A 55,464-nucleotide genomic window follows, 5' to 3' on the forward strand; every position below is an offset into this window, starting at 1 on the left:
GCCAGGAACTCCACGAACCGTTGCGCCGTGTCTCGTCCCGTCGTCGCCCCGGCCGGGGCAAGCAGTGCGTGATACACGTTGACCAACACCGGGTCGCCCTGAAACAGTAACCCCAGGTTGGACAGGCTTGCCGCTTCCATCAGCCAGGTGCTCGAGTCGCACAGGAAATAGGCGCCGATATCGTTTGCCAGTCTCAGGCTGGCCGCCATGAAGTCGCCGCTTTCGACGTACCAAGGCCCGGTCGGCGCGATGCCGAGGCGGCGCCAAAGCTGAAGTTCCTTCCGGTGCGTCCCCGACTGGTCGGCCCGCGATACGAACGGACGCGCGTCGGCATGGATGCGCCGAAAGGCCTCGGCGGCACTGTGTGCCTCGGAGACCCGGGCCGGATCGGCCACCGGGCCCACGACGTAAAACGCGTTCGAGCCGATCAAGGTCTTCCCGACCGCCCAGCCTTCGGACATCGCGGTGTCGACCTCCTCCGGCGCATGCACCAGGACCATATCGACCGCTCTCTCGCGCAGCAGTCGTAGCGATAGCCCCGTGCCGGCCTTGATCCAGTTCATCGTGGCATCCTCATGCCGGCAAAATGGCAAGGCCAGCTGTTCGAGCAGACCGAGCTCGCCGGGGCTACCCGCCGCGACCGCAAAGGCACGCGCACCCGTGCCGTAGGAAATCGGGACGGGGCCGGTCACTTGCACGTCCCCCGCCATGGCCAGGCACGAACCCGTGCCGGGGCATGCGCGATCAGGGCCGACATGGCGACGACGAGGAAGAACAGTTCCGCGCGCCAGGCGACAAGCACGAAACTGGCCGCAAGCACGAGCAACTTCAACAGAATCCCCCATCCTTTCAACTGCAGGAGCCATACCCCGGACGAGGCGATGTACAGAAGCGAAAGGGCAAGGCCGGAAAACACGGCAAGTAGCCAGTACGGCCGCCAGACGGCAAGATCGGCTGCATATAGAAATCCGGCCGAACACCCGGCGACAGCCATCAGATGGACGGATCTCAGCCCGATGTTCAGCCAGCGTTCGTATGGAATCCGCCGCGGCTCCGTGGGAAACGCGACGGCGCGCCAGGATGCCAGCAAGGTAACGACCAATGGGGACCGCTTCACGGCCTTCCCCATGTCGCTTGCCGACACGGCGGCCGGCCGCCGGTAGCCGAACTCCGTCGGTGTCCCACCTGCGCATCAATGGGCATGCTGGAAGGTCTTGACCGCCGAGATCAGCAGGATCGCGCCGAGCAAGCCCAGCAACAGCCGGGTCGGTACCAGGCCGAGCATCAGCCCGCCGACGGCCGCGCCGAGGATCGAACCCACCGCCATCGACACGCCCAGCGGCCGTTCGTGCTTGAGTACGGCGAAGGCGTTGGCGCGGCTGTAGCGGACGAAGCCGACGATCATGGTGGGCAAGCTCACCATGAGCGACAGGCTGCCCGCGAGCTTGATGTCCAGACCGTAGAGCAACACGATGGTCGGAATCAGCAGTTCGCCGCCGGCAACGCCGAGCAGTGCGGCCACCATGCCGATGCCAAAGCCGGCGATCAGGCCCGCCACGATCCGTGCCGGTCCGGCCTCGAACAACGGGGCGCTGCCTTCGTGCAAGCCGGCCCAGGCATCCCAGAGGATGAGCAGCGACAGCCCGACCAGGAGCGCCATGACGATGCGGTTGAGCCATTGCGGGGACAGCTTGATGGCATGTCCCGCCGCCCACCAGGCGCCGACCAGGCTCCCCGCGAGCAGGTTCAACACCACGTCGAGGTGATTGGCCAGGACATCGGGCGTGATGGTGGCGCCGCGGAACAGCAGCGCGGCGGCAACCACCACCAGACTCATGGCCTTGTTCAGGATGACGGCTTCGAGGGTACCGAGCCGGAATAGGCCGACCAGCACCGGCAGCCGGAATTCCGCCCCGCCGAGGCCGATCAGGCCGCCCAGGGTGCCGATCAGCGAACCGGCGACGAAACCCTGGCCATTTCGGGTATGCGCGGAGGTGGACATAGCACCCCCTACTGGCCGGCGTACGCGATCACCGCAGGCCCCGGCAGGGGAAGAAGCATGCGTCGCAACCCGTATCTCATCGATCGTTTCCTTTCTTACATGACGACGGCGCAGATTCCCTCACACCGGCCCACCCGCTGGATTCACCGCACCGTTAGGTTATAAATGACATAACGGTAGGCATTAAGCAACACCCATACCAGGCCTTGATCCGGATCAAGCGGGCCAGCCGGCCAAGGCGCTGAGCGCCGCCAACTCTTTGCCGGCGCTGGCATTTAGACTGACTTCCAGGGCGTCGTAGCACTCGATGAGCGTCTGGCCCAGCGCTGTCAGGGATGTGCCGCCGCCCCCTTTTCCCCCTGTCGCAGTCGCGACAACGGGACGGCCGAAACCTTGGTTGAGGGTGTCGATAAGCAGCCAGGCGCGCTTGTAGGGCATGCCCAGTGCACGCGCGGCCGCGGCGATGGACTGCGTTTCACCGATCCGGCGCAGCAAGTCGATCTTGCCGGGGCCGATCGATATGGCGTCGCCGATATAGATTCGGGGCCGAACCAGGACGACCGGCGATATGTCATTTGAAATTGCCATGAGCGGAGGCTATCGGAAAATTTTCGATGGCCCAAGCCCAGAAGCTTTCGGTGTGCGATTTGCGACTTCTACGGCACCCGCCGAGCCGGGACGACGTTTGCCGCCCGTCAACGGCGAACCGGAAGAATGGTCGGCCTTGGCCCGGAAGGCGGCGCGGTTTCGACGGCAGCGCGCAGCCCGACGGATATTCGGCAGTATCGGGTTGCAACACGGCTTAAGATTCTGAACGACCGTCCGGCTTCGTTTAGATCGTCTATCGTTCGCCCGACAAGATTGGATGCGGCGCATCCGAATCGCCCCATCTCCGGAGGAACCCGACTTTGACCAACCGCAAACCGAAATTCACTCTCTCCGTCGTCATTCGCATAGTCGTCTGGGTCCTCATGCTGGTGGGTGGGGCTGCCGCCGGCATCTGGCCGGACCTGGCATTCTTTCCGCACCTGTTCGCCAATCCGTGGTGGCACCTGGGCAGCCTGGTGTCCGGGGTGTTGCTGCTGCGTCTGGTCTTCCGCATGAGCCGCGTCACCGGGCGCACCCTGGCCCGCCATGGGCGGGAGGGGGACCTGCCGCGCATGGAGACGAATCGCCTGGTGACGAGCGGCCCCTACGGCTGCATGCGCCACCCCATGCACCTTGGGCTGCTGTTCTTTCCCTGGGCGGTGGCCCTGCTCGTCGGATCACCCAGCTTCGTGCTCTTTGTCGCCCCGCTGGAGATGGTCGTGATGGTGATCCTGGTGCTGACCCTGGAGGAGTGGGAGGTCGCGCGCAAATTCGGCGAGGATTACCAGACCTATCGCCGACGGGTACCGCCGTTCAACCTGCGTCCGGATTGCCTGCGCCGCCTGCTCGGCCTGGACGCCGCGGAAGGCCGCTGAACCCGGCACCCCATTGCCGGCGCGGCCGGCCGCCTGGCCTCACCCCTCCGCCCAGATCCTCGGCCAGTCGAGCTTGACCCCGGCCAGGGGCAGGCTCGTGTGTTCCCGGATGCCGCAGCCGAAGTGGCTGGTCTTGCGGGCGTGCGGCTGCTGCATCGGATGGCCGGACGGCCACATCAGGCTGACGACGTATTTGGGCGTCTCGGCCGACTTGAACCAGCGCGTGATGACCGCCGTCTCCCGGTTGGCCAGCTTGACCAGGGTTCCCGGCGGGTATTTGCCGAGCAGGCGGCGCAGGATGAGCATGACGGCGTCGTCCAGGTGGCCGCGTTCACGTTCGAATGCCACGCGTACCGCGTGGCCCGGGACATACGGTAGGCGGGTGGGCCGCTGGCTCAGCATGGCCGCGAAGACATCGACCGCCCTCAGGATGCGCGCTTCGAGCCCCAGCGCCTCGGCGCCGACCTGGTATGGGTAGCCACTCTGGTCGAGGTTCTCGTGGTGCTGAAGCACGGCCCGCAGCCAGTCGACGTCGGTCACCCCGGCCTTGGCCAGCAGTTCCGTCGCGCGCCGCGGGTGGTGCGCCAGGACGGTCTTCTCCGCGCCGGTCAGCGGCCGGGATACCTCAGCAAGGTTGTCCTGCAGGGAGAACGAGGCCACGTTCATGGTCAGCGCCGCCCGAATCAGCGTCCTCCTGGCCTGGCGGCCCACGCCCATCTGCTCGGCGACCCGGTAGCTCAGTGCCGCGACGAACAAGGCATGGCGCCTGGAGTAGGACCCGACGTCGAGATGCAGCAGCATGCCGGTACACATGTCCGGGTGCGCGGCCATGAGGTCAAGCAGTTCGTCCGAGATGGCGACGTACTCGCGGGGATTCAGCCGCTTGCCCGGCGCCGAGACGTGGACGAACCGCTTTGCCAGGTCGCCGAGCAGCAGGGAAGGTGGCCGCTCGCGTTCCTCGGGCCCGGCGTCGTAGCAGTAGAGCCGCATTTCCAGCAGTCTCGCCAGGCGCGTCTGGTCCGCCAGTCGGCCGCCCTGGGCGAGCACCAGCACGCCGCTCTCGTTGAATAGGTCGAACGGGAGCGCCATCTCGAAGTCGAGATATCTGCAGTCGACCGGGATCAGTTTTCTTGCCACGGGTGCACACCTGTCCGTTCACCGCATGCCGCGGGTCGACCCGCGGCACACCCCAAATCCGGAAAAATTGGCCGCCGAGGCTGGGGCGGACGGAAAATTTTTCCGTCCGCCCCAGCCAGGACACCGTTGCGAGCCGCACCGGCTCGTGGTTACAGCCTGTATGAGGCAATCGACATGCCAGATGGCCGCAGCCGCTACGAAGTGGCCTGACCGGCGTCACGGACAAGCCGTGGCGGCAAGTCAGCGGTCGTCTCCGCACGCCCCGCGCATGCACCGCCCGGTCGCCGGCAACATTCCGGGGGGTGGCCGACCACGTCACGCTACAATCGAACCGTTCAAGCCGCATGGCCAGCTTGGCCGCGAGAGGAAAATCCATGGTTACCGAAGACAAGGATCGACGGGCGCGGGAGCGGCTACTCAGCCTGCTCCTGTCGCGCGTGTTGAAGAGCGAACTGCCGCGCCCCGTCTATACCGCCATCGGCACCCTGAACAAGGGTTTCACCGCCCTGCGCGAGCGGCCGAACCGCAAGCGCCACGCCGAACTCGACGCCCTGATCGGCAGCCTTTCGCCGGACGCGCTGTCGAGCATCATCCGCGCCTACAACCTCTATTTCAGCCTGCTCAACATCGCCGAGGAGACCGCCCTGCTGCGCCGGCGCCGGCTGCTCGTGAAGCAGGAAGGCCACATGTGGAAGGGCTCGTTCCACGACACCCTGATCGAACTGAAGGAACAGGGCATCCGGGCCGACGAACTGCAGACCCTGCTCGGCCGCCTGTGCTATCTGCCCGTGCTCACCGCGCACCCGTCCGAGGCGCGCCGGCGTACCGTCAAGGGCGCCTTGCGCAATATCTTCCTGTCCATGGAGGCGATGGACGACCCGCGCACCCGCGGCATGTACCGGGACGAGGTGCAGGAGAAGCTCTCGCGCCAGATCCGCGCCCTGTGGAAGACCGACGAGGTACGCGCGTTCAAGCTCGACGTGCGCGACGAGATCGATTCCGGCTTGTCCTATTTCCCGCAGTCGCTGTTCCGGGCGGCCACCCTCGTCTACCGGAACTTCAGCAAATCGGTGCGCGACGTCTACGGCCCCGAGACGGCCGCCGTGCTGGCCGTGCCGGCCTTCCTGCGCTTCGGCTCCTGGATCGGCGGCGACCGCGACGGCCATCCGGGCGTCACCGCCGAGGTCACCGCCCTGGCCTGGCGCATGCAGGCCCTGGCCGCCTGCGAGGAGTACCTGCGCCGGCTGGACGTGCTGTTCGCCGAGCTGAGCCTGTCCGACCGCCTGTGCCAACCGTCGGCCGCCTTCCTGGCCGGCCTTGAGGAGGACGTGCAACTGGCCGACAGCCTGTTCGGCGGCCAGCCCAACCCGCACCCCCAGGAACCCTACCGGCGCAAGATCGAGATCATGCAGTACCGCATGCGGCGCAACCGGGAGCTGATCCGGCGCGCCATCGCCGGCAGCGTGAGCAGCCTGGACGAACCCGGCTACGCCACCGCCGACGCCTTCAAGCGCGACCTTTACGTGATCCGCGACTCGCTCGACAGCCATGGCGACGGCGCCCTGGCCCAGGGCGAGCTGCAGGACCTGATCATGCTGGTCGAGACCTTCGGCTTCCACCTCATGCAGCTGGACGTGCGCCAGGAGTCGACCCGGCACAGCGAGACGGTGGCCGAGATCCTCGGCCAGGCGCTCGGCACCGACTACGCGGCCCTGGACGAGGACGCCCGCATCGAGCTGCTGGCCGACGCCATCGCCAACCCGGCGGCACTGAATTACGACGCCGGCGCCCTGAGCGAAAGCGCGCAGGAAACGCTGCGGGTGTTCCGGCTCATCGCCCACATGCGCCAGGAGATCGGGCCCGAATGTTTCGGCCGCTACGTCATCTCGATGACACATACCGCGTCGCACGTCATGGAGGTGATGATGCTGGCGGCCCAGGCCGGCCTGGCCGGGCGCCTGGCCGGCGGCTGGTACTGCCACATCGGCATCTCGCCCCTGTTCGAGACCATCGACGACCTCAAGCACGCCGAGGCGGTGCTGGATCGGCTCTACAGCCAACCGACCTACCGCAGCCTGCTCCTGGCCTACGGCGAGGGCCAGGAGGTGATGCTCGGCTACTCCGACTCCTGCAAGGACGGCGGCATCCTGGCGTCGTCCTGGAACCTGTACGAGGCCCAGAAGCGCATCATGGCCCTGTCCGACCGGCACGGCGTGCCCTGCCGGCTGTTCCATGGCCGCGGCGGCACCCTGGGCCGGGGCGGCGGCCCCACCCACGAGGCCATCCTGGCCCAGCCGCCCGGCACCGTGCGCGGCGAGTTGAAGCTGACCGAGCAGGGCGAGGTGTTGTTCTACAAGTACAACAACATGGAGACGGCGGTATACGAGTTGACCCTGGGCATCACGGGCACGCTCAAGGCCAGTTGCAACCTGGTCCGGCCGGCCAGTGCCGAACGCAAGGACTACCTGGCCATCATGGACGACATGGCGGCCGAGGGCGAAGCCGTCTACCGGGACCTGACCTGCGCCACGCCCGGCTTCCTGGACTATTTCTACGAGGTCACGCCGATCCAGGAAATCGGCCTGCTCAACATCGGCTCACGGCCCTCGCACCGGAAGAAGGGCGATCGTTCGCTGGCGTCCGTGCGGGCGATCGGCTGGGTATTCGCCTGGGGCCAGTCGCGCCACGCCCTGCCGACCTGGTACGGCGTCGGCGGCGCCATCGAGCGCTGGCGCAAGAACGATCCCGCACGCCTGGCCAAGCTGCAGACCATGTATCGGGAATGGCCGTTCTTCCGCACCCTGCTCTCGAACGCCCAGATGGCCCTGTACAAGGCGGACATGGGGATCGCCCGGGAATATGCCGGGCTGTGCCTGGACAAGGCGGCCGGCGAGCGCATCTTCGACAAGATCCGGATGCGCCATGAACGGGCCGTGATGCAGATACTCAACGTCGCCGACATCCAGTCGCTGCTCGAAGAGAGCCCGGACCTGGCCGTCTCGCTGGCCCACCGCAACCCCTATCTCGACCCCCTGAACCACATCCAGGTGATCATGCTGCACAAGCTGCGCGAGCACGAGGGGCCCGACAACCCGTGGCTGGAGCCGCTGCTGCGCTCCATCAACGCCATCGCGGCCGGGATGCGGAATACCGGCTGACCGGCCAACACGGGAAAGGAAAAAGCCCCGTCTTGCCGGACGGGGCTTTTTCGCCATTTTCCATCACGCCGGGCTCGCCGCCCGGCTCCAGGCGCTGCGGCGCTATTGCACCGGCGTCAGGTTCAACGCCTTGTACAGGCCCGGGTCGCGCTCATACGCCAGCGGCGGCTGCACCTGGGTGGTCCACGGCAAGGCCGCGAAGTTGCGCCAGCCGTCCTTGTCCGGATTCGCGTCCTTGGTCTGGCTGTACACGTCGGCGGCGTCCGCGTTGAGCTGGCCGTCATTGTTCAGGTCGAGCCGGCAGCCGGTCGGGCAATCGGGGGCGAGTTCCAAGGCATCGGAGCCCGTCTTGAAGGCGTATTTCGGCTGTCCGACGAAACCTTCCCAGATGTTGCGGACATTGGTGAACGGTTGCAGGCCGCGGTCCTTGGTCGCCGGGTCGGACTCCGGGTTGGCCAGGATGTTGCCGGCCAGGACACTGCGGTGGCCGGTCCGGCACAAGGTCATGATGGGCGTGTCCATGCGGCCGCCGACGATGCGGTACACCTCCCAGTAAAGCTTCAGGGGATCCTGAGGTGCATCCCCGCCCATGCCGCTCACGGTCGGGAAGGGCACGTTGTACGCATCTTCGGGATGGCCGGAGGCATATTCGCGCAGGGAGCGGACATCGATCAGGACGGGCTTGGCTTCGCCGGGAGCATTGGTGAAATCCTTGCTGTGTTCCATCGCAAGGTAGGCACCCGAAACACTGATCTCCGCCTTGTAATAGCGCGGCAGGCTGTAGTAACGGTTGCCATCCGGCGGGCTGTCCGCCGCCGCCGTCGTCGTGAGTACGGTGGCAATAGCCGCCGCCAACAGCGTGATGCCGTTTCTTAGATACATTCCAAGTCTCCTCGAGCAATGGGAATTGGTGTCGATCACCAAGGATTTGCGCCGCCTGTTCGTTTCTTATGGATGCGGCTAAATGAAAATTACTCCTGAAACCCCAATTCATCAATATTTTTTATTAAGCATTTGTTTTTATTTATAAGCATATTCTGATGGGCTTGTTGTGGAAGTCTGCCGGCAGGTGCCGACACCGATGCCGGCGGCTGCCCGCTGGAACGGCCTCAGGAAAAAGAAACGGGGCCTTGCGGCCCCGTTCCGGTTCGGCGGTTTTCCCGAGCCTTACAGAACGATGCCCGGGTTGTTCTTCGGGATACCGACCACCTTGGGCTGGTTGAGCTTGAGGCCCTTGATGACCTTCTTGTCGCGCAGGTACTCGGCCACCACTTCCCAGACCGGCGCGCCCTGCGCGCCCTCGGCCACCGGTGCCCAGCCGGCTACCTTGTAGGTCTTGTCCGGATCGACCGGCTTGCCGTTCAGGGTCATGTCGCTGATGCGGTGGCCGATGGTCTTGGTCGGATCGACCGTATAGTGGATGCCGCCGACGCGCACCATGTCGCCGCCCTGCTGGTAATACGGATCCGGGTTGAACAGGTTGTCGCAGACGTCCTCCATGATGTTCTTGATCATGGTCCCCTTCATCGGGGTCAGGGTGGACTGCGGGTAGGTGATGGCGGTCTGGTCCATCAGCTTTTCCATGGTGATGGATTCGCCCGGCAGGATCGTGGTGCCCCAGCGGAAGCCCGGCGAGAAGCCGGCGTCGGCACCCTTGACCGCCATGATGGCATCCAGGATGAGTTGGTCCCAGGTACCGTTGAAGTTGCCGCGGCGATAGAGGAAATCGTCCGACACCGCGAGGACCTCGTTCAGCTTGCTCTCGTAGGGCGCGCGGATCTTCTGGATCAAGGCATCCATCTTGGCGTCGGCGGCCAGGAAGTTGGCGAACACGGGCAGCAGGCGATACTTCCAGCCCTTGACCTTGCCGTCCTTGACCTCGAAGTCCATGACGCCGAGGAACTTGCCGTTCGAGCCGGCGTTGGTGACCAGGCAGGTGCCGCCGTCGGGAGTCTTCACCGGGACCGGCTGGTAGACGCCGTCATGGGTGTGGCCGCCGAAGATGGCATCGACGCCGTTGACGCGGCTGGCCATCTTGAGGTCGACGTCCATGCCGTTGTGGGACAGGACGACGACCACCTTGGCACCCTTGGCGCGGGCCTCGTCGACCCACTTCTGCATGCTGTCGTCGCGGATGCCGTAGGACCAGTCCGGCACCATGTAGCGCGGGTTGGCCACCGGGGTGTAGGGGAAGGCCTGGCCGACCACGGCGACGGTGACGCCGTTGATCTCGCGCAGGGTGTAGGGCTTGAACACCTGGTCGCCGAAGTCGTTGGTGACGATGTTCTGGGCGACGAAGTCGAGGCCGGCCTTCTTGAAATCGTTGTTGACGATCTCCTGGACGCGGTCGGCACCGTAGGTGGCTTCCCAGTGCGGAGTCATCACGTCGACGCCGAGGGCGATGCAGGCGTCGACCATGTCCTGGGCGTTGGTCCACAGCGCGGTGGCGGAACCCTGCCAGGTGTCGCCGCCGTCGAGCAGCAGGCAGCCGGGGCGCGAGGCGCGCACCTGGTCGACCAGCGTCTTCAGGTGGGCGAAACCGCCGACCTTGCCGTAGGTCTTCGCGGCGGTCTGGAAGTCCAGGTAGGTGAAGGCATGGGCGTCGGCCGTGCCGGGCTTGAGGCCGTAGTGCTTGAGGAAGTGGGTCCCCACCAGGTGCGGCACCTTGCCGGCCATGGAGCCGACGCCGAGGTTGACGTTGGGCTCGCGGAACCAGATCGGCAGCAGCTGGGCATGGGTGTCGGTGATGTGCATGAACGACACGTTGCCGGCCGGCGGCGCATCGTAGTAGCCGGCCGGCAGGGTGCCGGCCAGCACGGCGCGGCTGTCCAGGACCAAACCGGAAGCCGCCGCGGCGGCCAGGACCTGCAGGAATTCACGACGACTCATGGACATGGGTAGCTTCCTCTCGATTGTCTCCGGCTGCAGGCATCCGGCAGCCGCTACGCTGGATCATCCCGGCTGCGCCGCATTCGGGTGCGATACGCGGACCGGGCCGGAGGCCCGGAGGTACCGACGCTGCGGTGCAACCGATCGATATTCTCAAAAGAACCGGGCCCGCAGGCCCGGCCTCACACGACCCCGCCGTCCATCCGGACGGACAGGGCCCAGGGGCATTACTTGCGGAACACCGAGGACTTCAGTTCCATGCCGTTGGACAGGTAGGAATGGAAGTACTCCAGGTTGTTGAAACGGGTGCTGCCTTCCTTGTCCGGCACCTGACGAACCTGCTTGAAGCAGCCCGAGTAGCGCTTTTGCAGGGTGGTCGGCACGTCGCCGCCGTCCTTGCCGCGGAACACCGGGAAGTGGGTCGCCTGGCCGAGCACCGGCGACAGGATTTCCGAACGCAGGTTGTTGCCGGCGGCGTCGATGTGGCAGGACGCGCAGGAGAAGTTGAGCTGGCCGGCGCGGGCGTAGTAGGTTTTCTTGCCGTCCTCGAAGGCCTTGAGCGCGGCCGGGCTGTCGACCTTGATGTTCATCTTCATGCCGTCGGACAGGGTGCGGGCATACGAGGTCAGCACGCCCATGGTCTTCATGTCGTCGTACTTGTACGGCTCTTCGCCGTTGGCGACGCGGCAATCGTTGATGGCATCCTCGAAGGTCACGACCTTGCCCTTGGCTTCGTCGAACATCGGGTAGTTGCCGGCGATCATCTTGCCGCCGTTGGGCAGGCAGTCGGCGTAGGTCTTGCCGCTCTTGAACGGCGTGTCCCACATCTTCTTGCCCTTGTCGAGCACCTCGACGAAGGGCGGGAATTCCATGATGCTGTCGTACTGGGACTTGGAGTCCGGACTGAACGCCAGGGCACCGTAGATGTAGTCATCAATCTTGATGTCCGAATACTTGTTCTTGAAGTAGTTGATCAGCTTGGTGCGGTCGTCCTCGGGACCCGCAACAGCCGACACCGAACCCAGGACGATGCCAGCCCCGGCCAAAATCATAATCAGTTTCTTCATGCCGTCCTCCAGATGGACGCGGCCGCCGGCTGGCGCCGGCCGGCCCGCGTCGATTTCCAATCAGCCGATGTCGGCTTCAGCGCTATCCTTCTCGCCCTTGTTGTCCAGGGTCTCGATCACGACCTTGTCGCCCGCCTTGGCACCCTTCACCTTGAACGCCAGGTACGGGTTCTTGGAAATGCCGCCGCCCCACTGCGCGTCCAGCACCACCTTGCCACCCACCGTCGCCGTCACGTTCGTGATGTGGTGCGCCGGCACGATCTCGCCCGTCTTCGCATCCTTGCGCAGACCCGTCTCCATCACGTGGTTCATCAGCGCCTTGATCTCAGCAACATCTCCGGCCATCGAGGCACGAATCTTCATCCCAGCCATCTTGTCTTCCTTTCTCTATCCGTTGCCGATCAGCCGCCGCAGCCACCAATGGTGACCTTGACTTCCTTCGCCGCCTTGTAAACCTTGCCGCCAGCCTTCACGACCGCAACAACGTTCGACGTCGCTCCCATCTTGATCCGCGTCGACACGTAGCCTTCCGCTCCGTTCTGCAGACCAAAATCGGCAATCAGCGGAAAACCGTTCTTCTCCGCCAGAATGATGATGTGTTCCGTGCCCGGAATCGCCGAAATCACTTCCACAGGCACCACCGCGCCGTTCTCGGCAATGTCCGGCGCCTTCACCGTGATCTGGCCGCTGTCCGCGCCGCCACTCGCTCCCTCGCTCGACAGCGCACCCGCCATATCCTTGGCCTCGAACGCCGCCTTGTTCCACCCGGCCGCCCATACCGTCCCCGGCTTCAGCAGCCCGGCCGCCGCCGCCACCGTCACCACACTGGCGGCACCCGCGCCCTTCAGGATACTTCTACGTTGTTCGTTCATCTCCACTCCTTCCACGCTTTTGGATGTCACAGGCCGTAGACGAAATCGACGACCTTGTCGATTTGCTCCTCGGTCAGCGCCTTGTGCTTGCCGAACGGGGGCATGATGGTATTGGGATTGGTCGCCGTGGCGTCCCAGATCTTGGCGCGCATCACCTTCTTGTCCGGGAAGCGAGCACTCATGGCGATCAGGGGCGGGCCGCTGTTGCCGGGCTGTTCGGCATCGGGCATCGTGGGCATCGCATGACAGGCCAGGCAGTTGCCCTTGCTGCTGTTGTAGGCGATTTCCTTACCGGTCTCTTCCTTGGCCGGGTCCGCAGCCAGGGCGACGTTGATACCCAGCGCGGCGAGCAAAGCCAAGCCGGTACCGACGGAAACAAGATTCCGCATGGTCTCTCCTTCCTCATCCAAAAGATTATTGATCCCGGGACACCCGGGTAAGCGATATTACTTAAGTTAAGTACAACGCATCTACAACTATATGTCAGACTAATTTACTCGGGCAAGCAGTACATTCATACGCACGCCGCGCGGCGGTCCCGGTCAGGGTTTGGCCTCGCGCTGCTGACGTTCGCGCAACTCGCGCAGGCGGGCGTCGACCATGGACATGGTGTAGAAGTCGCCGTCCCCCGCCTGACGGGCGAGCTGGAGTTGCTCCATCGCCTGCGCCGGCTGGTCGAGCCGGATGTGCGCCTCGGCCTGGGCCAGATGGCCCTCGGAACGCTTGCCCAAGGCATGATCGCTTTCCGCCAGCAGGCGGTAGAGGACGTCGTCGTCGTCCCAGGCGCGCAGCTTTTCCGCCACGTAGCTCTTCGTGTCCGCCGCGCGGCCGACCCGGAGCAAGGCCCGGGCATAGTCGTATACCAGCGGGCGGTAGTTCGGGTACTTGGCCAGGCCCGCCTTCAGGATGTCCACCGCCTTGGCCGGCTGGCCGGTTTCCTGACGCAGGCGCGCGGCCAGGGTGACCGCCATGGGCGAGGTCAGCTCCGGCTGGACCTGGTTGAAGGCCTTGACCGCGGTATCGCGCTCGCCGACCCGCAAGGCCGCCAGGACGAAGCCGTAACGGGTCGCGGCGTCGCTCTGCTTGCTGGCGGCCAGGACTTTGAAGTGCTTGTAGGCGTCGTCCGGCTCGCCGGCCGCGGCCTGGACGCGCGCGCGCACGAGCTGGAAGTCGAGGCTGTCCAGATGCTGGCGGTAGGGCAGCTCGCTGAGCCGGTTCTGCAGGTCGGCCATGCGCTCGTAGGTCAGCGGGTGGGTGCGCAGGTAGGCCGGCGCCTTGCTCTCGTACAGGCGGCCGTTCGCCTGCAGGCGCTCGAAGAAGCTGGCCATGCCGGCCGGGTCGTAGCCGGAATCGGACAGGGTCTGCAGGCCGATCCGGTCGGCCTCGCGTTCGTGCTCGCGGGTGTAGTCGAGCTGATTCTGGATCGACATGGCCTGGGCGGTGGTCACCGCCGCCTGGGCGATCTGGGCATTGTCCGAACGGGCCGCCAGGATGGCCACGGCCAGCGCCGCCAGGGTGGTCAGGGTGGAGCCCTTCTGGGCCGCGACGATGCGCGCGATGTGGTTCTGGGTGACGTGGGAGATTTCGTGCGCCAGTACCCCCGCCAACTCGGATTCGTTGCGCACCGCCGAGATCAGGCCGGTGTGCACACCGATGTAGCCGCCCGGCAGGGCGAAGGCGTTGATCGATGCGTCGCGGACCACGAAGAACTCGAAGTGGCGGTACGGCGCCGGACTGGCCGCGACGAGCTGGCGGCCGAGCCGGTTGATGTAGTCGGTGGTCTCGGGGTCGTCGAGAAAATCCTTGTCGCCGCGGATCTGGCGCATGGCCTCGGCGCCGATCTGCGCCTCCTGGGCCTCGCTCATGGTCGCGCGCGCCGACTCGCCCAGGTCGGGCAGTTCGGAGGCATACGCCGGAGCCAGCAGCCAGCTGAGCAAGATCAAGGTGACGAGGCGTTTCATCCGGCTATGATAACCACCATTCCAACCAGGTTCCCCAGCCATGAATGGATTTACGCACTTTAACGAAGACGGCCAGGCGGTCATGGTCGACGTCGGTGCCAAGGCCGAAACCCGGCGCGTCGCGGTGGCGGCCGGCCGCATCGTCATGCGTCCTGAGACCCTGGCCATGATCCGCGCCGGCGACGCCAAGAAGGGCGACGTCCTCGGTGTGGCGCGGATCGCCGGCATCATGGCGGCAAAGCGCACGGCCGACCTGATCCCGCTCTGCCACCCCATCGCCCTCACCAAGGTTTCCGTGGATTTCCGGGTCGACGCCGAGGCCAACGCCGTCGAATGCGCCGCCACGGCGGAGACGTTCGGCCGCACCGGGGTCGAGATGGAGGCGCTGACGGCGGCCGGCGTCGCCCTGCTGACCGTCTACGACATGTGCAAGGCGGTGGACCGGGGTATGGTCATCGAGTCGGTCAGGCTGCTCGAGAAGCAGGGCGGCAAGTCGGGCCACTGGCGGGCCGACGCCGGCTGAGCGGCCCGGCCGCGAGGCTTACTTGATGCGCCCCATGAAGCGCATCACCTTGCACGGGTCGCCGTCGAACAGGACGGTGTTCTTGGGCGGCAGGGTGACGTGGCGCTCCGCGGCGCGTTTCTGCAACTCCGCCTCGTGGGCGGCGGTGTAGGTCTCGCATTCGTCGAAAGTGTGGAAGGACTGCATCCTGGCGACGTGCGCCTGACGCTCCTCCGGCGTCATCAGCTCGGCACCCCGGAAGCCATCGCCACTGGCATAGGACGGAAAGGCGTGGGCGGCCGGGCTGGCCATGATTACAAACAACAAGGCGATCGCGCGCTTCATCTTTCGACACTCCGGAAATGAAAAAGGCCCCGCTCGGGCGGGGCCAGTGTAGCGCGAAAGGCGGCGCCGCGACTTACGCGGTGTTTAAACGCAGCCGGTCGGCTTCGGCGTGCCGGCGTAGCGGCCGGCCTGCTTGGCGGGGCCGAACGGGAACAGGTCGAAGAGGAACTTCTTCTCGCCCCATTCGTCGCCGAACTCCTCCTTCAGGCCCTTCTGCAGGAAGCGCAGGTTGGGCGCGGTGCCGTACTCGTGAAAGTACTCGCGCATGTAGTTGATGATCTTCCAGTGATTCTCGCCCAGCTCCAGCTTGTCCTGGCCGGCCAGGTATTCGGCGACCTCGTCGGACCAGTCCTCCAGGTTGACCAGATAGCCCTCGGGATCGGTTTCCACGATCCGGCCGTTGACGTTCAGTTCCATGTCATTTCCTCTCTTCACCCGTTTATCGAAGTCCAGCAGACACTGGCATGGCCCGCACATTACATAAGCCGACTAATTAAGTCAACTATTCGATACTGGAAAACAAGGTCATCGTGGAAATCGTGCAACCGTCACCGAGCTGGGCGCACAATGCGCCCTGACAAGACTAAGAAGGAGGTCACACGATGCGCACAGCCTGGTCCCTGCTCGCCGCCTTCCTGTTGGTGAGCGCCGCCCACGGCGCCGGCCTGGAATCGTTCACCCCGCAGGGCGTGGTCAGCCAGGTACGCCAGGTCCAGGCCCGGTTCGACGGCGCCATGGCGCCGCTCGGCAAGGCCGACACGCCGGCGCCGTTCACGGTCGAGTGCGCGCCCGGCCAGGGCTACTGGGCCGATGAACGGACCTGGGTCTACGACTTCGCCGCCACGCCGGCACCCGGCACCGCCTGCTCGTTCACCGTGCGTACCGGCCTGACCAGCCTCGCCGGCGAGGCCATCCCCGGCGCCAGCTACGGCTTCCGCTTCGCCGGTCCCCAGGTCGTCCAGATTCTCCCCGACAACGATGCCCGGGTGGACGAGAACCAAGCCTTCGTCGTGGTCTTCGATGGCCCGGTCGACGAGGCGACGCTGACCGGCCACGGCCACTGCGCCGTCGAGGGCATCTACGAGCGCATCCCCATCCGGCGCCTGTCCGGCCAGGCCCGCGCGACCCTGGTCAAGGAATGGCAGGCTCGCCGCTACGACGCCGACGGCATTCCCGCCGAGCGCGTCGAAGTGGTCCAGTGCGCCCGCCCGCTGCCGGCCAATGCCAAGCTGGCACTGGTGTGGCAACGCCCGGACAGCGACGCCGTGCAGTCCTTCGAATTCACCGTGCGCGACCAGTTCGTCGCCCACCTGCGCTGCACGCGCGAGAACGCCCGGGCCGGTTGCATGCCGCTCGAGCCGGTGCGGGTCGAGTTCACCGCCCAGGTGGCGCGCGACGTCCTCGACCGCATCAGCCTGACCGACGCGGCCGGCAAACGCTACGCCCGCGAGCCGGACGACGATCCGACCGGCGACCGGGTGACCTTCCCCGGCCCCTTCCCGCCGGACGCCAAGCTCACCCTGAGCCTGCCGGACAAGCTGACCGACGACGCCGGCCGCGCGCTGCTCAACCAGGACCGCTTCCCGGTCACCGCCGCGGTCGCGGAACTGCCGCCGCTGGTCAAGTTCAGCGGCGACTTCGGCATCATCGAACGCCATGCCGGCGGCCTGCTGCCGATCACCCTGCGCAACCTGGAACCCGGCGCCGGCGGCACCGGCGCCAAGATTCGCTGGCTGCGCCTGGACCAGGACAAGGACATCGCCGACTGGTGGCGGCGCCTGCATGATTTCGACAATCCACGCGAATACCCGCCGCCCGACCGGCGTTCCGAGCGCCTGCTCGATGCCGCCCTGCCCGGCCTCGCCGAGCGGACCCTGCCGAAACCGAACGGCGCCAAGGAGTTCGAGATCGTCGGCCTGCCCCTGGAGAAGCCCGGCTACTACGTCCTGGAGGCGGAAAGCCGTTACCTCGGCCGCTCCCTGCTCGGCGCCGACAAACCGATGTACGTGCGTGCCGCCGCCCTGGTCACCAACCTGGCCGTGCACTTCAAATGGGGCGCGAAGAACTCGCTCGCCTGGGTCACCAGCCTGGACCAGGGCCAGCCGGTGGCCGGCGCCCGCATCGCCGTGAACGACTGCAAGGGCACCCTCCTGGCCAAGGGCGTCACCGACGCCAAGGGCATGGCCTTCATACCGGCCGGCGTTCCCGACCCGCGTGCCGCGCAATGGGACTGCCCGCTCCTGGTCAGCGCCCGGACCGGCGACGACCTCGGCTTTGCCCGCTCGGACTGGGACGACGGCATCGAGAGCTGGCGTTTCAACCTGCCCTCCGACTGGCGCCAGGACGACCGCCTCGCCCACAGCGTGCTCGACCGCAGCCTGTTCAAGCCAGGCGAGACCGTGCACATGAAGCACATCCTGCGCGACAAGCGCCTGGCCGGACTCGGCTACCCGAAGAACCTGCCCAAGACCCTGATGATCGAGCACGAGGCCAGCGGCCAGCGCTGGTTCCTGCCCCTGACCTGGCAGGCCGGTGCCGCGGTCGACGAGTGGCGCATCCCGGCCACGGCGAAACGCGGTGCCTACGGGCTGCGCCTGGTCGATGCCGAGGTCAAGGCGGACACGCCGCCGGAACGCCTGCAATACCTGTCCGGCCTGGACAGCGGCCGCTTCACCGTGGCCGACTTCCGGGTGCCCCTGATGAAGGCGGCCCTGAATCCCGTGCGACCGGACCTGACCGCCGCCGCGAATGCCGAGGAGGACGTCTCGGTGGCCTACCTGAACGGCGGCGCCGCCAAGAACCTGCCGGTACGCCTGCGCGCCCAGATGAGCCCGCGCCACGGCGTCAGCTTCGCGGCCTGGCCGGACTACGTCTTCGCCCAGCCGGCCGACGGCAGCGACGACGAGGCCGACCAGACCCTCGATGCCGACCCGCTCACCCTCGACGCCGGCGGTGCCGGGCGCGGCCGCGTCGTCGGCATTCCGGCGCGCGCCTACCCGCAGCAGTTGGCCGTCGAACTGGAGTACACCGACCCGAACGGCGAGATCCAGACCGTATCGCGGCGCCAGAACTGGTGGCCGGCCGACGTCGTGGTCGGCTTCAAGCGCCCGGACTGGGTCAAGGCCGGCACCCGGACCACCCTGGAGTTCGCCACCGTCGACACGGCCGGCAAGGCGCTCGCCGGCATCCCGGTCTCGGTCCATCCGGTCGCCCGCCGCCACCTCGGCTACCGGGTCCGCCTGGTGGGCGGCTTCTACGGCTACCGAGAGGAGACCCAGGACACCCCCCTGGAAGGCGAATGCAGCGGCGTCAGCGATGCCGGCGGCCATTTCGCCTGTACCGTGACCGCCCCGGCCGGCGGCCAGATCATCGTCGGCGCCGAGGCGCGCGACCCGGCCGGCCGGCTCGCCGTCGGCCATGCCAGCCTGTGGGTGGCGGGCCGCGACGAGTGGTGGTTCGACCAGGAAAACCACGACCGCATCGACCTCCTGCCCGAGAAGAAGACCTACGCCGCCGGGGAGACCGCCCGCTTCCAGGTACGCATGCCGTTCCGTTCCGCCACCGCCCTGGTGACGGTCGAGCGCGACGGCATCCTGGACGCCCGAGTGGTACCCCTGTCCGGCCAGGCGCCGGTGCTCGAACTGCCGGTCTCCGCCAGTTGGGCGCCCAACGTCTACGTCTCCGCCCTGGTCGTGCGCGGGCGCGTCGACGCCGTCGCCCCGACCGCCTTCGTCGACCTCGGCAAGCCGGCCTACAAGCTCGGCGTCGCCGGCATCGAAGTCGACCAGCGCGGCCACCGCCTGGACGTCCGCGTGACGCCCGAGCGCGACACCTACCAGACCCGCGACCAGGCCAAGGTCCGGCTCGCGGTCAAGACCGCCGACGGCAAGCCGTTGCCCGCCGACACCCAGGTGATCGTCGCCGCGGTCGACGAGGGCCTCCTCGAACTGGCCGACAACAAGAGCTGGGACCTGCTGCCGGCCATGATGGCGGAACGCGGCTACGCCATGCGCACCTTCACCGCGCAGTCCCAGGTCACCGGCAAGCGCCACTTCGGCAAGAAGGCGCTGCCCGCCGGCGGCGGCGGCGGCCGTTCGCCGACCCGCGAGCTGTTCGACACCCTGCTGTACTGGAACCCGGCCGTGAAGCTCGACAACAAGGGCGAGGCGACGGTCGCCATCCCGCTCAACGACAGCCTGACCCGCTTCCGCATCGTCGCCGTGGCCGCCTCCGAGAGCCGTTTCGGCACCGGCTGGTCCGGCATCCGGGCCACCCGCGACCTCCAGATCAGTGCCGGCCTCGCCCCCCTGGTGCGCGAAGGCGACCGCATCGAAGCCCATTTCACGGTCCGCAACGGCACCGCCCGCACCATGCGCATCGCCATGGGTGCCCAGGCCTCGGGCCTGGGCGTGCTGGCGCCCCAGCGCTTCGAACTGGCACCCGGCGACGGCAAGGAGGTCAGCTGGCCGATCACCGTCCCGGCCGGGCGCGAGCGCCTGGACTGGTACGTCAACGCGCGCGACCTGGACAGCCGGGCCCTGGATGCGGTCAAGGTCGGCCAGGCCGTGCAGCCGGTCCAGCCGGTGCGCCTCGTGGCCGGCCAGTTGTACCGGCTCGACAAACCGCTCGACCTGCCGGTGGCGGCGCCCGACGACGCCATCCCGGGCCGCGGCGAGCTGCGCGCCACCCTGGCGGCCAGCCTGGGCGGCAGCCTGGTCGGGGTGCGCGAATACATGCGCCGCTACCCCTATGCCTGCCTGGAGCAGAAGACCTCCAAGGCGGTCGCCGGCCACGACACCAAGGCCTGGGACGAACTCATGGAGGCCCTGCCCGGCTATCTGGACGGCGACGGCCTGGCCGCCTACTTCCCCGGCATGAACCGCGGCAGCGTGGCGCTCACCGCCTACCTGCTGTCGATCAGCCAGGCCGCCGGCTACGCGGTGCCGGCGGCGCCGCGCCTGCGCATGGAGGCGGCCCTGGCCAACTACCTGGCCGGACGCCTGGAACGGCCGGCCGGGCTACTGCCCAGCCGCGCCGACGGCGCCCTGCGCCTGGCCGCCCTGGCCGCCCTGGCGCGCGCCGGCAAGGCGGGGCCGGAACTGGTCGCGACGGTCAAGCCGAGCGCCAACCTGTGGCCGGCCGGCATGCTGATCGACTGGATCGACGTCCTCAAGCGCACGCCCGCCGTGCCCGAGCGCGACGCCAAGCTGGCCGCGGCCGAGACCGCCCTGCGTTCCCGCCTGACCTACACCGGCAGCCGGCTCAACTTCGGCGACGACGGCGCCTGGTGGCTCATGGGCTCGGCCGACGGCAACGCCGTGCGCGGCCTCCTGGCGGTGCTCGACCGGCCCGGCTGGCAGACCGACCTGCCCCGGCTGATGGCTGGCGCCCTGGCCCGCCAGGCGCGCGGCCACTGGGACACCACGACGGCGAACGCCTGGGGCAGCGTGGCGCTCGACCAGTACGGCGCCCGCTTCGACAAGGTCAAGCCGACCGGCAAGAGCACCGCCTACCTGGGCAAGACCGGCCGCGTGGTCGACTGGCAGGCCAACCCGAACGGCGCCAGCGCCGCCTTCCCGCTGCCCGCCCAGCCCACCACCCTGAAACTGCGCCATCAGGGCAAGGGCGCGCCCTACGTGAACGTCACCACGCTGGCCGCCCTCGACCTCAAGGCACCGGTGGCGCGCGGCTACACGGTGCGCCGCGAGCTGGTCCCGGTCGACCAGAAGACGCCGGGCGAGTGGCACCGGGGCGACATCGTCCGGGTGCGCCTGACCGTGGATGCCCGCGACGACATGGGCTGGGTGGTCATCGACGACCCGGTGCCGGCCGGCGCCAGCATCCTGGGCGGCGGGCTCAAGCGCGACTCGGCCATCCTGACCGGCGACGAGAAGCAGGCCGGCGACGCCTGGCCGGCCTGGCAGGAACGCCGCTTCGACCGCTTCCAGGCCTACTACGAGTACGTCCCGCGCGGCCAGCTGAGCCTGGAATACACCTTCCGGCTCAACAACGAAGGCCGCTTCGCCCTGCCCGCCACCCGGGTCGAGGCGATGTATGCGCCGGAGATGTACGGCGAGACGCCCAATGCGGCGATCGTGGTACTGCCTTAGCCTGGCCTGGCTGGCCGGCGCCGCCCTGGCGGCGCCGCCCGCCTTCGACCAGGTCCGCGCGGGCTGGCAGTCGTCCGAGGCCAAGCTGTTCGACCGCCACGGCGAGCTGATCCAGGAATTGCGCCTGGAACGCCAGGTCCGGCGTACCGACTGGACCGCCCTGGCGGACGTCTCGCCGGCCATGCAGGGCGCCGTCCTGCTCGCCGAGGACCGGCGCTTCTTCGAGCACGCCGGGGTCGACTGGCTGGCCGCCACCAAGGCCGCCCTGACCAACTGGCTGGCGGCGCGGCCGCGCGGGGCCTCGACCATCAGCATGCAGGTCGCCGCCCTGGTCGACCCCGACCTGGCGGCCCGCTCGGGACGCCGCAGCGTCACGGAAAAATGGCGCCAGATGCAGGCCGCCGACGCCCTCGAGGCCCGCTGGAGCAAGGCGCAGATACTCGAGGCCTACCTCAACCTGACCGGCTTCCGGGGCGACCTGGTCGGCGTCGACAGCGCCAGCCGCGCCCTGTTCGACAAGCGCCCGGCCGGCCTGGGCACGACCGAGGCGCTCATCCTGGCGGCCCTGATCCGCGCCCCGGCGGCGCCCCCGGACCAGGTCGCCCGGCGTGCCTGCCAGCTTGCCGGGGCCCTGCCCGGCGGTCCCGACTGCGGCACCGTCAGGCGCCTGGCGCGCAACAGCCTGACCGGACGCTACCCGGTCGTCGCGGCCGCCGACTTGGCGCCCCACCTGGCCCATCGCCTGCTCGAACGCCCCGGCGAGCGGGTCACCAGCAGCCTCGACGCCGGCCTGCAGCGCCAGGTCCGCGCCATCCTGGCCGAACAACTGGGCGTCCTCGCCGAGCACCAGGTCCAGGACGCCGCCGCCCTGGTCGCGGACAACCGCACCGGCGAGGTGCTCGCCTACGTCAGCCTGAGCGGCGCCGAATCGATCTCGCCGCACAGCGACGGCGTCGCCGCGCCGCGCCAGGCCGGGTCCACCCTGAAGCCGTTCCTGTACTCCCTGGCCCTGGAACGCCGCTACCTGACCGCCGCCTCGCCCCTGGCCGACCGCGCCCTGGCCGTGGCCACGGCCGGGGGCAACTACGCGCCGGAGAACTACGACCGCCGCTTCCGCGGCCTGGCCAGCGTGCGCACCGCCCTGGCCGGCTCGCTCAACATCCCGGCCGTGCGCACGCTGGAACTGGTCGGTGCCGACCTGTTCGCCGAACGCCTGGCCGGCCTCGGCTTCGCCGGCCTGACCGAGGCCGCCGACTTCTACGGCCCCTCCCTGGCCCTGGGCAGCCTGGACGTCAGCCTGTGGCAGCTGGTCGGCGCCTACCGCGCCCTGGCCAACGGCGGCCGCTACGGCGAACTCAGCCTGCGACCCGGCGCGGCGCCGAGCCACCGGGTGGTCGACCCGGCCGCCGCCTACGTGGTCGCCGACATCCTGGCCGACCGGGTCGCCCGGGCCGGCACCTTCGGGCTCGAGAACGTCCTCGCCCTGCCCTGGTGGAGCGCGGTGAAGACCGGTACCAGCAAGGACATGCGCGACAACTGGTGCATCGGTTTCTCGGACCGCTACACGGTCGGCGTCTGGGTCGGCAACTTCTCGGGCGAGCCGATGCACGACGTCTCCGGGGTATCCGGCGCAGCGCCGGCCTGGCGCCTGATCATGGAGCGCCTGCACGCCGGGCGTCCGGCCCGGGCACCGAAGCCACCCGCGCGCCTGGTCCGGGCCGAGATCGCCCCGCCCGGCGAGGCCAGGCGCGCCGAGTGGTTCCTCGCCGGCACCGAGCCCGGCGCCCGGACTTGGACCCCGGCGCAACCGCCGGTGGCCATCGAGCAGCCCGGCGACGGCGACATCCTGGCCCTCGACCCGGACATCCCGGCGCCGTCCCAGCGCCTGACCCTGCGGGCCCCCGGCGCCCCGGCCGGGAGCCGCTGGCAGATGGACGGCGCCGACTGGCCGGCCGACACTTGGCCGCTCCGGCGCGGCCGCCACCGCCTGGCCCTGCTCGACGCCGCTGGCGCCGCGCTCGACCAGGTCGAGTTCGAGGTACGCTAGCCCGGCCCGCCAATACCCCTGATCCGACATGACAAATAGTTTACGGTAATAGTCAACTATTGCCGTGGCCAGGCGATGCCCTTAGAATCCTGACCGCAGCGTTCAATTACTCACCGGAGATACGATATGGAACACCAACTGCCCGCCTTGCCCTACGCCAAGGACGCCCTGCAACCCTACATGTCCGCGGAGACCTTCGACTACCACTACGCCAAGCACCATCAGGCCTACGTCACCAACCTGAACAACCTGATCAAGGGCACCGACTTCGAGAGCAAGTCCCTGGAAGAGATCGTCAAGACGGCGCCGGCCGGCGGCATCTACAACAACGCCGCCCAGGTCTCCAACCACACCTTCTTCTGGAACTGCATGAAGCCGAACGGCGGCGGCGCCCCGACCGGTGCCCTGGCCGACGCCATCAACGCCAAGTGGGGTTCCCTGGACGAGTTCAAGAAGGCCTTCCAGACCAGCGCCGTGGGCAACTTCGGCTCCGGCTGGACCTGGCTCGTGAAGAAGGCCGACGGTTCCCTGGACATCGTCAACATGGGCGCCGCCGGCACCCCCCTGACGACCGCCGACAAGCCGCTGCTCTGCGTCGACGTCTGGGAACACGCCTACTACATCGACTACCGCAACCTGCGTCCGAAGTTCGTCGAGACCTTCCTGGCCAGCCTGGTCAACTGGGACTTCGTCGCCGCCAACTTCGCCTGACCGGCGCGCCGCGGCGCGCGGCGGCAACGTCCCGATCGGCGCGGCGAAGTTCTGAACTTCACCGGATCCGCCGAACGATGGCGTGCCGACCCCAGAAGGGCCCGGAGGCAACTCCGGGCCCTTCTGCTTTCCAAGGTACACCATGATTCGGAGCCGGCCGCGCGGCGCCTGGGTGCCGCCGACCAATTCGGCCGGCCTGCCGTTTGCCTCTATAATCCTCCAGCCATTTTTCGCGCAACTCGATACCGGATCGACATGACAAGGGTGTCCTTGAACCAACCCGAAGTGAGCCACGGAACGGGTGGGGTGCTGTCGATCATCCTTTCCCATTTCTGGTTCAAATGCCTGGGAACCATGGCCTTCACCTCGGTGTTCTTCATGGCCTACCTCTTCCTGCTCAAGCATCCATTCTTCCCGGTGACCGTCATCCCCGCGACCGGGCTCGACGGGCTGATCGGCATCGCGCCCCTGGCCCTGGTCCTCTATCTGTCGCTCTGGCTATACCTGTCGCTGCCGGTCATGCTGACCGGCACGCGCCCCGGGGTCGTCGACTACGGCCTATGGGTCGGCGCGATGTGCCTGACCGCGTTGACCATCTTCCTGTTCTGGCCGACCGCCGTGCCGCCGGCCCTCGGCGACTGGGCCCAGCAGCCCGGCATGGCGTTCCTCAAGGACATCGACGCCGCCGGCAATGCCTGTCCGTCGCTCCATGTCGCCACGGCGGTATTCGCCTGCTTCTGGATCAACAGGCAACTCGGCCCCTACGGCGGCCGGCGCGGACTGCGCGCCTTGAACATCGCCTGGTGCGTGGGCATCGTCTATTCGACCATGGCGACCAAACAACACATGGCGCTCGACGTCGTCGGCGGCATTGCCTTGGCGTCGGCGTTCGCCCTGGCCCGTCACCATGCCACGCGGATGCGCGCGGAGCCCGCCGTGTCCGGCGTCGTCGAGCCATCTCCGCATCCCGGAGGGCGAGTGAAATTCGGCCCCGACCGGGAGTGCATCCTCAGGCCATGATCTCCGTCCGCAATCTCATCCTGGCGTCCATCGGCCTGGCCTATCTCGGCGTCGGCTACGTCGCCACGACGGTCCCGCACCCCCCCCTGGTCACCGTGCTGATCGGCTTCGTGCCGCTCGGGGCCGCCGCGCTGGCCGCCGCGTGGAAGTCCAGGGCACGGGTCCCGCTCCTGCTGCTCACCCTGGCCTGCATGCTGCTGATGGCGGTCTTCGTCAATCAACTTCGCGACCATGTCGCCTGGGTGTATTTCGTCCAGCACGCCGGCGCCATGACGCTGCTCGGACTCACCTTCGGCGCCACCCTGGGCGGCCGGCACGGCGAGGCACTGTGTTCCCGGATTGCCACGGTCGTCATCCGGTCGCCGCTGGACGACCGTTACCTTCGCTATACCTGGCAGGTGACCCTGGCCTGGACGATCTATTTCGCCACCAGCGCCGTGTTGTCGGTGTTGCTGTTCTTCTTCGGCCCGATCACCGCATGGTCCGTGCTCGCCAACGTGTTGACCCCCATTACGCTCGGCCTCATGTTCGTCGCGGAGTACTTCATACGGCGGCGGGTGCTCCCCGACGGCCCGGAGGTGAGCATCGCCGCCACCATCACGGCCTACCGTGCGTTCACCAATCGCACCGATACGCCGTAGCCCCGATGGACACCCTCCCGCTCCTGCCCGATGTCGGCGGCGACTCGATCGTGGCCTACCATGGCCCGGCCCCGGTCAGCCAACGGCAATTCCTGGAGGACGTCTTCGCCCTCGCCGAACGGCTGCCCGACGGCGACCACCTGCTCAACCTGTGCAAGGATCGCTATTGGTTTTCCGCCGGCCTGTTCGCCGCCATGGTCCGCGGCAAGCGCAGCGTCCTGCCCAATTCCGTCGCGCCGGAAGTCCTGGCCGGCTTCCGGGAGCCGTTCAGCGGCCTCGCCTGCCTCGGGGACGACCCCGGCGGCCCTGATCGGTACCACTATGTTCGGGCGCCCGACTGCCGTACCGGAACACGGCCCGCGGTCCCCGCCACCATGCCGCGGGTCCCGGCCGAGGAGCCGGTCCTGTACGTCCACACGTCCGGCTCCACGGGGAAGCCGCAACGACACCCGAAGACCCTCGGCCAAATGCGCCAGGGCGCCCTGGCCGGGGCGAAACGCCTGTGGGCCTTCGCCCAGGGGCCGTGCACGGTCCTCGGGACGGTCCCGTTCCAGCACATGTTCGGCCTGGAATCGACCGTCTTCCTGCCGCTGCTCGGTGGCGGCAAGTTGAGCTCGCGCCTGCCTTTCTTTCCCGCCGACGTGGTGTCCGCCCTGGCCGAGTTGCCGGAACCCCGCCTGCTGGTCATCACGCCCTTCCATCTGCGGACCCTGCTGGACACGGCCATCGACTACCCGCCCGTGGCGGCCGTCCTGTCCGCCACGGCGCCGATGCCGGCGGGCCTCGCCGCGGCGGCGGAGGAACGCCTGGGGGCGCCCGTGGTCGAGATATACGGCTCGACCGAGACCGGCCAGATCGCCACGCGCCGGCCGGCCCGGCAACCCGAATGGGACCTGTATGACGACATCGACCTGACCCTGGACGGCGACTCCGCGACCGTCGGCGGCGGCCACCTGAGGACGCGGGAAACACTCCACGACGTCATCGAGCCCTGCGGCGCTGCCCGATTCCGACTGCTCGGGCGCCGTTCGGACATGGTCAACGTCGCCGGGAAGCGCAGTTCGCTGGCCTACCTGAACCACGTCATCGCCACCATCCCGGGCGTGCGTGACGCGGTGTTCTGCGTGCCGGACGGGCACCCGGACCGGGACATTGCCCGCCTGGCCGCCTTCGTGGTGGCGCCCGGCTTGGCCCGGCGCGACCTCCAGTCCGCCTTGCAGCGGAAACTCGACCCGGTGTTTCTACCCCGGCCGGTCGTCTTCCTCGATGTCCTGCCCCGCGACGGCAACGGCAAGCTGCCGGCAGCGGCCCTGCAAGAACTGATCGCCGCCCACCTGCCATGACCGAAACCGCCTTCGTCGTCCCCTTGCCGTTCGAGCCGGACCACCCCGCCTTCGCCGGCCATTTCCCGGGCCGGCCGATCATCCCCGGGGTGCAGCTGATCGACCGGGCCCAGCGGCTGATCGAGGAGCGCCACGGCCTGGCGCTCGGCGGGCTGCAGGTGGCCAAGTTCCTCAGCCCGGCCACGCCGGGCGAGCCCTTGGAACTCGCCTACCGGATCGAGAACGGCGGCGTCAGCTTCGAAATCCACACCGGTGGCCGCCGCGTCGCCAGCGGCAAGTTCAGGGCAGCCGAGCCCGGCCACCCATGACGACCGCCGCCCGCGACCCGGACAAGCAGACGCCGCCGGAGTGGCTGCGCCGCAAGGAACGTGGCAGCGCCTTCTGGATCCGGGTGATGCGCTGGCTGTCGCTGACGCTCGGGCGGCGGCTATCGCGCCTGGTGCTCTACGCTATCGCGTTCTATTTCACGCTCGCCGCGTCGGCGGCGCGCACGGCCTCGCGGGCTTACCTGACGCGCGTATTGCAGCGCCCGGTCCGCTGGCTGGACCTGTATCGCCACGTCCTCGCCTTCTCCAGTACCGTGCACGACCGCATCTACCTGCTCAACGACCGTTACGACCTGTTCGATATCCGGGTCGACGGCGCCGAGCCGCTCCGCGCGCTGCATTCGACCGGCCAGGGCTGCCTGCTGTTCGGCGCCCACCTCGGCAGCTTCGAGGTATTGCGCGGCATCGCCCGCGGCAACGACGGCCTCAAGGTCAGTGCCGCCATGTACCCGGAGAATGCCCGGCTGCTCAACGACACCCTGGCCGCCATCAACCCGGGCGTCGTCCTGGACGTGATCCCCCTCGGCCGCCTGGAGGCCATGATGACGATCCACCAGCGGCTCCAGGACGGCGCCATGGTGGGCATCCTGGCCGACCGCGCCAGCGGGGCGGACCGGTACCGCCCGCTACCCTTCCTCGGGACAACGGCACTCTTCCCGACCGGACCGTTCCGGATGGCGGTCATGCTGCGCCAGCCGGTGTTCTTCATGGCCGGCCTGTACCGGGGCGGCAACCGTTATGACATCCACTTCGAACCGCTGGAGGATTTCGCCGAAGCGTCCGCAGCCGGTCGCGACGACAGGGTGCAGGCGCTGCTGGAAAAATACGTGGCCGCCCTGGAACGGCACTGCCGTGCGGCCCCCTACAACTGGTTCAACTTCTACGATTTCTGGAATCCCGTCGGCCGTGAAGATCATTGACGCCACCCGTGTCTGCGCCTTTCTCGTCCTCGCCTTGGCGACAGCGGCCGCGCCCGCCGACGACTGGCAATTGTCGGCGCTCATGCGGTCGCTGGCCGAGAACCGGTCCGGCAAGGCCACGTTCGTGGAAAAGAAATACATGCAGATACTCGACCAGCCGATCATAGCCACCGGCGAGCTCTCCTTCGTGGCGCCCGACCGGCTCGAGAAACGCACCGTCACGCCGAAACCGGAGACCCTGATCCTGGACGGCGACGTGCTCACCATCGAGCGGCCCGGCAAGGCGACGAGGACGGTCAGCCTGCAGGAACACCCCGAGGTGGCCGGCTTCATCGAGAGCATCCGCGGTACCCTGGCCGGCAATCTGTCGGCCCTGAAGACGTTCTACGACGTCACCCTGACAGGCTCGGCCGACAACTGGCAGCTCACCCTGAAACCCAGGCAGAACCGCCTCCGCAGCGTCTTCGACCACATCGCCATAAGCGGCTCCCAGGCCGAAGTGCGGAGCGTCGAACTGGAGCAGCGGGACGGCGACCATTCCGAGATGGCCATCACCCGGAGCCGCATCGCCCGATGACGTCCCGCGGACAGCGCCTCACCCTCGCCCTATGGCTGGCCGGCCTCCTGGCGTGCGTCGCGGTCATCGCCGCGACCCGGTTCGTCGCCGACCTTTCCGCTTTCATGCCCCAGGCGCCCGATGCCCGTCAGCAACTGCTCATGTCCCAGTTCCGCGAAGGCATCATCGGCCGCCTGATCATGCTCGGCGTCGAAGGCGGCGACGCCGCCGAGCGCGCCAAGCTGTCGCAAGACCTGGCCGCCCGTTTGCGCGCCACCGGCCTGTTCGCGGCCGTCCAGAACGGCGACGCGGCCACCGAGGCACGCGACCGGGCGTATTTCTTCGGCAACCGTTACCTGCTCGGCCCCGACATCACGACGGACCGCTTCACCGTGGCGGGGCTGCACGCCGCCATCGCCGACACCATCGACGCCCTGGCGGGGGACGCCGGCCTGATCATCAAGCGCCTGTTCCCGCGCGACCCGACCGGCGAGACGCTGACCTTGGCGGAACAGTTCGAAGGCGGCGGCCAGCCGCGCAGCGACGACGGCGTCTGGACCTCCCGGGACGGCGAGCGCGCCGTACTGCTGGCCTATACCCGTGCGCCCGGCACCGACACGGACGCCCAGGCCCACGCCATCGAGACCATCCGGCAGGTTTTCGCCCAGTTGCCCGGGCCCGGTGCCGAGCGCCGGCTCCTGATGAGCGGTACCAGCGTGTTCTCGGTCAAATCCCGGAGCACCATCCAATCCGAGGTGACGCGGCTGGCCGGCGCCAGTCTGCTGCTCGTCGTCTGCCTGCTTTTGCTGGTCTACCGGTCGCCGCGTCTCCTGGCGCTCGGCCTGGTCCCGGTGGCCTCCGGCACCCTGGCGGGGATCGCGGCGGTGAGCCTGGGCTTCGGCCAGGTCCACGGCCTGACCATGGGTTTCGGCACCACCCTGATCGGCGAGGCGGTGGACTACGCGATCTACTTCTTCCTGCAACGTTCCGGCAGTGACGCGCGGGAGAACTTCTGGCGCACCATCTGGCTCGGCGTGGCGACCTCCATCGCCGGTTTCGCCGCCCTGCTCTTCTCCGGCTTTCCCGGCCTGGCCCAGTTGGGCGTCTACACCATCAGCGGCCTCGTCGTCGCCGCCACCGTCACCCGCTACGTACTGCCGATCCTGACTCCCGCCCAGCTGACCCTCCGCGACCTGAACCGCCTGGGCCTGGCGCTCGACCGGGTCTTGCGGCGAGCGGACCGCCTGCGCTGGCTGCCACCCTTGCTCGCCGTCGCCGCCGTCGGGGCGGTCCAGATGCAAGGCGACAGTGCCTGGAACCGCAACCTCGCCGCGCTGAGCCCGATCGCCAAGGAAGACCAACGGATCGACGCCCAGTTGCGCGCCGACTTGGCCGCCCCGGATCTGCGCTACATGGTCGCCTTCACCGCGGCGAACGAGGAGCGGGCGCTCCAGGGGCGGAAAAGGCGGGGGCGGTGTTGCGCGGACTGCAGCAAGGCGGGCTGTTGCTCGGCTTCACCTCGCCGGCCACGGTGCTGCCGAGCCGCGCCCTCCAGCAGGAGCGCCAGGCCGCCATGCCGGTCCCCGGGACCCTGGAGCACAACCTGCGCGCGGCGCTGGTCGGCCTGCCCGTCGGCGGCGACAAGCTGCAGGGCTTCGTTGCCGACGTGGAAGCGGCGCGGACACGCGCACCGCTGCGCCGCAGCGACCTCGACGGCACCTCGGCCAGCCTGCTCTACGACTCCCTCCTGGTCGACCGGGGCGGCGACTACCTGGTGCTGATGCCGCTGCGCCCGGCCAAGTCCGACGCCGGATTCGACGTGGACCGCATCCAGGCGGCACTGCACACGGCCGGCTTGCCCGGTGTCGTGGTCATCGACGTGCTCGAGGAGTCGACCAGCCTGTTCGAAAACTACCGGAACGCCGTGTTGGCCATGGCCGAGGTCGGCGGTCTGGTGATCGTCGGGCTCCTGTTCGCCGCATTCGGCTCGATCCGGCGCGTGCTGCGCGTAGTCCTGCCACTGGTCTGTGCCGTGACCAGCGTGACCGCGCTGATACTGCAGAGCGGCACCCAGCTGACGATCATGCATCTGGTGGGCCTCCTGCTGATGGTGGCCATCGGCTCCAATTACGCCTTGTTCTTCGAGCGCAGCAACTGGGCTCCGGACGCGGTCGAGCGCCGCCGGATGCAGGTTTCCCTGGTCGTCGCCAACCTCACCACGGTGGGCAGTTTCGGCGTCCTGGGACTCTCCGGCATCCCCGTCCTGTCCGCCATCGGCTCCACGGTCAGCGTCGGCGCGCTGCTGTCGCTGGTCTTTTCCGCCATGCTGTCGCGCCGGCCGGCCGAGGTCCGGACCGCATGACGGAAGCCGGACGCCCCGTTCCATCCGCCGGGCGCTGGCGGCCGACGCCATTCCTGCTGGCCTCGGCCGCCATCCACGTCGGCGCCCTCGCCGGGGTCTTGGTCGAATCCGACAACTGGCCATACGCCCTCGCCGTGGTCCTGCTCGACCAGCTAGCCATCACCGCCGCCGGGCTCTGGCCGCGCAGTACCCTGCTGGGGGCGAACCTGGTGCGCCTGCACGCGGCTGCCCGACACCGCCGGGAAGTCGCCCTGACCTTCGACGACGGCCCCGACCCGGCGGTAACCCCCCGGGTACTCGACATCCTCCAGCGGTACGGCGCACGAGCCACCTTCTTCTGCATCGGCGAACGGGCCGCCGCCCACCCCGACATCTGCCGGGCCATCGTGGCGGCGGGCCACCGGATCGAGAACCACGGCCAGCGGCACCGCAATCACGCGGCCTTCTACGGCGTCGGCGGCTGGCGACGGGAGGTGGCCGAGGGCCAGGACACCCTGGAGCGGCTCACCGGCCGGCGGCCGTGCTACTTCCGAGCCCTGGCCGGCTTGCGCAATCCTTTCCTCGATCCCGTGCTGACCCGGCTGGGCTTGCGTCTGGCGACCTGGACCCGGCGCGCGTTCGACACCCGTTGTGGCGATCCGGACGTCGTGTTGGCGCGCCTGACCCGCAAGCTCGCCGCCGGCGACATCCTGCTGCTGCACGACGGCCATTCGGCGCCGACGGGGAACGGCAATCCGGTGGTGCTCGAGGTGCTGCCCCGTCTGCTGGCCGAACTGGCCGCGCGCGGGTTGCACGCCGTGCACCTGGATCAGCCCTGCCTGGCCGCCCCGGCCGCCGAGCGCTCCGGCGTGACGCCCCATCAGCCCTCGTGACACCCCAGCCCGGGCAACCGACAAGAGACGGATCGCGATGCAAATCGACAAGACCTGGATAGCCTCCCACATCCCCCACCAGGGCGACATGTGCCTGCTCGACGGCGTCGCGGCGTGGACCGAGACCACCATCGTGTGCCGGACGCGCAGCCACCTGGCCGCGGACAACCCGCTCCGGCATGCCGGCCGCCTGGGCATCGCCAACGGCATCGAGTACGCCGCCCAAGCCATGGCGGTGCACGGGGCCCTGCTGGCCGGCGACGACCAGCGGCCCACGGTGGGCTTTCTCACCAGCGTGCGCGACGTGCGCTGGTTTCGGGCTCGCCTCGACGACCTGCCGGGCGAACTGACGGTCAGCGCCGAGCGCCTGTCCGGCGCGGGGACCAACATCCTCTACCAGTTCACCCTGCAATACGGCGACAGCCTTTTGCTTTCCGGACGCGCGAGCGTCATGCTCGACGCCAGCGGAGCGCCCCATTGACCAGCCGGAACCGAACATCATGAAACGAGCCCTCGTCACAGGCGGAAGCGGCGCGATCGGCGCCGCCATCTGCAGGCAGCTTGCCGCCGACGGCATGCACGTGATCGTCCACGCCAACCGCAACCCGGAAAGCGCCCGGGCGCTCGCGGCCGCGTTGCAGGCCGAGGGCCGCTCGGCGGAGGTGGTGGGGTTCGACGTCGCCGATCCCGACGCCACGGTGGCCGCGTTGGAACGGCTGCTCGAAGCCGGGCCGGTCCAGGTGCTGGTGAACAACGCCGGCATCCACTCCGACGCGGTCTTCCCGGGCATGAGCCGGGAACAATGGCACAAGGTGATCGATGTCTCGCTGCACGGCTTCTTCAACGTCACCCAGCCTCTCACCATGCCCATGATCCGCAGCCGGTGGGGGCGGATCATCACCGTCTCGTCCATCGCCGGCATCGTCGGCAACCGCGGCCAGACCAACTACGCAGCGGCCAAGGGCGCCCTGCATGCGGCGAGCAAATCCCTGGCCCTGGAATTGGCCAGCCGCGCCATCACCGTCAATGTCGTGGCACCCGGGGTGATCGAATCGGCGATGAGCAAGCAGGCGTTCGGTCCGGAGGCCATCGCCCGGCTGGTCCCGATGAAACGTGCCGGCCGGCCGGAGGAGGTCGCCGCCCTGGTGGGGTTTCTGGCCTCGGAACCCGCCTCCTACATCACCGGCCAGGTGATCTCCGTGAACGGCGGCATGATCTGAGGAGCCGCACCGGCTGGGCTCAGTCCGGGGCGAACGGCAGTTCCAGGCCGCCGGCCCCGAGCCAGCGGGCAAACAGGCGGAAGTCGTTGCGCTGGGCCGGGCTCAAGCCGGCGTACTGGCTGCGCGCCGCCTCCCGGCTCGCCCTGTCCGGCTCGCGCCGGGGCCGGCTCCTGAAGACGGCGATGAACGGCGCCAACGCCGTCTCGTGGCGTTCCAGGCCGGACTGGAGCAGGCGTACTGCCCGGGCCAGTTCCTCGACGCTGAAGGCCGCCCGCATGGAATTGAAATAATCCCGGGTGAACGGCTCCGGCTGGATGTCGCGCCGGTCGTTGGCGAAGAAACGCTGGGTGGCGGCCCGCTTCAGGCGGCCGAAATCCGCCAGGTAGACCCCGCCCATCGGCTTCAGCGCCCGGCCGGCCGCGGCCATCGCCGCCGCCAGTGCCGCCTCGTCGGGCAGATGATGCAAGGTCATGGTCGACGTCACGCAGTCGAACGATGCGTCGGCAAGGCCGGCAAGCGTGGTCATGTCGCCGCTCAGCAGGTCGACGTTGCCGACCGCGCAGCGGCGGACCGTCTCCCGTGCCCGTTCCAGCATCTCGGCGGAGGCATCCAGGCCGACGAACCGCGCCTGCGGATTGAGCCGAGCCATCTGCACCAGCTGGTTGCCCGGCCCGCACCCCAGATCGAGCACCCGGTCGCCCGGGCACACCAGGGCAGTGGTCTGCAGGGCGTGGTAGAGATGCAGGAAGGCCAGCACCCCATCCTCGCGCCCGGCCCGCTCGAAGGCCTCGTTCTGGGCCAGGTCGTCCATGACCGGTGCGGCCTCCGGCACCCTGGGCAACGGCGCCCGCGGCGACAGGCGCTCCAGGATCAGGTGAGTCGTCATGACCAGGCCGGACATGGCTCAGCGCAGGCCCAGGTCAGGCATCGGCGGCGGCCGTCCGGAATGTCGCCACGGTCTCGATCAGCCGGCCCACGCTTTCGTGCGACGGCCTACCCCGCGGCACGCCGGTGTTCCGCTTCGCTTGGAAACCGGCGACGCCTGCGCGGAAACCGGGCGGCGCGGCCCCGATGTCGCCGGGCCGGGGCCCGGAGACCGGCCCCCGGGGGCGTCCGGATGCCGGCGAAGACAAGCCACGATGAGTTCCAGCGAGTCGTCCATTGCGATGCGAGATGTGATTCGGAGTTGCTCGACGATGCCGCCGGGCACATTCGCGGAAGCGCTCGATAGCGCCGGGATTCCGCGCAGGGCCATGTTATCCGGTTCGCCCGCACCGAGGTAGCCGGCGCCGGGGCCCCGGTGTCGGATTGGCGATTGCCGCACCAAACCGGGGTCACTAGAATGTCCGGCCTGGGGGAAATGCATCCCTCCAGGCCCTTCGATCCCCTGCCCCGAGCCGCTTTCCGCCACCGTGCAACCGCTAGCCGTCAACCACCATTCCCTGGTCAATGCCCTTGGTCGCGGTACCTCAGCGAGCCTGCAGGGCCTGCGCAGCGCCACCTCGGGCCTACGCCGCTGCGACTTTCTGGACGTCGGAATCGAAACCTACATCGGGCGCGTCGACGGCATCGAAGACGAACCGGTGGTGGCGCGTTTGCGGGCGTTCGATTGCCGCAACAACCGCCTGGCGATGCTCGGCCTGGCGGCCGATGGCTTCGAGTCGGCGGTCGCCGCCGCCCGCGCGCGCTACGGCGCCCACCGGATCGCGGTCATCATCGGCACCAGCACGTCGGCCATCCTGGAGACGGAGGTGGCCTACCGGCAGCGCGACGCAGAGGGCCGCCTGCCCGGCCACTTCAATTTCCGTACTACGCACGACAATTACTCCGTCACCCAATTCGTACGCAGCTACCTTGGTCTGCAGGGGCCTTCGATGACGATCTCGACCGCCTGCTCGTCCAGCGCCAAGGTGTTCGCCTCCGCCAGCCGCCTGATCCAGGCCGGCTTCTGCGATGCGGCCGTGGTGGGCGGGGTGGACAGCCTGTGCATGACGACGCTGTACGGATTTGCCTCCCTGGAAGTCCTTTCCAGCCGGCCTTGCCGACCCGCCGACGCCGACCGCAGCGGCATTTCCATCGGCGAGGCGGCCGGCTTCGCGCTGCTGGAGAAGACGGGGGACGATGACACGCCCCGGCTGCTCGGCTACGGCGAGAGCAGCGACGCCTACCACATGTCCTCGCCCCACCCGGAAGGCGCCGGCGCCCGGCGCGCCATGGCGAGCGCGCTGCAACGCAGCGGCCTGGGGCCCGAACAGATCGACTACATCAACCTGCACGGTACGGCAACGCGGGCCAACGACAGTGCCGAGGACCTCGCCGTCTCCGGCCTGTTCGGCAGCGCGACGCCGTGCAGTTCGACCAAGGGCTGGACCGGCCACACCCTCGGGGCGGCGGGCATCACCGAGGCCCTGCTCAGTTGCCTCTGCCTGCGCGAGGGGCGGCTGCCGGCCAGCCTGAACACGGTCACCGTCGACCCGGACTTCAAGATGAACGTGCTGCTGGAAAGCCGCGACCAACCGGTACGGCACGTGCTGAGCAACTCGTTCGGTTTTGGCGGCAACAACTGCAGCCTCGTTTTCGGCTACCCGGAAAAATGATCGTCCACGTCAAAGGCATCGCCGTCATGGGTCCCGGGATCGAGCACTGGGACGCCTTGCGCAGCCATCTCCTGACGGGGACCCCGCTGGCGCCGGACGTCCAGCCGCGTCCTCAGGGTTCCATCCTGCCCGGCACGGAGCGGCGACGGGCCAGCACCACGGTGAAGATGGCGGTCGACGTGGCCCAGGCGGCGCTTCGGCAGTCGGGGCTCAAGGCGGAAGACGCGGCCGTAGTGTTCGCGTCGGCCAATGGCGACACCAACACCATCCACCAGATCTGCGAGGCATTGGCGACGCCGGAACGCATGGTCTCGCCGACCCGCTTCCACAATTCGGTACACAACGCGGCCGCCGGCTACTGGAGCATTGCCTCCGGCTCCATGCAGCCGTCGTCGAGCCTGGCGGCCTGGACCGGCACCTTTGCCGCGGCGCTGGTCGAAGCCGCCGCGCAATGCATTGGCGACGATATCCCCGTCATCCTGGCCGTGTTCGACACGCCCTTTCCGGAACCGCTCGCGGCCTGCGCGCCCGGACACCAGCCCTTTGCGCTGGCGCTGGTACTGGATCGACAACCGGAAAACAGCCTGGCCGCGCTGCGCCTCGCGGTGGCCCCGGATACGGGGCTACCGGCGTCGGCGATGGCGGACCCGGAGTTGGAGCCGCTGCGCTGCGACTCCTCGGCATCGCGCAGCCTACCCTTGCTGGCCGCCATCGCCGCGGGCAGCACCGGCGATGACTTGATCTTCGACTACGTCGAGGGGCTGCAGCTCAGGGTCGGCCTGGCCGGCTAACCGCGTTTCCGCCAAAGCAGCCGCGGCAGGCGGAGCAGGAACCCGAACACCAGCCGGATGTGCATGAAGGTCAGCAGGGCGTTGTCGCGCAGATAATTGAAATGCGAGACGCCGCCCTCCTCGGCGGTGAAGTAGCGCACCGGGGCGTCCACGTTGATCGGCCGCACCCCCGCCAGCACAGGCGCACGACCGCCTCGGGGTCGAAGTCGAAGCGACGCATCCAGCGTTGGCCGCGCATCACGGTTCGAAGAGCCTCCACCGGATAGACCCGGAACCCGAACAGGGAGTCCCCGATCCCGCCTTGCAGCGTCTCGACGTTCGCCCACCAGTTGGATATCTTGCGGCCCGAGACCCGGATGCCGGGGGCGCTGGCATCGAACACCGGCCGCCCCAGCACCATGGCATCCGGGTGCTGTTCCGACGTCCGCATGAATTCCACGATCTTGGCCGCCGGATGCTGCCCGTCGGCGTCCATGGTCAGGACGTGGCTGAAGCCTTTGCGGTGCGCCTGGTCGAGCCCGAACAGCACCGCTGCGCCCTTCCCCCGGTTGGCGGGCAGCACCCACACCGCCAAGCCTTCGTCGGCGGCGCTCATCTCCTGCAGCCCGGCCGCCGTGCCGTCGTTGCTGCCATCCACGACCACCCAGACCGGGTTCCACCAGCGGCGGGCCTCGCGCACGGCCTCATAGACCTTGGGCCCGGTGTTGTAGCTGGGGATCAGGACCAGGTGGCTGGGGGAAGGGGTCACGATGGTCGCTCCATCTGGCCAGGCGCCAGTTCATCACGAAAATAATGCTCCAGCTTGGCGATGTAGGGCCGGAGCTGCGCGGGCGGCATGAAGCGTTCGCCAAGCCGGGCCCGCAGGACCAGGGGGAACTCGGGTTTGTCGAACAGCGGGCGCCCCTTGCTCAGGAATGGATGGTTGATCTCGATCAGCACCGTCTGCACCGGGGCCTGCGCCTTCTTCGAGATCAGGGCGAAGCCGCCCTTGAAAGGCTGAAGCGTGCCGCCGACGGTCCGGGTGCCCTCGGGGAACACGAGGAGATGGCTGCCCGCCTGCAGTTCCCGGCTGGCGTCGAGGATCAGCTTCGAGCCGGAGATGTTACGGATGTAGCCGGCCAGGCGCGCACTGCCGCCGAAGATGAACTGGTCCGCCAGGCTGGCCTTGATGATGCAGACGGCGTCGGGCAGGCGGGAGACGATCAGCACCACGTCGATCAAGGACGGGTGGTTGGCGGCAATGACCAGCGGCCCCTGCTCGGCCAAGCCGTCGAGCTCCGCCAAATCGCATTTCACGATTCCGCTCCACTCGAGCAGGTTCAAGTAGGTCCGGAAACCGAAAGAGATGACCCAGCGGCCCACCCGGCGTCCCATGCGGCCCGGCAACAGCAGGACCAGCGGCAGGGAGAGCAGGCTCCACCCGAGGCACATGAGCGCGAAAACCAGCAGGAAACCGTAATACACCACGTACTCGTAGGCACGCCTCAGCGCGGACACCAGGCCGGCCGGCCGTTCCTCGCCGGTCATCCGGCACCATGCCCCGGGCCTTGCCGAACAGCGGCGGTGGCCGTCAGACTCACGGTCTTCTTGACAACGAATGCTGGCACCCTAGGCCTCGGCACGAACGTTCAGGAAGCGGCAGTCCAGTTTCTCTCAGACCGGAGCACCGCCGCGGCGCGACTCCGGGAGACTGGACGTCATCGCGTACGGTTCGATTGGATATATTGATTCAGGTTTCGCAGCGAACTGAAGATCTGCTGATTGTCCGGGTTGTCGGATCGCAACTGGACACCGTAGTCGCGCGCGACCACCAGCGATATCTCCAGCATGTCGATGGAGTCCAAGCCAAGCCCGTCGCCGTACAGCGGGGCATCAGGATCGATCGTCTCCGGTGCCAGGTCGAGATTCAGGCCGGCCACGAGCGCCTTTGCCAGGGCCAGTTCAAGATCGTCCAATGATTTCGCTTCCATCACAAAAACCCGATACAAATCAATTCACTACGCGTTATTCACCCTGTCCTTACGGGTCCTTACGGCAGTAACCTCGAAAAGACGGCGCATTATATCCGATCGCCAGGGCGAGCTGTCGGCCGGCCGACCCGGCAGGCGGCGGCGAACGGGAACCTTCTGCCCAAGTGGGTCGACTAACACGCTGACGTTGTCGATCCCCGAGCGACCCCGGTTACGAGGGAAGACACCACGCCCGCGATCAACTTTGGAAGCGAGGACCTTTGACCATGACCCCGATCCGCACCGCAAGTCACCTGCTCGGCGCCCTGCTGTTGGTCCTGTCCTGGAGTGCGGCGCACGCCGAAGACGCGGCCGGACCGAAGCCCGCGCCGCCGCAGTCCAACGGCGTGCTGGCCAAGGTCGAGCACACGCTGGACGTCGCCGCAACCGCCACGGCGCACGGCATCCAGCGGGGCGCGTCGGCCACGGCGCACGGCGTCAAGCGCGGCGCGGCGGCCGCGGCGCGCGGAATCGCCCGCGGTGCCGAAGCGACCGACCGGGCGGCCCATAAAGTAGCGGCAAAGATCACCGGAACGTCGGCCTCGTCGAAGACCGCCCCGGACGCCAAGTGATCCCCGCCGGGGCACCGCGGTGCTCCGGCCTTTCCCGTCCAGCTCCCCGCAAGCGGTCGCCGGGTGTCGCCGCTGACCACGGCGTGCCGGACCCGTCGGCGCTTGCTAAGTGAACAGATCCAGCTGCTCGGCCCGGCCCGGCACCCGGAACTGGCTGCAGTCGAGCGCCGCGACGCCCGGGAAGGCGAGCCGGCGCCGGGCCAGGGCGAAACGCCGGGCGATCAGGTCGGCGTATTCGCCCTCGCCGCGCATGCGCGACCCGAAGCGGCTGTCGTTGTCCTTGCCGGCCCGGCAGTCGCGCAGCCGGTTGAGCACGCGCTCGGCCTTGAGCGGCGCATGGAGCGCAAGCCAGTCTCGGAACAGCTCCTTCACCTCGAGCGGCAGGCGCACCAGGGCATAGCCGGCGTCGCGGGCGCCGGCCGCATGCGCGGCGGCCAGGATCGCCTCCAGTTCGTGGTCGTTGAGGAACGGGATCACCGGCGCCACCAGCGCGGTCACCGGCACGCCCGCGGCTGCCAGCCGGCGCAGCGTCTCCAGGCGCCGCTCCGGGGCGGCCGCGCGCGGCTCCAGGGTGCGAGCCAGGTGCCGGTCCAAAGTGGTCACCGAGATCGCCACCTGGACCAGGCCGCGCGCCGCCAGCGGGCCCAGGAGGTCGAGGTCGCGCTCGATCAGGGCCGATTTGGTGACGACGGTGAACGGATGGCCGTGCTCGGCGAGCACCTCGATGATGGCGCGGGTCAGGCCCAGGCGGCGCTCGACCGGCTGGTAGGCGTCGGTGTTGATGCCCAGGGCGATGGCCGCGCAGCGGTAGCCGGGCTTGGCCAGTTCGCCGCGCAGGACGGCCGGGGCGTCCGGCTTGTGGAACAGCCGGCTCTCGAAGTCGAGCCCCGGGGACAGGCCCAGCCAGGCGTGGGTCGGCCGGGCGAAGCAGTAGACGCAGCCGTGCTCGCAGCCCCGGTAGGGGTTGATCGAGCGGTCGAAGGGCACGTCGGGCGATTGGTTGTAGCTGATCACGGTACGGCTGCGGTCGACCAGCAGCTCGGTGCGCAGGGGCGGCGGTTCGGCGTCCAGGCTGCCCCAGCCGTCGTCGCAGGCCTCGCGGGCATGGGCGGCGTAGCGGTTGCCGGGGTTGCCGGTGGCACCCCGGCCGGGCGGCGGCGGACGGTCTGTCATGGCGGCATTATCGCCCGGGCCGGGCGCTGCCTTTGCTAACATCGGGCCAACACCACAAGAGGATTGCCACGGGTGAATCGACACATCATCGTCATCGGCGGCGGCGTCGCCGGCCTCGCCACCGCCTGGGCGCTGGCCCGGCGCGGCGCCCGCGTCGAGGTGCTGGAGCGCGGCGAGCTCGGCCGCGAGTCGTCCTGGGCCGGTGCCGGCCTGCTCAGCCTGCTCCTGCCCTGGGACTATCCGGCCGAGCTGAACGAACTGGCCGAGCACAGCCTGGCCCTGTATCCGGACTGGATCGCCGGGATCCGGGCCGAAGCCGACACCGATCCGGAATTCCGCCGCACCGGCATGCTCGTCCTGCCCCCGTACGACGGCGCGCGCGCCGCGCCGGGTGCCCCGCTGCCGGCCGGACTGGCGCCCTTCGGCCCGGGGCTCTGGCTGCCGGAGGTGCCCCAGGTGCGCAACCCGCGCCTGCTCAAGGCCTTGCGCGAAGCGCTGACGCGGCGCGGCGTCGGCCTGCACGACCAGCTCGGCGCGGTCGGCCTGGATGCGGCCAACGGCCGGGTCGAGGCGGCGGTGGCCGGGAGCCGGCGCTGGCAGGGCGACCTCTACGTGGTCGCCGCCGGGGCCTGGAGCAGCGAATTGCTCGGCCCCCTGGCGGCCGGCCTGCCGATCCGGCCCATGCGCGGCCAGATACTGCTCTACCGGGCGGCCCCGGACCGCCTCCCCTGCGTCGTCTACCAGGGCGGCCATTACCTGGTCCCGCGCGCCGACGGCCACATCCTGGCCGGCAGCACCCTGGAGGACGTCGGCTTCGACAAGCGCACCACCGCCGAGGCGGCCACCGAACTGGCGGCCCTGGTCGCCCGCGTCCTGCCGGACGTCGCCGCCGGCGCCCCGGTCCGGCACTGGGCCGGGCTGCGTCCCGGCTCGCCCGGCAACGTGCCCATCGTCGACCGCCACCCCGAGCTGGCCAACCTGTATGTCAACGCCGGCCAGTTCCGCTACGGCGTCACCCTCGCCCCGGCCTGTGCCGAACACCTGGCCGACCTGGTCGAGGGCAAGACGCCGAAATTCGGCGCGCTGCGTTACGCCTGGCCTCTGATATAATCCGCGCCACGCCGGTGTAGCTCAGCTGGTAGAGCAGCGCATTCGTAATGCGAAGGTCGGGAGTTCGAATCTCTTCTCCGGCACCAGACAAGACCATCAATTTTTCCGCATGACCGCCACTTCACTGACCGATCTGTTGCGCGATGACATGGCCGAAGTGGATCGGGTCATTCGTGCGAGTCTCCATTCCGACGTCGTCCTGATCCGCCAGGTCGCCGAGTACATCATCGCCGGCGGCGGCAAGCGGCTGCGCCCGGCCATGGTGGTGCTGTGCGCCAACGCGCTCGGTTACCGGGGCCACTACCACCACGAGCTGGCCGCCGTCGTCGAGTTCATCCACACCGCCACCCTGTTGCACGACGACGTCGTCGATGCCTCCGACCTGCGCCGGGGCCGCCCCACCGCCAACGTCGAGTTCGGCAACGCCGCCAGCGTCCTGGTCGGCGACTTCCTCTACTCGCGCGCCTTCCAGATGATGGTGACGGTGCAGAACATGCACGTCATGGAGGTGCTTTCCGACGCCACCACCGTGATCTCCGAGGGCGAGGTGCTGCAGTTGATGAACTGCCACGACCCCGACATCGAGGTCGACAACTACCTCCAGGTCATCCGCTACAAGACGGCCAAGCTGTTCGAGGCCTCGAGCCGCCTGGGCGCCATCATCAGCGGCGCCGGCGACGAGGTGGAGGCGGCGCTGGGCCGCTACGGCATGCATCTGGGCACCGCCTTCCAACTGGTCGACGATGTCCTCGACTACTCGGGCGACAGCGACCAGACCGGCAAGAACGTCGGCGACGACCTCGCCGAAGGCAAGCCCACCCTGCCCCTGCTGCACGTCATGCGGACCGGCACGCCGGAACAGGCGACGACGGTGCGGGAAGCCATCATCAACGGCAGCGTCGACCAGTTCGACGCCATCATGGCCGCGGTACGGGCTACCGGCGCGCTCGACTACACGCGCGAATGCGCCCGGCGCGAGGCCGAACTCGCGGTTGCAGAATTAACGTGTTTACCCGATAGCGTTTACAAGCAGGCTTTGCTAGAATTGCCGGCCTTCGCGGTCGAGCGTGACCGCTGAAGGATCAAATCGGGGTGTAGCTTAGCCTGGTAGAGCGCCACGTTCGGGACGTGGAGGCCGGAGGTTCGAATCCTCTCACCCCGACCAGACTTCCAATGGGCCGCGACGCGGCCCATTCCGCGACTGCGGATACCCCTGGCCGTCCGCTTCCCTTGCCGGGCGAGGCCTATGGCCAAGCCGGGCGGGCAGTCGGCGACACCCTCCCCAACGGCCCGGCCACCGAGCAAGCGGCGCATCGCCGCAAGCACGGCAGCGTTGGCCCCGGTTGACGCCGTCGTCGCCGGATGTTGCTAGGCACGAAACGCTGTCCCTATACTTAGGTAACTTTCCTCTGTCGCTCCCGCGACCCGAGAGAAGACTGACTGAAGGCGCGCCGCTGCGTGGCAATACCGGGGACAGCGGTCACGGCCAACATACCAGGGGTGGTAAACATGCCAGGCAGATCTCCAGCCGTACCGCACGGGCCGAATCGCGGCGGTCGCCGTAACCCGGCCGGGGCCGAATCCGCCGTACTTGCCGACTTCGCAACGCCGTCGGGCCGGGTGCCAATATGAAGTACTACCGGCGCGTCTCGGTCGTTGCGGTGGTGCTCTTCCTGCTGTTCGACTTCACCGCGCTGGTGCTCAACTTCTGGCTCAGCCACCGCATCGAACAGCGTGCCGTCGCCATCAACCTGGCCGGCCGCCAGCGCATGCTGTCGCAACGGCTGACCAAGGTGCTGCTGCAGATGCAGGTGGCCAGCCAGGCGCGCCGGCCGCTCACGGGATTGAGCGCCGAACTGGACGAAGTCGACAAGCTGTTCGACAGCACGCTGCAGGGATTCCGCAACGGCCACGACACCGGCGACGCCGACGGGCAGAGGGTGTTCCTGGAACCGGTCGCGGACGCCAGTGCATTGGCCATCCTCGACGCCGCCGCGAGCAATTGGCGCGAACTCCATGCCCGCGTGCGCGCGGTGCTGGCGCGGCCGGACCCGGGCGGGCTCGCGCCCTCCCTGGCCGCCGCCGTCGCCTACGCGAACGCACACAACCTCGAACTGCTCGACCAGATGAACCGCCTGACCAGCCGGCTGCAGGTCCTCACCCAGCACGAGGCGCGCAATATCCGCGTCTACCAGGGCATCGCCTTCTTCCTCGCCCTGGTCAACTTCGCCCTTGCCGTCGTGCTCTATTCGGGGCGCGGCCGCCGGGCCGACAAACTGGAACAGTTGGTGGAGTTGCGCACCGACGAACTCGAGGAGACCAACCAGCGCCTGCGCGACACCCACATCGCCATGGACCGGGGCGGCATCGGCATCCAGGGGGTCGACGCCGAGACCGGGCGCTTTCTGTACGTCAATCGCGCCGCGGCCGCGATGCTCGGCTACAGTGCCCAGGAGATGCTCGAGCTCGGCGTGCCGGACGTCGATCCGAACTTCCCGCAGGAGCACTTCCCGGCACTGGTGGCGCCGTTGCGGGAACGCGGCAATGCCCATTTCCAGTCCGTCCAGCGAGCCAGGGACGGACGCGCCATCCCGGTCGAGATCGTGGTGAACTACCAGGCGGACGCCAACGCCGGGGAACCCGGACGCTTCATCGCCTTCGTCTGGGACATCACCGAGCTCAAGGAGGCCGAGCGCCGGATCCGGCAGCAGGCCGACGAGCTGGACGATCTCTACAACAAGGCGCCGTGCGGCTACCACAGCTTGGCCGCGGACGGGACCGTGCTCAGGATCAACGACACCGAGCTGGCCTGGCTGGGCTACGCACGCGAAGAGGTGGTCGGCCGGAAACGGATCACGGAATTCATGACCGCCGAGTCGACCGCCGCCTTCGCGGCCAAGTTCGCCGAATTGCCGGCCCGCGGCACGCTCGGCGAAATCGAGCTGCAGTTCGTACGCCGCGACGGCAGCATCCTGCAGGCACTGGTATCGCTCACCGCGGTCCGCGGCGAGGCCGGCGAATTCCAGATGGCCCATTCGGCGCTGGTGGACTATTCCGGTCTCTGGCAGCAGAGGGAGACCCTGCACGAGGTGCTGGCGGCCGCCCCCATCGGGGTCCGCATCGCCACCCTGGCCGACAGCCGCATCCTGTTCCTCAACCAGGCCTTGTGCAACTTGCTCCACGAGGACGAAGAGACCGTGCGCGGCATGGACATCAGCCGCACCTACGTCGACGGCGCCGCCTTCGAGGACATCCGCCGCCGCCTGCAGGCCGGCGAAAGCGTACTCAACAGGCTGGTCGAACTGCATCGACCCGACCACCCGGAGGCGCCGCACGCCTGGGTCCTGGGTTCCTACATGGCGATCGACTACGAGGGCCAGCGCGCCGGGCTCGCCTGGCTCTACGACGTCACGGAACTGCATGAGGCGCGCGCCGCCGCGGAGGCGGCCACCCAGGCCAAGAGCCGTTTCCTGGCCAACATGAGCCACGAGATCCGGACCCCGATGAACGCCATTCTCGGCCTCGCCTACCTGCTCGAACGCGCCAACCTGCCGGCCGACGCCATCAAGCTGGTCGGCAAGATACGCGCCTCCGGGCGCCTCCTGCTGTCGATCATCAACGACATACTCGACTTCTCGAAGATCGAGTCCGGCAACCTGGAACTGGAGGACGCGCCCTTCAACCTCAACGTGGTGCTCGACAGCCTGTCGACGGTGATGTCGGCGAACGCCAGCAGCAAGGATATCGAGCTGATCATCTCGGCGCCGGGCGGCCTGGACAACCTGCGCGGCGACGCCCTGCGCCTGGAGCAGATACTCATCAACCTCACCGGCAACGCGATCAAGTTCACCGAGCATGGCCACGTCGAACTGCGCATCGACCTGCTCGAGGAAGCCGACGACCGGGTGGCGCTGCGCTTCGCCGTCGCCGACACCGGCATCGGCATCGCGCCGGACAAGCTGCAGGAAGTCTTCGGCGCCTTCAACCAGGGCGACGCCTCCACCACGCGCCGGTTCGGCGGCAGCGGGCTCGGCCTGGCCATCAGCCGCCAGCTCGTCGAGATGATGGGCGGCCGCCTGGCGGTCGCGAGCACGCCCGGGGTGGGCAGCGAGTTTTCCTTCCGGCTCGATCTCCCGCGCACCCCGGGGCCCAGCCTGTCGGCGCCGGAAATGGCCGGCCTGGAGCTGCTGATCGCCGACGACAACCCGGCGGCCCTGGCGGCCCTGGGCGCCGCCGCGCGCGCCATCGGCTGGAAGGTGACCACCGTCGACTCGGGCGAAGCGGCGGTCGAACACATCCAGGCCCGGCGCGCCGCCGGCCTGCCCGACGAAATCGTGATGCTGGACTGGCGCATGGCCGGCATCGACGGCCTGGCCGCGGCGCGCGCCATCCGTACCCGGCACGGCAACGGCGCCGACCAGCCCATCATCGTCATGGTCACCGCCTACTCGCAGGATGCCCTCCTGGCCGAGCCGGACAGCAAGCTGGCCGACGCCGTGCTCACCAAGCCGGTGACGCCGTCCGGGCTCTACGACGCCGTCGCCCAGTCCATGAATCGCCGTTTCGGCCAGCAGACGGGCCAGCCGTCGGCCGAGGACGGCAAGCGCCTGCCCGGCCTGCGCATCCTGGTCGTCGACGACAGCGACATCAACCGCGAGGTCGCCCAGCGCATCTTCGGCGCCGAAGGCGCCACGGTGTCCCTGGCCAACGACGGCCGGCAGGCCGTGGACTGGCTGTCGGCCCACCCGAAGTCGGTGGACATCGTCCTGATGGACGTCCAGATGCCGGTCATGGACGGCTACGAGGCCACCCGCCGGATACGCGCCACCCCGGCCATCGCCGCCCTGCCGGTAGTCGCCCTCACGGCCGGCGCCTTCAAGTCGCAGCACGACGAGGCCCGGGCCGCGGGCATGGATGACTTCATCACCAAGCCGTTCGACGTCGATGCCGCCGTGCGCCGCATCCAGAAACTCACCGGCTGGCGCAACGCCCCCATCGCCCTGGCGCCGGCGGCCGAGTCCGGCCCGGGCGCCGGCAGCCCGCTGCCGGGCATCGACGTCGAACGCGGCCTGCGGGTATGGCGCGACCAGGCGGTCTACCGCCAGTACCTGCAACGGTTCGCCCAGGAATACCGGGCCAGCGCCGAGCTGCTCAGGCAGTCGGACGGCGATGCGGCGTCGGCGCTCGCCCACAAGCTCAAGGGCGTGGCCGGCAACCTGGCGCTCGGCGAGGTCGCCGGCCACGCCCAGGAGGTCGACGCCCTGGCCCGCAACGGCGACGACCTCGGTGCCGCCATCGACCGCCTGCAGGCGGCACTCGACGTCGCCCTCGCCAGCATCCGCCGGTACGCCCCGGAGCCGGGACCGGACACCGCCGCGCTACCGGAGTTCGACCGCCACCTGGTGACCGGCCAACTCGGCCGCGCCCTGGCGGCCCTGGACGCCGACAACCCGGACGGCGTCGAGCCGCTGCTGGCCGAACTGGCCGAGCAACTGCCCGGGCCGCGCATCGAGGCGATCAGGCTGGCGGTCGAGACATTCGATTTCCGGGCCGGCGAGGCCGCCATCCGCCGGCTCGCCGAAGAACTCGGCATCCGCCTCGAGGCATGACATGACCCCCGGCCCCCTGCTCATCGTCGACGACGAACCCGAGAACCTCGCCGCCATGCGCCAGGTCCTGGCGCCCCACTACCACATGGTCTTCGCGCGCAGCGGCGAGGAGGCCCTCAGGGCCGCGCTCAAGCACAACCCGGCCCTGGTGCTGCTCGACATCCAGATGCCCGACATGGACGGCTTCAGCGTGTGCCGGCGCCTGAAAAGCGACGTCCGCACCGCCGCCGTGCCGGTGATCTTCGTCACCGCGCTGGCCGAGACCGGACACGAGTCGGCCGGTTTCGAGGTCGGCGCCGTCGACTACATTGTCAAGCCGATCTCGCCGGCCATCGTGCGCGCCCGCGTGCGCACCCACCTGTCCCTGGTCCAGGCCAGCCAGCTCGAGGACAGCCACCGCGAGGCCGTGTTCATGCTCGGCGAGGCCGGCCACTACAACGACACCGACACCGGCGTGCACATCTGGCGCATGGCCGCCTACAGCGCCGCCCTGGCCCGGGCCTGCGGCTGGCCGGACGACATGGCCCGGCTGATCGAGCTGGCGGCGCCCATGCACGATACCGGCAAGCTCGGCATACCCGACGCCATCCTGCGCAAGCCGGGCAAGCTCGACGTCGAGGAGTGGACGCTCATGCAGACGCACACCCGGATCGGTTACGAGATACTCCGGCGCGGCAGCGCGCCGCTGTTCCGGCTCGCCGCCGAGGTCGCCCTGCGCCACCACGAGAAATGGGACGGCGCCGGCTACCCGGACGGCCTGGCCGGCGACGCCATCCCGGAATCGGCGCGCATCGTCGCCCTCGCCGACGTATTCGACGCGTTGAGCATGAAACGGCCCTACAAGGAGGCCTGGCCGCTCGAGCGGGTGATCGCGACGATACGGGAGAGCGCCGGCAGCCATTTCGAGCCGCGCCTGGTCCAGGCCTTCGAGGCCATCCTGCCGGAGATCATCGCCATCAAGTCGACCTGGGACGAGCGCGAACCGCCCTGACCGGCTCAGGCCGGGCGTGCCGGGAAGGCCACCTCGACGGTCAGGCCGCCGCCGTCGAGGCCGGCGCCGAAGCTCAGGCCGGCACCGTGCAGTTCGGCGATGCGACGGACGATGGAGAGGCCCAGGCCGACGCCCTCGGCGCTCTGCGGGCCGAAGCGATGGAAACGCAGGCCCAGCTTCTCGCGTTCCTCGGCGGCCACGCCGGGACCGTCATCGGCCACCCGGAGGGTGCCGCCGGCCACGCTCACCCGGACCCGGCCGCCCGGCCGGGCATAGCGCAGCGCATTGTCGATCAGGTTGCGGGCCAGGGCCCGGATCAGGCCGGGGTTGCCGGTCAGCGCCAGGGCCGGGGCGTCGGCATCGAGCTCCAGCGTGACCTGCCGCTCCCGGGCCATGGCTGCGAGGTCGGCGGCCACGTCGGCAACCACGCCGCGCAGGTCCACGGGCTCGGCTTCGCCCGGCGTCCCCGAGCTCTCCAACCGGGCCAGGGCCAGCAACTGGGTCACCAGGTGGGACATGCGGCCGGCCCCGAGCAGGGCCTTGGCGATGGCGCTGTGGCGCTCCTCGTCGTCCGGCGTCCGCTGGGCCACCTGCAACTGCACGCGCAGGGCCGCCAGCGGCGTGCGCAACTCGTGCGCCGCGTCGTTGGTGAAGCGGCGCTCGTTCTCGATGGTCAGATCGACCCGGCCGAACAACCGGTTCAGGGTCTCCACCAGCGGCTTCAGCTCGCGTGGCAGGCCGGTCGCGGCCAGCGGGTCGAGACGTTCCGGCGAGCGCGCCGCGAGTTCGCCCTGCAGGCGCCGCAGGGGGGCCAGGCCGCGCCGGATGGCCAGCCACAGGAACGCCGCCAGGACCGGCAGGCCGAACAGGTACGGCTTCATGTTGTCCTCGGCGATCTCGCCGGCCAGGTGGGCGCGGATGTCGAGGTCCAGGGCCGCCCAGGCGACTTGGTCGCCGTCGTCGTCGGTGGCGGCGAAGCAACGCCAGGTGCGGCCGTCGATGCGGGCCACCGAATAGCCCGAGCGGGCGACCTGCTCGGGCCAGTTGGAGGCCAGTCCGGGCGAGCGGATGAGCAGGCGGTCGCGGCCATGCTCGCGGTGCCAGATCTGGAACAGCATGCGGTTCTCGTAGCGGTGGCCGTCGATGTTCGGCAAGCGGACCTCGTCGTCGTCGTCGGTCTCGTGCGCCAAGGCGAGCAGGATGCCGACGTATTGGGAAAGCTGGGCGTCGAACAGCTCGTCCACCTCCTTGACGGCGCGCTGGTAGGCCAGCCAGGCGGTCACCAGCCCGACCACCAACACGGCCAGCATGACCGGCACCAGCAGGCGGGCCTGGATCGAGGTCCTCATGCCACGGCCTCGAACAGGTAGCCGATGCCGCGCAGAGTCCGGATGCGGCTGTGGCCCAGCTTGCGGCGCAGGTGGTGGATGTAGACCTCGACCGCATTCGATTCGACGCCCTCGTCCCAGCCGTACAGCGCCGACTCCAGCTGGGCGCGCGAGATCACCTTGCCGGCATTGCGCATGAGCATCTCGAGGATGGCGAACTCCTTGGCCGGCACCTCCACCGGCACGGCGTCCAGGTACACCCGGCGCGCGGCCGGGTCGAGCACCAGGTCGCCGACCCGGATGGTCGGCGCGCTGGAGCCGCCGGCCCGGCGGATCAGGGCACGCAGGCGGGCCGCCAGTTCGTCCAGGTCGATCGGCTTGACCAGGTAGTCGTCGGCGCCGCTGTCGAGGCCGACCACCTTGTCGGTGGTGGCGTCGCGCGCGGTCAGGACGAGGACCGGGATGTCGTCGCCGGCACCGCGCAGGAGGCGCAGCAGGCTGAGTCCGTCCAGGCGCGGCAGGCCGAGGTCGAGCACCACGGCGGCGTATTCCTCGCTGGCCAGGGCCAGGCGGGCGCTCTCGCCGTCGCGCAGCCAGTCGGTCTGGAAGCCGCAATGGCGCAGGCCGGCCTGAAGGCCGTCGCCGAGCAGTTCGTCGTCTTCCACCAGGAGTATGCGCATGCCGATCCTCACGTTTCGCCGGCCATTATGCCCCGGCGCCTTAAGCCCTGCTTAAGCGCGGGTTAAGGCTGACCTAAGGCTGGCCGGCAAACATGCGACCCACGCCGGCCGCCCCGCGCTGCCGGCACCCCCCGACATTCGATAGGAGACCCCATCATGAGACCTTATCTTCTTCTGCTCGGCCTCGCCGTCGCGCCCAGCCTGTGGGCGGCCGGCCCGGCCCAGTTCATCGCCGAATACAGCGCCCAGGCCGGTGCCGGCTTCACGGCCGACGCGGCCCGCGGCAAGGCCTTCGCCGGCAAGAACTGGGGCGTCTCGGAGAAGCTGTCCAGCTGCACCGCCTGCCACACCGAGAACCCGCGCAACCCGGGCCGCCACGCGGTGACCGGCAAGACGATCCAGCCGCTCAGCCCGGCCGTCAATCCGGAACGCTTCAGCGACCCGGCCAAGGTCGAGAAGTGGTTCAAGCGCAACTGCAAGGAAGTCGTCGGACGCGCCTGCAGCCCGGCCGAAAAGGCCGATTTCATCCAGTTCGTCGCCGGAGCCCAATGACCATGAAACGATTCCTCATCGTCCTCGCGGCCCTCGCCGCCCTGCCCGCCTGGGCCGAACGCAACGCCCTGCCGACCGGCATGCCGGCCGCCTACCAGAGCGAATGCGGCAGCTGCCACACGCCCTTCCCGCCCGGCCTGCTCTCGGCCGCCGACTGGAAGGCCACCATGGCCGGCCTGGAAGACCACTTCGGCACGGACGCCAGCCTGGACGCCAAGAGCGCCGGCGCCATCTCGGCCTGGCTGGAAACGAACGCCAGCCGGCGCATCCAGGCGGCGGGCAAGCCGCCGCGCCTGACCACCACCGCCTGGTTCAAGCGCGAACACCGCGAGGTACCGACCAAGGCCTGGCAGGACAGCCGGGTCAAGAGCGCGGCCAACTGCGCTGCCTGCCACCGCGGCGCCGACCAGGGCCGCTACGGCGAACGCGAGATCGATATCCCCGGCATCGGCCGCTGGGAGGACTGACATGGAACGCGTCCTGGTATGGGATTGGCCGACCCGCATCGGCCACTGGCTCATGGCGCTCGCCTTCCTGGTCGCCTACCTGACCGGCGAGAGCGAGGAATGGCGGCTGGTGCACGTCTGGGCCGGCGGCGCCCTGGCCGGCCTGGTGGCGTTCCGCCTGTTCTGGGGCCTGGTGGGGACCCGGCACGCCCGGTTCGCCGACTTCGTCCGGGCACCGAAGGCCGCCTGGCACTACCTGACCGGCCTGGCCGGCGGCCGGGCCGAGCACTACACCGGCCACAACCCGGCCGGGGCCTACGCCATCCTGGCCCTGCTCGGGCTCGGCCTGGCCGCCGCCGCGACCGGCTGGCCGACCTACCAGGACATCGGCGGCGAATGGCTCGAGGAACTGCACGAGGGCGTGGTCAACGCCATGCTGGCAGTGGTCGTCGTCCACCTGGCCGGGGTCCTGGTCGGCAGCCTGGCGCACCGGGAGAACCTGCCGCGCGCCATGGTGACCGGCCTCAAGCTGGGCCGGCGCGACGAGGCGATCGCCGGCGCCGCCCTCTGGGCCGTACCGCTGCTCCTGGTGCTGGCGCTGTCCTGCGCCTGGTGGCTCAGCCTGTGACGGGCGCCCGCACCGGCCCGGCCGGGCGGCTGCGCGGCGGCCCGGCCTCGGCGTCGAGGTGGCGGCGCAGTGCCGCCAGCCCGGCCCGCGAGGCGAGCATGACGTCGAGCGGCCGGCGGCCGCCGAGTTTCACGTTGGGCAGGCGCAACCACTCGGCCGGGCAATCGGCGGCCTCGCCGTAGCGCCGGCGCAGGCGCTTGTTGATCGCCAGCAGGTGGCCGACCCGGCTGAGCAGGACGGCATCGTCCGCCAGCGGCCGCCCGTCCAGGTAGCCGTCCAGGCCGCGGGCATCGAGACCGAGCAGCCCGGCCTGCTCCTCGCGGCCCAATTGCCAGGCGGCGAACAGGCGCAGCACGGCCTGGGTCTCGGCAGCGCGCAGTTCGGGGCTGCGCGGGTCCAGGCGGCGGAACTCCGCGAACGCGCTGCCGCACAGTTCGTAGCCCTCGCGCCGGCGCCGGTGGCGCAACTGGCGCATGGCCTCGAGGCCCTTCTCGTAGCTGGCCAGCGGCTTTTCCCGGACCCGGCCGTTCTTGCCGGAGCGCGCGCCCGAGGCGGTCACCAGGGTCCAGCCGCCGAACAGGTCGGGGGCCAGCATGGCGGTGTAGTAGTTGTCGGAGTTCTGCCAACGTACGGTGAGCGGCTGTTCCATGGCACCTATCCCTTTCCCGGTCCGGACACGGGCGGGCCGGCATCCCGCCCGCTCCGGGCGTGCTCGGCTGGCTTCGACTTCCGGCTCAGGCGCATGACGTTCGTCCCTGGACTCGCTATCACCTCCAGCATAGCAATATCCGGACCGAAACCCAGGTTGCCACGATGAATCATGGCCTTAGCGCGACACCCCGAAAACGCGGCCGGGAGCGGCGCGGCAATTTCCGCCGCCCGTCCCCTACCAGAACTGCCAGTTCCCGGTAGCCAGTACCCAGACCCCGAGCATCAGGTTGGTGACGGCATGGGCCAGGATCGCCGGCCACAGGCTGCCGCTGGCCCGGTACAACCAGGTGTAGGCCAGGCCGGCCAGGATGCCGGCGAACCAGAGGGCATGCTCGACGCCGAACAGGACGCTGGACACCAGCACGGCGCGCAGGCTGAGCGCCGCCGGGGCCAGGGCCAGGAAATCGGAGCGGTCGATCCAGCGGGCCAGGAAGGCGCGCCAGAACAGTTCCTCCATGACCGGCACCACCACGGCCGCCCCGGCCAGGCGCACCGCCGCCAGCGACCAGATCAGGCCGCCGTCGGGTCCGGTCGGGCGATAGCCGGCGCCGCTGCCGAGACTGAGCCAGCCGACATCCAGGTTGATCCAGGCGACGAACACCACGGCACCGACGGCGGGCGCCGCCAGCCAGAGCCACGCCGCCTGCGCGGGCAGCACCCGCAGCTCGCCGTATTGGGGCAGGAAGGCCAGCAGGGCCGTGAGGACCAGGCCGATCTTGACCGGGTACAGCCAGGCCTGGTCGCCGCCGAAGACCTCGGCCAGGATCAGAAACAGGATGTACAGGGCAAACGGCAGGACGCGCGCCAGGATGGCGACGTCGAGCCGGCGGCCGGTCCGGGCCGGGCCGCTCAAGACCGCCCCGCCGACGCCGTGCCGACCCGGCCCGGCCGGGCCACGTGGCCGTATCGAATGTGCATGGAACCCCCTTTGTGAGCGTTGCCGTGGCGACCGGCACGCCCTGGTCATGGCCTGACTCTTGGCTTGCGTCGACGCCCGATCCGGCGCCGCCCGCGTGATGATAAGAAGTGGCGCGGCGGCCGTCGAGCCGTCCGCCTGAAATCGGCGCGGACCGCGGTCAGTCGAACGCGGTCCCGACCGAGAAGAAGTCGCACGCCCCCTCGTCGCCGGGGCGCGTGCGCGGCAGGAGGGCCTGGTCGTCGCCGTAGGCGTCCAGGTCGCCGGCATCCGGGATCGGCATCACGTACAGGTGAACGAACGCCGCCTCGACGCCCAGCGCGCTGCTGTCGACTTCCTCGGGTTTGTAAAAGATGGTCTCTGACATGGTCGGCACCTCCGCAAGATCGTGAGCCGCCAGGCTAGGGCCGGCGCGTTTACCGGCCGTGACAACGGCCGCCGCGAGCGACACGTGCCGGCCCGATGCGGCGGATATGCAACAGTCGCCGGCGCAGCGTGGTCATGCACGAGTAACGGCCTTGCAATATCATGCGGCTTTCCCAACCCAACGGACCGCCATGCGCCTTCGTCTGCTCGCCCTGCTGGCCTTCGCCGCCACCGCCACCCCTGCCCTCGCCGCCGACAGCGACGTCATCGCCCGCATGGGCGACGTCAGCCTCAAGGTCAGCGACGCCCGCCAACTGGCCGACCGCCTGCCCGCGTCGGAACGCAACCCGCAAATCCTGGAACGCCTGATCCGCACCGAACTGGTCCGCCGCAGCGTCGCCGCCGAGGCGCGCAAGCAGGGCTTCGACCGCAAGCCCGAGGTCGCGGCACGCATGGACCAGGCGGCCGAGCAGGCGCTGGTCGGCGCCTACGTCGGCAGCATCGCCAAGCCGCCCGCGGACTACCCGCCGGACAGCCTGGTCCGCCAGGCCTACGATGCCAGCAAGGACACCTTCACCCTGCCCAAGCGCTACCAGGTGAGCCAGATCTACGTCACCGGCACCGACGCCAAGGCGAAGGCCAAGGCCGATGACCTGTACCGCCAGGCGAGCGCCCGCAACGCCGATTTCGCGGCCGTCGCCCGCAAGTCCTCGCAGCACGCCGCCAGCGCGGCACGGGGTGGCGACATGGGCTGGCTGGCCGAGAAGGACATGCTGCCCGCGGTCGCCGGCGCCGTCGCGGCATTGAAGAAGAACGAGGTGGGCAAGCCCGTGCTCGGGCCGGCCGGCTATCACATCCTGCGCGTGACCGACTCCAAGGCGCCCGAACTGCTGCCCCTCGACAAGGTCCGGCCGGCGATCGTCCAGAGCCTGCGCCTGCGCCGGGCCAAGGAGATCGAGGCGTCCTACCTGGACGGCCTCGCGGCGAAGACGCCGATCGCCGTCGACGGCATCGGCCTGAGCGAACTGGCCAAGGGCAAGTAAGCCGGGCGGCAACGTCCGGCCGAGGCTACGACCGGAAGCCGGCCGTAGCGCGGCTCGGGCCGCGCCGGACTCAGTGGCTGTGGCAGCTGCCGCTGTCGCAGCTGTCGCCGCCCCCGCAGCAGCCGCAGCCGCCGTTGTCGGAACGGAACGGCCCGAGTTCGGGATGGCGGCGGGCGAATAGCTTGTAGAACTGCTGCACGACGACCCAGGCGAGCATGAGGATGAGGATGAGGCCGATGGTGACCAGGTAGGTGGCCATCGTCATTCCCCCGCGCCCAGGCCGGCGAAGCCCATGAAGGCCAGCGACAGCATGCCGGCCAGCATCAGGGAGAGGGCCGTACCCTGGACCACGTTGGGCACCTTGGACAGGTGCAGGCGCTCGCGCAGGCCGGCCATCAGGACCAGCGCCAGGGTGAAG

Annotated in this window: 53 protein-coding genes and 2 tRNA genes (1 of these 55 only partly in view); 29 read left to right on the forward strand and 26 right to left on the reverse strand. The window is 68.9% G+C overall.

Annotated elements, in window-relative coordinates:
- The 4 genes from EZJ19_RS15795 to EZJ19_RS05905 form a co-directional block, all read right to left on the reverse strand.
- The coding region (locus EZJ19_RS15795) for an ABC transporter substrate-binding protein (RefSeq protein ID WP_165873484.1) at window positions 1–692 on the reverse strand (692 nt) is incomplete at its 3' end.
- On the reverse strand, window positions 689–1,129 hold the full coding sequence (locus EZJ19_RS15800; protein ID WP_165873485.1) for a DUF4175 domain-containing protein: 441 nt from the start codon (window positions 1,127–1,129) through the stop codon (window positions 689–691). The genes EZJ19_RS15795 and EZJ19_RS15800, both read right to left, overlap by 4 nt.
- A gap of 63 nt (window positions 1,130–1,192) precedes the next feature.
- A complete protein-coding gene (locus tag EZJ19_RS05900; protein WP_131445481.1) occupies window positions 1,193–2,002 on the reverse strand; it encodes a sulfite exporter TauE/SafE family protein in 810 nt (269 codons plus the stop codon).
- A 216-nt stretch (window positions 2,003–2,218) separates the two neighbouring features.
- Complete coding sequence (locus tag EZJ19_RS05905) at window positions 2,219–2,590, reverse strand: winged helix-turn-helix domain-containing protein (RefSeq protein WP_131445483.1); 372 nt, start codon at window positions 2,588–2,590, stop codon at window positions 2,219–2,221.
- Window positions 2,591–2,910: 320 nt separating this feature from the next.
- Between EZJ19_RS05905 and EZJ19_RS05910 the strand changes: the two genes are divergently transcribed.
- Window positions 2,911–3,465: a methyltransferase family protein gene (locus EZJ19_RS05910; RefSeq protein WP_131445486.1), complete on the forward strand. Its 555-nt coding sequence runs from the start codon at window positions 2,911–2,913 to the stop codon at window positions 3,463–3,465.
- 39 nt (window positions 3,466–3,504) lie between these two features.
- On the opposite strand, the gene EZJ19_RS05915 is transcribed toward EZJ19_RS05910, so the two are convergent.
- Window positions 3,505–4,602 carry an HD-GYP domain-containing protein gene (locus EZJ19_RS05915; RefSeq protein WP_131445489.1) on the reverse strand — a complete coding sequence of 366 codons (1,098 nt, stop codon included), beginning with the start codon at window positions 4,600–4,602 and terminating at the stop codon, window positions 3,505–3,507.
- A gap of 374 nt (window positions 4,603–4,976) precedes the next feature.
- On the opposite strand from EZJ19_RS05915, the gene ppc reads away from it, so the two are divergent.
- A complete protein-coding gene (ppc, locus tag EZJ19_RS05920; RefSeq protein ID WP_240754675.1) occupies window positions 4,977–7,760 on the forward strand; it encodes a phosphoenolpyruvate carboxylase in 2,784 nt (927 codons plus the stop codon).
- Window positions 7,761–7,862: 102 nt separating this feature from the next.
- Here ppc and EZJ19_RS05925 read toward each other — a convergent pair whose 3' ends face one another.
- The 7 genes from EZJ19_RS05925 to EZJ19_RS05955 form a co-directional block, all read right to left on the reverse strand.
- The gene (locus EZJ19_RS05925) at window positions 7,863–8,681 is read right to left on the reverse strand and encodes a rhodanese-like domain-containing protein (protein ID WP_240754680.1); all 819 of its coding nucleotides are present in this window, start codon (window positions 8,679–8,681) and stop codon (window positions 7,863–7,865) included.
- A 246-nt stretch (window positions 8,682–8,927) separates the two neighbouring features.
- Window positions 8,928–10,655 (reverse strand): thiosulfohydrolase SoxB, encoded by a 1,728-nt coding sequence (gene soxB / locus EZJ19_RS05930; protein ID WP_131445497.1) that lies wholly within the window; start codon window positions 10,653–10,655, stop codon window positions 8,928–8,930.
- 221 nt (window positions 10,656–10,876) lie between these two features.
- Complete coding sequence (gene soxA, locus EZJ19_RS05935) at window positions 10,877–11,716, reverse strand: sulfur oxidation c-type cytochrome SoxA (RefSeq protein ID WP_131445500.1); 840 nt, start codon at window positions 11,714–11,716, stop codon at window positions 10,877–10,879.
- Between the two features lie 60 nt (window positions 11,717–11,776).
- A complete protein-coding gene (gene soxZ, locus EZJ19_RS05940) occupies window positions 11,777–12,079 on the reverse strand; it encodes a thiosulfate oxidation carrier complex protein SoxZ (RefSeq protein WP_420813100.1) in 303 nt (100 codons plus the stop codon).
- Between the two features lie 38 nt (window positions 12,080–12,117).
- Window positions 12,118–12,588, reverse strand: a complete 471-nt coding sequence (soxY, locus tag EZJ19_RS05945; RefSeq protein ID WP_131445502.1) for a thiosulfate oxidation carrier protein SoxY — start codon at window positions 12,586–12,588, stop codon at window positions 12,118–12,120.
- Window positions 12,589–12,614: 26 nt separating this feature from the next.
- The gene (gene soxX / locus EZJ19_RS05950; protein ID WP_131445505.1) at window positions 12,615–12,977 is read right to left on the reverse strand and encodes a sulfur oxidation c-type cytochrome SoxX; all 363 of its coding nucleotides are present in this window, start codon (window positions 12,975–12,977) and stop codon (window positions 12,615–12,617) included.
- A 153-nt stretch (window positions 12,978–13,130) separates the two neighbouring features.
- Window positions 13,131–14,549: a M48 family metalloprotease gene (locus tag EZJ19_RS05955; protein WP_131445507.1), complete on the reverse strand. Its 1,419-nt coding sequence runs from the start codon at window positions 14,547–14,549 to the stop codon at window positions 13,131–13,133.
- A gap of 40 nt (window positions 14,550–14,589) precedes the next feature.
- Here EZJ19_RS05955 and moaC point away from each other — a divergent pair, with 40 nt between their 5' ends.
- Window positions 14,590–15,072, forward strand: a complete 483-nt coding sequence (moaC, locus tag EZJ19_RS05960; protein WP_131445510.1) for a cyclic pyranopterin monophosphate synthase MoaC — start codon at window positions 14,590–14,592, stop codon at window positions 15,070–15,072.
- 18 nt (window positions 15,073–15,090) lie between these two features.
- Here the strand turns inward: moaC and EZJ19_RS05965 are convergent, their stop codons facing one another.
- Together EZJ19_RS05965 and EZJ19_RS05970 are read right to left on the reverse strand one after the other, a co-directional pair.
- Window positions 15,091–15,396 carry a hypothetical protein gene (locus EZJ19_RS05965; protein ID WP_131445513.1) on the reverse strand — a complete coding sequence of 102 codons (306 nt, stop codon included), beginning with the start codon at window positions 15,394–15,396 and terminating at the stop codon, window positions 15,091–15,093.
- A gap of 84 nt (window positions 15,397–15,480) precedes the next feature.
- Window positions 15,481–15,813 carry a TusE/DsrC/DsvC family sulfur relay protein gene (locus EZJ19_RS05970; protein ID WP_131445514.1) on the reverse strand — a complete coding sequence of 111 codons (333 nt, stop codon included), beginning with the start codon at window positions 15,811–15,813 and terminating at the stop codon, window positions 15,481–15,483.
- Between the two features lie 185 nt (window positions 15,814–15,998).
- Here EZJ19_RS05970 and EZJ19_RS05975 point away from each other — a divergent pair, with 185 nt between their 5' ends.
- From EZJ19_RS05975 to fabG, 13 genes are all read left to right on the forward strand, one after another.
- Window positions 15,999–21,506 (forward strand): alpha-2-macroglobulin family protein, encoded by a 5,508-nt coding sequence (locus tag EZJ19_RS05975; protein WP_131445517.1) that lies wholly within the window; start codon window positions 15,999–16,001, stop codon window positions 21,504–21,506.
- Window positions 21,481–23,553: a penicillin-binding protein 1C gene (gene pbpC, locus EZJ19_RS05980; protein ID WP_131445519.1), complete on the forward strand. Its 2,073-nt coding sequence runs from the start codon at window positions 21,481–21,483 to the stop codon at window positions 23,551–23,553. Before EZJ19_RS05975 ends, pbpC begins: the two co-directional genes overlap by 26 nt.
- Before the next feature lie 126 nt (window positions 23,554–23,679).
- The gene (locus EZJ19_RS05985; protein ID WP_131445522.1) at window positions 23,680–24,264 is read left to right on the forward strand and encodes a superoxide dismutase; all 585 of its coding nucleotides are present in this window, start codon (window positions 23,680–23,682) and stop codon (window positions 24,262–24,264) included.
- Between the two features lie 270 nt (window positions 24,265–24,534).
- A complete protein-coding gene (locus EZJ19_RS05990; RefSeq protein ID WP_206199331.1) occupies window positions 24,535–25,284 on the forward strand; it encodes a phosphatase PAP2 family protein in 750 nt (249 codons plus the stop codon).
- Entirely contained in the window at window positions 25,281–25,925 is a 645-nt protein-coding gene (locus EZJ19_RS05995) for a COG4648 family protein (RefSeq protein WP_131445527.1), read from the forward strand. The genes EZJ19_RS05990 and EZJ19_RS05995 overlap by 4 nt, the downstream gene beginning before the upstream one ends.
- A 5-nt stretch (window positions 25,926–25,930) precedes the next feature.
- A complete protein-coding gene (locus EZJ19_RS06000) occupies window positions 25,931–27,268 on the forward strand; it encodes an AMP-binding protein (protein WP_131445530.1) in 1,338 nt (445 codons plus the stop codon).
- A complete protein-coding gene (locus tag EZJ19_RS06005; RefSeq protein WP_131445533.1) occupies window positions 27,265–27,576 on the forward strand; it encodes an ApeI family dehydratase in 312 nt (103 codons plus the stop codon). The genes EZJ19_RS06000 and EZJ19_RS06005 overlap by 4 nt, the downstream gene beginning before the upstream one ends.
- The gene (locus EZJ19_RS06010; protein WP_131445536.1) at window positions 27,573–28,514 is read left to right on the forward strand and encodes an LpxL/LpxP family acyltransferase; all 942 of its coding nucleotides are present in this window, start codon (window positions 27,573–27,575) and stop codon (window positions 28,512–28,514) included. The genes EZJ19_RS06005 and EZJ19_RS06010 overlap by 4 nt, the downstream gene beginning before the upstream one ends.
- Window positions 28,501–29,091, forward strand: coding sequence for a LolA-related protein (locus EZJ19_RS06015; protein ID WP_206199332.1), 591 nt, complete (start codon window positions 28,501–28,503; stop codon window positions 29,089–29,091). Before EZJ19_RS06010 ends, EZJ19_RS06015 begins: the two co-directional genes overlap by 14 nt.
- Complete coding sequence (locus EZJ19_RS06020) at window positions 29,088–30,851, forward strand: MMPL family transporter (RefSeq protein ID WP_206199333.1); 1,764 nt, start codon at window positions 29,088–29,090, stop codon at window positions 30,849–30,851. The genes EZJ19_RS06015 and EZJ19_RS06020 overlap by 4 nt, the downstream gene beginning before the upstream one ends.
- Window positions 30,852–31,428: 577 nt before the next feature.
- Window positions 31,429–32,304, forward strand: coding sequence for a polysaccharide deacetylase family protein (locus EZJ19_RS06025; RefSeq protein WP_131445539.1), 876 nt, complete (start codon window positions 31,429–31,431; stop codon window positions 32,302–32,304).
- Window positions 32,305–32,341: 37 nt separating this feature from the next.
- Complete coding sequence (locus EZJ19_RS06030) at window positions 32,342–32,785, forward strand: hotdog family protein (RefSeq protein WP_131445542.1); 444 nt, start codon at window positions 32,342–32,344, stop codon at window positions 32,783–32,785.
- Window positions 32,786–32,804: 19 nt separating this feature from the next.
- Window positions 32,805–33,524 carry a 3-oxoacyl-ACP reductase FabG gene (gene fabG / locus EZJ19_RS06035; protein ID WP_131445545.1) on the forward strand — a complete coding sequence of 240 codons (720 nt, stop codon included), beginning with the start codon at window positions 32,805–32,807 and terminating at the stop codon, window positions 33,522–33,524.
- A 19-nt stretch (window positions 33,525–33,543) separates the two neighbouring features.
- Here fabG and EZJ19_RS06040 read toward each other — a convergent pair whose 3' ends face one another.
- The gene (locus tag EZJ19_RS06040; protein ID WP_131445548.1) at window positions 33,544–34,425 is read right to left on the reverse strand and encodes a class I SAM-dependent methyltransferase; all 882 of its coding nucleotides are present in this window, start codon (window positions 34,423–34,425) and stop codon (window positions 33,544–33,546) included.
- A 511-nt stretch (window positions 34,426–34,936) separates the two neighbouring features.
- On the opposite strand from EZJ19_RS06040, the gene EZJ19_RS06045 reads away from it, so the two are divergent.
- Window positions 34,937–36,121, forward strand: a complete 1,185-nt coding sequence (locus tag EZJ19_RS06045) for a beta-ketoacyl-[acyl-carrier-protein] synthase family protein (RefSeq protein WP_131445552.1) — start codon at window positions 34,937–34,939, stop codon at window positions 36,119–36,121.
- A complete protein-coding gene (locus tag EZJ19_RS06050; RefSeq protein ID WP_131445555.1) occupies window positions 36,118–36,912 on the forward strand; it encodes a beta-ketoacyl synthase chain length factor in 795 nt (264 codons plus the stop codon). The genes EZJ19_RS06045 and EZJ19_RS06050 overlap by 4 nt, the downstream gene beginning before the upstream one ends.
- Before the next feature lie 70 nt (window positions 36,913–36,982).
- Here EZJ19_RS06050 and EZJ19_RS06055 read toward each other — a convergent pair whose 3' ends face one another.
- The 3 genes from EZJ19_RS06055 to EZJ19_RS06065 all read right to left on the reverse strand — a co-directional run bounded on the left by EZJ19_RS06055 (window position 36,983) and on the right by EZJ19_RS06065 (window position 38,882).
- Window positions 36,983–37,660 carry a glycosyltransferase family 2 protein gene (locus EZJ19_RS06055; protein ID WP_240754676.1) on the reverse strand — a complete coding sequence of 226 codons (678 nt, stop codon included), beginning with the start codon at window positions 37,658–37,660 and terminating at the stop codon, window positions 36,983–36,985.
- The gene (locus tag EZJ19_RS06060) at window positions 37,657–38,439 is read right to left on the reverse strand and encodes a lysophospholipid acyltransferase family protein (RefSeq protein ID WP_131445558.1); all 783 of its coding nucleotides are present in this window, start codon (window positions 38,437–38,439) and stop codon (window positions 37,657–37,659) included. The genes EZJ19_RS06055 and EZJ19_RS06060 overlap by 4 nt, the downstream gene beginning before the upstream one ends.
- A 170-nt stretch (window positions 38,440–38,609) precedes the next feature.
- Window positions 38,610–38,882 (reverse strand): phosphopantetheine-binding protein, encoded by a 273-nt coding sequence (locus EZJ19_RS06065; RefSeq protein WP_131445561.1) that lies wholly within the window; start codon window positions 38,880–38,882, stop codon window positions 38,610–38,612.
- A 266-nt stretch (window positions 38,883–39,148) separates the two neighbouring features.
- Here EZJ19_RS06065 and EZJ19_RS06070 point away from each other — a divergent pair, with 266 nt between their 5' ends.
- The gene (locus EZJ19_RS06070; protein ID WP_131445564.1) at window positions 39,149–39,493 is read left to right on the forward strand and encodes a hypothetical protein; all 345 of its coding nucleotides are present in this window, start codon (window positions 39,149–39,151) and stop codon (window positions 39,491–39,493) included.
- A gap of 105 nt (window positions 39,494–39,598) precedes the next feature.
- Here EZJ19_RS06070 and EZJ19_RS06075 read toward each other — a convergent pair whose 3' ends face one another.
- Entirely contained in the window at window positions 39,599–40,666 is a 1,068-nt protein-coding gene (locus tag EZJ19_RS06075; RefSeq protein ID WP_131445567.1) for a PA0069 family radical SAM protein, read from the reverse strand.
- Window positions 40,667–40,738: 72 nt separating this feature from the next.
- Here EZJ19_RS06075 and EZJ19_RS06080 point away from each other — a divergent pair, with 72 nt between their 5' ends.
- From EZJ19_RS06080 to EZJ19_RS06105, 6 genes are all read left to right on the forward strand, one after another.
- A complete protein-coding gene (locus EZJ19_RS06080; RefSeq protein WP_165873486.1) occupies window positions 40,739–41,776 on the forward strand; it encodes an NAD(P)/FAD-dependent oxidoreductase in 1,038 nt (345 codons plus the stop codon).
- 10 nt (window positions 41,777–41,786) lie between these two features.
- Window positions 41,787–41,862, forward strand: a tRNA-Thr gene (locus EZJ19_RS06085).
- A gap of 23 nt (window positions 41,863–41,885) precedes the next feature.
- Window positions 41,886–42,854: an octaprenyl diphosphate synthase gene (gene ispB / locus EZJ19_RS06090; RefSeq protein ID WP_131445572.1), complete on the forward strand. Its 969-nt coding sequence runs from the start codon at window positions 41,886–41,888 to the stop codon at window positions 42,852–42,854.
- A gap of 10 nt (window positions 42,855–42,864) precedes the next feature.
- Window positions 42,865–42,941 (forward strand) — tRNA-Pro (locus tag EZJ19_RS06095).
- Window positions 42,942–43,404: 463 nt separating this feature from the next.
- Window positions 43,405–47,385: a response regulator gene (locus EZJ19_RS06100; RefSeq protein WP_131445575.1), complete on the forward strand. Its 3,981-nt coding sequence runs from the start codon at window positions 43,405–43,407 to the stop codon at window positions 47,383–47,385.
- 1 nt (window position 47,386) lies between these two features.
- Window positions 47,387–48,376 carry a response regulator gene (locus tag EZJ19_RS06105; protein ID WP_131445578.1) on the forward strand — a complete coding sequence of 330 codons (990 nt, stop codon included), beginning with the start codon at window positions 47,387–47,389 and terminating at the stop codon, window positions 48,374–48,376.
- Window positions 48,377–48,381: 5 nt separating this feature from the next.
- On the opposite strand, the gene EZJ19_RS06110 is transcribed toward EZJ19_RS06105, so the two are convergent.
- Together EZJ19_RS06110 and EZJ19_RS06115 are read right to left on the reverse strand one after the other, a co-directional pair.
- Window positions 48,382–49,725 (reverse strand): ATP-binding protein, encoded by a 1,344-nt coding sequence (locus tag EZJ19_RS06110; RefSeq protein ID WP_131445581.1) that lies wholly within the window; start codon window positions 49,723–49,725, stop codon window positions 48,382–48,384.
- On the reverse strand, window positions 49,722–50,384 hold the full coding sequence (locus EZJ19_RS06115; RefSeq protein WP_131445584.1) for a response regulator: 663 nt from the start codon (window positions 50,382–50,384) through the stop codon (window positions 49,722–49,724). Before EZJ19_RS06115 ends, EZJ19_RS06110 begins: the two co-directional genes overlap by 4 nt.
- Window positions 50,385–50,540: 156 nt before the next feature.
- Between EZJ19_RS06115 and EZJ19_RS06120 the strand changes: the two genes are divergently transcribed.
- From EZJ19_RS06120 to EZJ19_RS06130, 3 genes are read left to right on the forward strand one after another with little or no spacing between them, the layout of a single operon-like run.
- The gene (locus EZJ19_RS06120) at window positions 50,541–50,936 is read left to right on the forward strand and encodes a DUF1924 domain-containing protein (RefSeq protein ID WP_131445587.1); all 396 of its coding nucleotides are present in this window, start codon (window positions 50,541–50,543) and stop codon (window positions 50,934–50,936) included.
- A 2-nt stretch (window positions 50,937–50,938) separates the two neighbouring features.
- Complete coding sequence (locus EZJ19_RS06125; RefSeq protein WP_131445590.1) at window positions 50,939–51,403, forward strand: diheme cytochrome c; 465 nt, start codon at window positions 50,939–50,941, stop codon at window positions 51,401–51,403.
- A gap of 1 nt (window position 51,404) precedes the next feature.
- Complete coding sequence (locus EZJ19_RS06130) at window positions 51,405–52,010, forward strand: cytochrome b/b6 domain-containing protein (protein WP_131445593.1); 606 nt, start codon at window positions 51,405–51,407, stop codon at window positions 52,008–52,010.
- On the opposite strand, the gene EZJ19_RS06135 is transcribed toward EZJ19_RS06130, so the two are convergent.
- The 3 genes from EZJ19_RS06135 to EZJ19_RS06145 all read right to left on the reverse strand — a co-directional run bounded on the left by EZJ19_RS06135 (window position 52,000) and on the right by EZJ19_RS06145 (window position 54,004).
- Window positions 52,000–52,659 (reverse strand): antitoxin Xre/MbcA/ParS toxin-binding domain-containing protein, encoded by a 660-nt coding sequence (locus EZJ19_RS06135; protein ID WP_131445595.1) that lies wholly within the window; start codon window positions 52,657–52,659, stop codon window positions 52,000–52,002. The genes EZJ19_RS06130 and EZJ19_RS06135 overlap by 11 nt on opposite strands.
- Window positions 52,660–52,896: 237 nt before the next feature.
- Window positions 52,897–53,574 (reverse strand): CAAX prenyl protease-related protein, encoded by a 678-nt coding sequence (locus EZJ19_RS06140; RefSeq protein WP_240754677.1) that lies wholly within the window; start codon window positions 53,572–53,574, stop codon window positions 52,897–52,899.
- Between the two features lie 223 nt (window positions 53,575–53,797).
- Window positions 53,798–54,004 (reverse strand): hypothetical protein, encoded by a 207-nt coding sequence (locus EZJ19_RS06145; RefSeq protein ID WP_131445597.1) that lies wholly within the window; start codon window positions 54,002–54,004, stop codon window positions 53,798–53,800.
- A 190-nt stretch (window positions 54,005–54,194) separates the two neighbouring features.
- On the opposite strand from EZJ19_RS06145, the gene EZJ19_RS06150 reads away from it, so the two are divergent.
- The gene (locus EZJ19_RS06150) at window positions 54,195–55,046 is read left to right on the forward strand and encodes a peptidylprolyl isomerase (RefSeq protein ID WP_165873487.1); all 852 of its coding nucleotides are present in this window, start codon (window positions 54,195–54,197) and stop codon (window positions 55,044–55,046) included.
- 70 nt (window positions 55,047–55,116) lie between these two features.
- Here the strand turns inward: EZJ19_RS06150 and EZJ19_RS06155 are convergent, their stop codons facing one another.
- On the reverse strand, window positions 55,117–55,311 hold the full coding sequence (locus tag EZJ19_RS06155; RefSeq protein WP_206199335.1) for a hypothetical protein: 195 nt from the start codon (window positions 55,309–55,311) through the stop codon (window positions 55,117–55,119).
- On the reverse strand, window positions 55,308–55,464 hold the 3' end of the coding sequence (locus EZJ19_RS06160; RefSeq protein ID WP_131445602.1) for an electron transport complex protein RnfA. 431 nt of this gene lie beyond the right edge of the window; only the last 157 of its 588 coding nucleotides appear in the window; its start codon lies beyond the right edge, outside the window — the gene reads right to left on this strand; it ends in the stop codon at window positions 55,308–55,310. Before EZJ19_RS06160 ends, EZJ19_RS06155 begins: the two co-directional genes overlap by 4 nt.

The sequence above is a fragment of the Parasulfuritortus cantonensis genome, from assembly GCF_004337445.1.
Taxonomy (GTDB): domain Bacteria; phylum Pseudomonadota; class Gammaproteobacteria; order Burkholderiales; family Thiobacillaceae; genus Parasulfuritortus; species Parasulfuritortus cantonensis.

Coding starts and splice junctions, on each gene's coding strand:
- EZJ19_RS15800 (WP_165873485.1), bottom strand. CDS start 1,129: ATGGGGAAGGCCGTGAAGCGGTCCCCATTGGTCGTTACCTTGCTGGCA.
- EZJ19_RS05900 (WP_131445481.1), bottom strand. CDS start 2,002: ATGTCCACCTCCGCGCATACCCGAAATGGCCAGGGTTTCGTCGCCGGT.
- EZJ19_RS05905 (WP_131445483.1), bottom strand. CDS start 2,590: ATGGCAATTTCAAATGACATATCGCCGGTCGTCCTGGTTCGGCCCCGA.
- ppc (WP_240754675.1), top strand. CDS start 4,977: ATGGTTACCGAAGACAAGGATCGACGGGCGCGGGAGCGGCTACTCAGC.
- soxB (WP_131445497.1), bottom strand. CDS start 10,655: ATGTCCATGAGTCGTCGTGAATTCCTGCAGGTCCTGGCCGCCGCGGCG.
- soxA (WP_131445500.1), bottom strand. CDS start 11,716: ATGAAGAAACTGATTATGATTTTGGCCGGGGCTGGCATCGTCCTGGGT.
- soxZ (WP_420813100.1), bottom strand. CDS start 12,079: ATGAAGATTCGTGCCTCGATGGCCGGAGATGTTGCTGAGATCAAGGCG.
- soxY (WP_131445502.1), bottom strand. CDS start 12,588: ATGAACGAACAACGTAGAAGTATCCTGAAGGGCGCGGGTGCCGCCAGT.
- soxX (WP_131445505.1), bottom strand. CDS start 12,977: ATGCGGAATCTTGTTTCCGTCGGTACCGGCTTGGCTTTGCTCGCCGCG.
- EZJ19_RS05955 (WP_131445507.1), bottom strand. CDS start 14,549: ATGAAACGCCTCGTCACCTTGATCTTGCTCAGCTGGCTGCTGGCTCCG.
- moaC (WP_131445510.1), top strand. CDS start 14,590: ATGAATGGATTTACGCACTTTAACGAAGACGGCCAGGCGGTCATGGTC.
- EZJ19_RS05965 (WP_131445513.1), bottom strand. CDS start 15,396: ATGAAGCGCGCGATCGCCTTGTTGTTTGTAATCATGGCCAGCCCGGCC.
- EZJ19_RS05970 (WP_131445514.1), bottom strand. CDS start 15,813: ATGGAACTGAACGTCAACGGCCGGATCGTGGAAACCGATCCCGAGGGC.
- EZJ19_RS05975 (WP_131445517.1), top strand. CDS start 15,999: ATGCGCACAGCCTGGTCCCTGCTCGCCGCCTTCCTGTTGGTGAGCGCC.
- pbpC (WP_131445519.1), top strand. CDS start 21,481: ATGCGGCGATCGTGGTACTGCCTTAGCCTGGCCTGGCTGGCCGGCGCC.
- EZJ19_RS05985 (WP_131445522.1), top strand. CDS start 23,680: ATGGAACACCAACTGCCCGCCTTGCCCTACGCCAAGGACGCCCTGCAA.
- EZJ19_RS05995 (WP_131445527.1), top strand. CDS start 25,281: ATGATCTCCGTCCGCAATCTCATCCTGGCGTCCATCGGCCTGGCCTAT.
- EZJ19_RS06000 (WP_131445530.1), top strand. CDS start 25,931: ATGGACACCCTCCCGCTCCTGCCCGATGTCGGCGGCGACTCGATCGTG.
- EZJ19_RS06005 (WP_131445533.1), top strand. CDS start 27,265: ATGACCGAAACCGCCTTCGTCGTCCCCTTGCCGTTCGAGCCGGACCAC.
- EZJ19_RS06010 (WP_131445536.1), top strand. CDS start 27,573: ATGACGACCGCCGCCCGCGACCCGGACAAGCAGACGCCGCCGGAGTGG.
- EZJ19_RS06020 (WP_206199333.1), top strand. CDS start 29,088: ATGACGTCCCGCGGACAGCGCCTCACCCTCGCCCTATGGCTGGCCGGC.
- EZJ19_RS06025 (WP_131445539.1), top strand. CDS start 31,429: ATGACGGAAGCCGGACGCCCCGTTCCATCCGCCGGGCGCTGGCGGCCG.
- EZJ19_RS06030 (WP_131445542.1), top strand. CDS start 32,342: ATGCAAATCGACAAGACCTGGATAGCCTCCCACATCCCCCACCAGGGC.
- fabG (WP_131445545.1), top strand. CDS start 32,805: ATGAAACGAGCCCTCGTCACAGGCGGAAGCGGCGCGATCGGCGCCGCC.
- EZJ19_RS06040 (WP_131445548.1), bottom strand. CDS start 34,425: ATGTCCGGCCTGGTCATGACGACTCACCTGATCCTGGAGCGCCTGTCG.
- EZJ19_RS06050 (WP_131445555.1), top strand. CDS start 36,118: ATGATCGTCCACGTCAAAGGCATCGCCGTCATGGGTCCCGGGATCGAG.
- EZJ19_RS06060 (WP_131445558.1), bottom strand. CDS start 38,439: ATGACCGGCGAGGAACGGCCGGCCGGCCTGGTGTCCGCGCTGAGGCGT.
- EZJ19_RS06065 (WP_131445561.1), bottom strand. CDS start 38,882: ATGGAAGCGAAATCATTGGACGATCTTGAACTGGCCCTGGCAAAGGCG.
- EZJ19_RS06070 (WP_131445564.1), top strand. CDS start 39,149: ATGACCCCGATCCGCACCGCAAGTCACCTGCTCGGCGCCCTGCTGTTG.
- EZJ19_RS06075 (WP_131445567.1), bottom strand. CDS start 40,666: ATGACAGACCGTCCGCCGCCGCCCGGCCGGGGTGCCACCGGCAACCCC.
- ispB (WP_131445572.1), top strand. CDS start 41,886: ATGACCGCCACTTCACTGACCGATCTGTTGCGCGATGACATGGCCGAA.
- EZJ19_RS06100 (WP_131445575.1), top strand. CDS start 43,405: ATGAAGTACTACCGGCGCGTCTCGGTCGTTGCGGTGGTGCTCTTCCTG.
- EZJ19_RS06105 (WP_131445578.1), top strand. CDS start 47,387: ATGACCCCCGGCCCCCTGCTCATCGTCGACGACGAACCCGAGAACCTC.
- EZJ19_RS06110 (WP_131445581.1), bottom strand. CDS start 49,725: ATGAGGACCTCGATCCAGGCCCGCCTGCTGGTGCCGGTCATGCTGGCC.
- EZJ19_RS06115 (WP_131445584.1), bottom strand. CDS start 50,384: ATGCGCATACTCCTGGTGGAAGACGACGAACTGCTCGGCGACGGCCTT.
- EZJ19_RS06120 (WP_131445587.1), top strand. CDS start 50,541: ATGAGACCTTATCTTCTTCTGCTCGGCCTCGCCGTCGCGCCCAGCCTG.
- EZJ19_RS06125 (WP_131445590.1), top strand. CDS start 50,939: ATGAAACGATTCCTCATCGTCCTCGCGGCCCTCGCCGCCCTGCCCGCC.
- EZJ19_RS06130 (WP_131445593.1), top strand. CDS start 51,405: ATGGAACGCGTCCTGGTATGGGATTGGCCGACCCGCATCGGCCACTGG.
- EZJ19_RS06135 (WP_131445595.1), bottom strand. CDS start 52,659: ATGGAACAGCCGCTCACCGTACGTTGGCAGAACTCCGACAACTACTAC.
- EZJ19_RS06145 (WP_131445597.1), bottom strand. CDS start 54,004: ATGTCAGAGACCATCTTTTACAAACCCGAGGAAGTCGACAGCAGCGCG.
- EZJ19_RS06150 (WP_165873487.1), top strand. CDS start 54,195: ATGCGCCTTCGTCTGCTCGCCCTGCTGGCCTTCGCCGCCACCGCCACC.
- EZJ19_RS06155 (WP_206199335.1), bottom strand. CDS start 55,311: ATGACGATGGCCACCTACCTGGTCACCATCGGCCTCATCCTCATCCTC.